General features: G+C 70.9%; 53 protein-coding genes (2 of these 53 only partly in view). 29 read left to right on the forward strand and 24 right to left on the reverse strand.

Annotated features, from left to right (window positions below; all coding sequences use genetic code 11):
- On the reverse strand, positions 1-1,479 hold the 5' portion of the coding sequence (locus AA23TX_RS26995) for an ArnT family glycosyltransferase (RefSeq protein ID WP_155545616.1). 369 nt of this gene lie to the left of the window's left edge; the window shows 1,479 of its 1,848 coding nt (coding positions 1-1,479); it begins with the start codon at positions 1,477-1,479; its stop codon lies beyond the left edge, outside the window.
- The gene (locus tag AA23TX_RS27000) at positions 1,479-2,735 is read right to left on the reverse strand and encodes a bifunctional glycosyltransferase family 2/GtrA family protein (protein ID WP_155545617.1); all 1,257 of its coding nucleotides are present in this window, start codon (positions 2,733-2,735) and stop codon (positions 1,479-1,481) included. Before AA23TX_RS27000 ends, AA23TX_RS26995 begins: the two co-directional genes overlap by 1 nt.
- A gap of 417 nt (positions 2,736-3,152) precedes the next feature.
- Here AA23TX_RS27000 and AA23TX_RS27005 point away from each other — a divergent pair, with 417 nt between their 5' ends.
- Positions 3,153-3,410, forward strand: a complete 258-nt coding sequence (locus AA23TX_RS27005; RefSeq protein ID WP_155545618.1) for a hypothetical protein — start codon at positions 3,153-3,155, stop codon at positions 3,408-3,410.
- Between the two features lie 81 nt (positions 3,411-3,491).
- Here the strand turns inward: AA23TX_RS27005 and AA23TX_RS27010 are convergent, their stop codons facing one another.
- Positions 3,492-4,064: a hypothetical protein gene (locus tag AA23TX_RS27010; protein WP_155545619.1), complete on the reverse strand. Its 573-nt coding sequence runs from the start codon at positions 4,062-4,064 to the stop codon at positions 3,492-3,494.
- Positions 4,061-4,378: a hypothetical protein gene (locus tag AA23TX_RS27015; protein WP_155545620.1), complete on the reverse strand. Its 318-nt coding sequence runs from the start codon at positions 4,376-4,378 to the stop codon at positions 4,061-4,063. Before AA23TX_RS27015 ends, AA23TX_RS27010 begins: the two co-directional genes overlap by 4 nt.
- A 278-nt stretch (positions 4,379-4,656) precedes the next feature.
- Here AA23TX_RS27015 and AA23TX_RS27020 point away from each other — a divergent pair, with 278 nt between their 5' ends.
- From AA23TX_RS27020 to AA23TX_RS27035, 4 genes are read left to right on the forward strand one after another with little or no spacing between them, the layout of a single operon-like run.
- Positions 4,657-5,934, forward strand: coding sequence for a helix-turn-helix transcriptional regulator (locus AA23TX_RS27020; RefSeq protein WP_155545621.1), 1,278 nt, complete (start codon positions 4,657-4,659; stop codon positions 5,932-5,934).
- Between the two features lie 13 nt (positions 5,935-5,947).
- Positions 5,948-6,697 (forward strand): hypothetical protein, encoded by a 750-nt coding sequence (locus tag AA23TX_RS27025; RefSeq protein ID WP_155545622.1) that lies wholly within the window; start codon positions 5,948-5,950, stop codon positions 6,695-6,697.
- Positions 6,694-7,284 (forward strand): dCTP deaminase, encoded by a 591-nt coding sequence (gene dcd, locus AA23TX_RS27030; protein WP_155545623.1) that lies wholly within the window; start codon positions 6,694-6,696, stop codon positions 7,282-7,284. The genes AA23TX_RS27025 and dcd overlap by 4 nt, the downstream gene beginning before the upstream one ends.
- Complete coding sequence (locus AA23TX_RS27035; RefSeq protein ID WP_155545624.1) at positions 7,271-8,302, forward strand: thiamine-phosphate kinase; 1,032 nt, start codon at positions 7,271-7,273, stop codon at positions 8,300-8,302. Before dcd ends, AA23TX_RS27035 begins: the two co-directional genes overlap by 14 nt.
- On the opposite strand, the gene AA23TX_RS27040 is transcribed toward AA23TX_RS27035, so the two are convergent.
- From AA23TX_RS27040 to AA23TX_RS27055, 4 genes are all read right to left on the reverse strand, one after another.
- A complete protein-coding gene (locus tag AA23TX_RS27040) occupies positions 8,299-8,916 on the reverse strand; it encodes a hypothetical protein (RefSeq protein ID WP_196425548.1) in 618 nt (205 codons plus the stop codon). The two genes, AA23TX_RS27035 and AA23TX_RS27040, sit on opposite strands and share 4 nt — an antisense overlap.
- On the reverse strand, positions 8,913-9,185 hold the full coding sequence (locus AA23TX_RS27045; RefSeq protein ID WP_155545625.1) for a hypothetical protein: 273 nt from the start codon (positions 9,183-9,185) through the stop codon (positions 8,913-8,915). The genes AA23TX_RS27040 and AA23TX_RS27045 overlap by 4 nt, the downstream gene beginning before the upstream one ends.
- 80 nt (positions 9,186-9,265) lie before the next feature.
- The gene (locus AA23TX_RS27050; protein WP_230862725.1) at positions 9,266-9,928 is read right to left on the reverse strand and encodes a Crp/Fnr family transcriptional regulator; all 663 of its coding nucleotides are present in this window, start codon (positions 9,926-9,928) and stop codon (positions 9,266-9,268) included.
- 23 nt (positions 9,929-9,951) lie between these two features.
- Positions 9,952-10,569 carry a nucleotidyl cyclase domain-containing protein gene (locus AA23TX_RS27055; protein WP_155545627.1) on the reverse strand — a complete coding sequence of 206 codons (618 nt, stop codon included), beginning with the start codon at positions 10,567-10,569 and terminating at the stop codon, positions 9,952-9,954.
- 234 nt (positions 10,570-10,803) lie between these two features.
- Between AA23TX_RS27055 and AA23TX_RS27060 the strand changes: the two genes are divergently transcribed.
- Together AA23TX_RS27060 and AA23TX_RS27065 are read left to right on the forward strand one after the other, a co-directional pair.
- Entirely contained in the window at positions 10,804-11,862 is a 1,059-nt protein-coding gene (locus AA23TX_RS27060) for a helix-turn-helix domain-containing protein (protein ID WP_155545628.1), read from the forward strand.
- The gene (locus AA23TX_RS27065) at positions 11,859-13,019 is read left to right on the forward strand and encodes a hypothetical protein (RefSeq protein ID WP_155545629.1); all 1,161 of its coding nucleotides are present in this window, start codon (positions 11,859-11,861) and stop codon (positions 13,017-13,019) included. Before AA23TX_RS27060 ends, AA23TX_RS27065 begins: the two co-directional genes overlap by 4 nt.
- Here the strand turns inward: AA23TX_RS27065 and AA23TX_RS27070 are convergent.
- The 3 genes from AA23TX_RS27070 to AA23TX_RS27080 form a co-directional block, all read right to left on the reverse strand.
- The gene (locus AA23TX_RS27070; RefSeq protein WP_155545630.1) at positions 12,970-13,521 is read right to left on the reverse strand and encodes a GNAT family N-acetyltransferase; all 552 of its coding nucleotides are present in this window, start codon (positions 13,519-13,521) and stop codon (positions 12,970-12,972) included. The two genes, AA23TX_RS27065 and AA23TX_RS27070, sit on opposite strands and share 50 nt — an antisense overlap.
- Positions 13,522-13,618: 97 nt before the next feature.
- A complete protein-coding gene (locus AA23TX_RS27075) occupies positions 13,619-15,481 on the reverse strand; it encodes an ArnT family glycosyltransferase (protein WP_155545631.1) in 1,863 nt (620 codons plus the stop codon).
- Positions 15,482-15,485: 4 nt separating this feature from the next.
- On the reverse strand, positions 15,486-17,024 hold the full coding sequence (locus AA23TX_RS27080) for a sensor histidine kinase (protein WP_155545632.1): 1,539 nt from the start codon (positions 17,022-17,024) through the stop codon (positions 15,486-15,488).
- A gap of 189 nt (positions 17,025-17,213) precedes the next feature.
- Here AA23TX_RS27080 and AA23TX_RS27085 point away from each other — a divergent pair, with 189 nt between their 5' ends.
- The gene (locus tag AA23TX_RS27085; RefSeq protein ID WP_155545633.1) at positions 17,214-17,783 is read left to right on the forward strand and encodes a hypothetical protein; all 570 of its coding nucleotides are present in this window, start codon (positions 17,214-17,216) and stop codon (positions 17,781-17,783) included.
- Between the two features lie 45 nt (positions 17,784-17,828).
- Here the strand turns inward: AA23TX_RS27085 and AA23TX_RS27090 are convergent, their stop codons facing one another.
- The gene (locus tag AA23TX_RS27090) at positions 17,829-19,928 is read right to left on the reverse strand and encodes a fatty acid desaturase (protein WP_155545634.1); all 2,100 of its coding nucleotides are present in this window, start codon (positions 19,926-19,928) and stop codon (positions 17,829-17,831) included.
- A 138-nt stretch (positions 19,929-20,066) separates the two neighbouring features.
- Between AA23TX_RS27090 and AA23TX_RS27095 the strand changes: the two genes are divergently transcribed.
- The 7 genes from AA23TX_RS27095 (at position 20,067) to AA23TX_RS27125 (ending at position 26,560) form a co-directional block, all read left to right on the forward strand.
- Complete coding sequence (locus AA23TX_RS27095) at positions 20,067-20,657, forward strand: TetR/AcrR family transcriptional regulator (protein WP_155545635.1); 591 nt, start codon at positions 20,067-20,069, stop codon at positions 20,655-20,657.
- Between the two features lie 129 nt (positions 20,658-20,786).
- The gene (gene tig / locus AA23TX_RS27100; RefSeq protein ID WP_155545636.1) at positions 20,787-22,178 is read left to right on the forward strand and encodes a trigger factor; all 1,392 of its coding nucleotides are present in this window, start codon (positions 20,787-20,789) and stop codon (positions 22,176-22,178) included.
- A gap of 138 nt (positions 22,179-22,316) precedes the next feature.
- A complete protein-coding gene (locus AA23TX_RS27105; protein ID WP_155545637.1) occupies positions 22,317-22,922 on the forward strand; it encodes a ClpP family protease in 606 nt (201 codons plus the stop codon).
- A gap of 26 nt (positions 22,923-22,948) precedes the next feature.
- On the forward strand, positions 22,949-23,602 hold the full coding sequence (locus AA23TX_RS27110; protein ID WP_155545638.1) for an ATP-dependent Clp protease proteolytic subunit: 654 nt from the start codon (positions 22,949-22,951) through the stop codon (positions 23,600-23,602).
- Positions 23,603-23,831: 229 nt separating this feature from the next.
- On the forward strand, positions 23,832-25,127 hold the full coding sequence (gene clpX / locus AA23TX_RS27115; protein WP_155545639.1) for an ATP-dependent Clp protease ATP-binding subunit ClpX: 1,296 nt from the start codon (positions 23,832-23,834) through the stop codon (positions 25,125-25,127).
- A gap of 51 nt (positions 25,128-25,178) precedes the next feature.
- On the forward strand, positions 25,179-25,586 hold the full coding sequence (locus AA23TX_RS27120; protein ID WP_155545640.1) for a hypothetical protein: 408 nt from the start codon (positions 25,179-25,181) through the stop codon (positions 25,584-25,586).
- Between the two features lie 53 nt (positions 25,587-25,639).
- On the forward strand, positions 25,640-26,560 hold the full coding sequence (locus AA23TX_RS27125; protein WP_155545641.1) for an anti-sigma factor RsbA family regulatory protein: 921 nt from the start codon (positions 25,640-25,642) through the stop codon (positions 26,558-26,560).
- Between the two features lie 187 nt (positions 26,561-26,747).
- Here the strand turns inward: AA23TX_RS27125 and AA23TX_RS27130 are convergent, their stop codons facing one another.
- Together AA23TX_RS27130 and AA23TX_RS27135 are read right to left on the reverse strand one after the other, a co-directional pair.
- A complete protein-coding gene (locus tag AA23TX_RS27130) occupies positions 26,748-27,614 on the reverse strand; it encodes an alpha/beta hydrolase (protein ID WP_155547332.1) in 867 nt (288 codons plus the stop codon).
- A 185-nt stretch (positions 27,615-27,799) separates the two neighbouring features.
- Positions 27,800-28,507 carry a TetR/AcrR family transcriptional regulator gene (locus AA23TX_RS27135; protein WP_155545642.1) on the reverse strand — a complete coding sequence of 236 codons (708 nt, stop codon included), beginning with the start codon at positions 28,505-28,507 and terminating at the stop codon, positions 27,800-27,802.
- Between the two features lie 73 nt (positions 28,508-28,580).
- On the opposite strand from AA23TX_RS27135, the gene AA23TX_RS27140 reads away from it, so the two are divergent.
- Complete coding sequence (locus tag AA23TX_RS27140) at positions 28,581-30,020, forward strand: carotenoid oxygenase family protein (RefSeq protein WP_155545643.1); 1,440 nt, start codon at positions 28,581-28,583, stop codon at positions 30,018-30,020.
- Positions 30,021-30,196: 176 nt separating this feature from the next.
- Here the strand turns inward: AA23TX_RS27140 and fdhD are convergent, their stop codons facing one another.
- A complete protein-coding gene (gene fdhD, locus AA23TX_RS27145) occupies positions 30,197-31,021 on the reverse strand; it encodes a formate dehydrogenase accessory sulfurtransferase FdhD (protein ID WP_155545644.1) in 825 nt (274 codons plus the stop codon).
- Positions 31,022-31,125: 104 nt separating this feature from the next.
- Here fdhD and AA23TX_RS27150 point away from each other — a divergent pair, with 104 nt between their 5' ends.
- From AA23TX_RS27150 to AA23TX_RS27165, 5 genes are all read left to right on the forward strand, one after another.
- Positions 31,126-32,481 carry an L-lactate MFS transporter gene (locus tag AA23TX_RS27150; protein WP_155545645.1) on the forward strand — a complete coding sequence of 452 codons (1,356 nt, stop codon included), beginning with the start codon at positions 31,126-31,128 and terminating at the stop codon, positions 32,479-32,481.
- Complete coding sequence (locus tag AA23TX_RS50805) at positions 32,481-32,606, forward strand: MFS transporter small subunit (RefSeq protein WP_284742082.1); 126 nt, start codon at positions 32,481-32,483, stop codon at positions 32,604-32,606. The genes AA23TX_RS27150 and AA23TX_RS50805 overlap by 1 nt, the downstream gene beginning before the upstream one ends.
- Before the next feature lie 57 nt (positions 32,607-32,663).
- Entirely contained in the window at positions 32,664-34,070 is a 1,407-nt protein-coding gene (locus AA23TX_RS27155) for an LCP family protein (protein ID WP_155545646.1), read from the forward strand.
- A gap of 295 nt (positions 34,071-34,365) precedes the next feature.
- The gene (locus tag AA23TX_RS27160; protein ID WP_155545647.1) at positions 34,366-34,941 is read left to right on the forward strand and encodes a hypothetical protein; all 576 of its coding nucleotides are present in this window, start codon (positions 34,366-34,368) and stop codon (positions 34,939-34,941) included.
- Between the two features lie 89 nt (positions 34,942-35,030).
- A complete protein-coding gene (locus AA23TX_RS27165; protein ID WP_155545648.1) occupies positions 35,031-36,293 on the forward strand; it encodes an MFS transporter in 1,263 nt (420 codons plus the stop codon).
- On the opposite strand, the gene AA23TX_RS27170 is transcribed toward AA23TX_RS27165, so the two are convergent.
- The 5 genes from AA23TX_RS27170 to AA23TX_RS27190 form a co-directional block, all read right to left on the reverse strand.
- A complete protein-coding gene (locus AA23TX_RS27170; protein WP_155545649.1) occupies positions 36,284-38,590 on the reverse strand; it encodes an FdhF/YdeP family oxidoreductase in 2,307 nt (768 codons plus the stop codon). The genes AA23TX_RS27165 and AA23TX_RS27170 overlap by 10 nt on opposite strands.
- A 42-nt stretch (positions 38,591-38,632) precedes the next feature.
- Positions 38,633-39,949 (reverse strand): MFS transporter, encoded by a 1,317-nt coding sequence (locus AA23TX_RS27175; RefSeq protein WP_196425702.1) that lies wholly within the window; start codon positions 39,947-39,949, stop codon positions 38,633-38,635.
- Between the two features lie 49 nt (positions 39,950-39,998).
- Positions 39,999-40,436 (reverse strand): MarR family winged helix-turn-helix transcriptional regulator, encoded by a 438-nt coding sequence (locus AA23TX_RS27180; RefSeq protein WP_155545651.1) that lies wholly within the window; start codon positions 40,434-40,436, stop codon positions 39,999-40,001.
- A 73-nt stretch (positions 40,437-40,509) separates the two neighbouring features.
- Positions 40,510-41,505, reverse strand: coding sequence for a hypothetical protein (locus AA23TX_RS27185; RefSeq protein WP_155545652.1), 996 nt, complete (start codon positions 41,503-41,505; stop codon positions 40,510-40,512).
- 51 nt (positions 41,506-41,556) lie between these two features.
- The gene (locus tag AA23TX_RS27190; protein WP_155545653.1) at positions 41,557-41,859 is read right to left on the reverse strand and encodes a hypothetical protein; all 303 of its coding nucleotides are present in this window, start codon (positions 41,857-41,859) and stop codon (positions 41,557-41,559) included.
- 57 nt (positions 41,860-41,916) lie between these two features.
- Between AA23TX_RS27190 and AA23TX_RS27195 the strand changes: the two genes are divergently transcribed.
- The 3 genes from AA23TX_RS27195 to AA23TX_RS27205 all read left to right on the forward strand — a co-directional run bounded on the left by AA23TX_RS27195 (position 41,917) and on the right by AA23TX_RS27205 (position 45,700).
- Entirely contained in the window at positions 41,917-44,538 is a 2,622-nt protein-coding gene (locus AA23TX_RS27195) for a valine--tRNA ligase (protein WP_155545654.1), read from the forward strand.
- 209 nt (positions 44,539-44,747) lie between these two features.
- On the forward strand, positions 44,748-45,023 hold the full coding sequence (locus tag AA23TX_RS27200; protein WP_155545655.1) for a hypothetical protein: 276 nt from the start codon (positions 44,748-44,750) through the stop codon (positions 45,021-45,023).
- 215 nt (positions 45,024-45,238) lie between these two features.
- Complete coding sequence (locus AA23TX_RS27205) at positions 45,239-45,700, forward strand: hypothetical protein (RefSeq protein ID WP_155545656.1); 462 nt, start codon at positions 45,239-45,241, stop codon at positions 45,698-45,700.
- On the opposite strand, the gene AA23TX_RS27210 is transcribed toward AA23TX_RS27205, so the two are convergent.
- Entirely contained in the window at positions 45,681-46,589 is a 909-nt protein-coding gene (locus AA23TX_RS27210; RefSeq protein WP_155545657.1) for a LysR family transcriptional regulator, read from the reverse strand. The genes AA23TX_RS27205 and AA23TX_RS27210 overlap by 20 nt on opposite strands.
- An 86-nt stretch (positions 46,590-46,675) precedes the next feature.
- Between AA23TX_RS27210 and AA23TX_RS27215 the strand changes: the two genes are divergently transcribed.
- Positions 46,676-47,434: an alpha/beta fold hydrolase gene (locus AA23TX_RS27215; protein WP_155545658.1), complete on the forward strand. Its 759-nt coding sequence runs from the start codon at positions 46,676-46,678 to the stop codon at positions 47,432-47,434.
- A 12-nt stretch (positions 47,435-47,446) separates the two neighbouring features.
- Complete coding sequence (locus AA23TX_RS27220) at positions 47,447-48,223, forward strand: alpha/beta fold hydrolase (protein ID WP_155545659.1); 777 nt, start codon at positions 47,447-47,449, stop codon at positions 48,221-48,223.
- Here the strand turns inward: AA23TX_RS27220 and AA23TX_RS27225 are convergent.
- Together AA23TX_RS27225 and AA23TX_RS27230 are read right to left on the reverse strand one after the other, a co-directional pair.
- Positions 48,207-49,064: an SGNH/GDSL hydrolase family protein gene (locus tag AA23TX_RS27225; protein ID WP_155545660.1), complete on the reverse strand. Its 858-nt coding sequence runs from the start codon at positions 49,062-49,064 to the stop codon at positions 48,207-48,209. The two genes, AA23TX_RS27220 and AA23TX_RS27225, sit on opposite strands and share 17 nt — an antisense overlap.
- 72 nt (positions 49,065-49,136) lie before the next feature.
- Positions 49,137-49,772, reverse strand: coding sequence for a class I SAM-dependent methyltransferase (locus AA23TX_RS27230; protein WP_155545661.1), 636 nt, complete (start codon positions 49,770-49,772; stop codon positions 49,137-49,139).
- 74 nt (positions 49,773-49,846) lie between these two features.
- On the opposite strand from AA23TX_RS27230, the gene folC reads away from it, so the two are divergent.
- Entirely contained in the window at positions 49,847-51,502 is a 1,656-nt protein-coding gene (gene folC / locus AA23TX_RS27235; protein WP_155545662.1) for a bifunctional tetrahydrofolate synthase/dihydrofolate synthase, read from the forward strand.
- Positions 51,499-51,897: a DUF4233 domain-containing protein gene (locus AA23TX_RS27240; protein ID WP_155545663.1), complete on the forward strand. Its 399-nt coding sequence runs from the start codon at positions 51,499-51,501 to the stop codon at positions 51,895-51,897. The genes folC and AA23TX_RS27240 overlap by 4 nt, the downstream gene beginning before the upstream one ends.
- 1 nt (position 51,898) lies before the next feature.
- Here the strand turns inward: AA23TX_RS27240 and AA23TX_RS27245 are convergent, their stop codons facing one another.
- Complete coding sequence (locus AA23TX_RS27245) at positions 51,899-54,253, reverse strand: penicillin acylase family protein (protein WP_155545664.1); 2,355 nt, start codon at positions 54,251-54,253, stop codon at positions 51,899-51,901.
- A gap of 124 nt (positions 54,254-54,377) precedes the next feature.
- Here AA23TX_RS27245 and AA23TX_RS27250 point away from each other — a divergent pair, with 124 nt between their 5' ends.
- On the forward strand, positions 54,378-55,442 hold the 5' portion of the coding sequence (locus AA23TX_RS27250) for an alkaline phosphatase D family protein (RefSeq protein ID WP_155545665.1). The gene runs 483 nt beyond the window's last position; 1,065 of the gene's 1,548 nt are visible here — the first part of the coding sequence; the start codon lies at positions 54,378-54,380; its stop codon lies beyond the right edge, outside the window.

The raw sequence follows: 55,442 nt of genomic DNA on the forward strand, positions 1-55,442 counted from the left end.
CGTCGGTCCCGACGTCGGGATCGAGCCGCTGTGCGCGACCGACGCCGTCTCGACGCCGTACGCCGCGGTCGAGACACCGAGCGTCAGTACCACCGCCGCCGCGACGATCGTGGCCGTCTTGCGGACGGTGGGCACGCCCATGACCAGCACGGTCCCGGCCAGGACGCCCAGCACCGCCACGATCCAGCGCAGCGCCGGGAACCAGTCCGGCGTCCGGTCGAGCAGGATGAACGACCAGACCGCCGTCGCGACGACCATCCCGGCGAGCGTCGCCCGGGGGCCGAGGTTGTCCCTGCCCTGCCACAGCGCGCGGCCGGAAATCGCGACCAGCGCGGCGATCGCCGGGGCGAGCGCGACCGAGTAGTACGGGTGCACGATGCCGCTCATGTAGCTGAACACCACCGCCGTGACGACCAGCCAGCCGCCCCACAGGACCAGCGCCAGGCGCGTCCGGTCGGTGCGCGGCGCGCGGCGGGTGAACCACAGCCCGGCCACCAGCCCGATCAGCGCGGCGGGCAGCAGCCACGAGATCTCCGTGCCGAAGCTCGACCCGAACATCCGGAAGAGACCCGACGAGCCGCCGAAGCCGGTGTTCCCGCCGCCCATGCCGCCACCGGGTCCGCCGCCTTCGCCGCCACCGAAGATGCGCGACAAACCGTTGTAGCCCAACGCGAGTTCGAGCAGACTGTCCCCTTCGGACCCGCCGATGTAGGGCCGCGACGCCGTCGGCCAGAGGTCGACCAGCGCGATGTACCAGCCCGCCGAGACGACCAGCGCGACGACCGCGCCGCCGAGGTGCAGCAGCCGCTTGCCGAGCGAGGCCGGGGCCGCGATCAGGTACACCAGCCCGAACGCCGGCAGCACCAGGAACGCCTGCATCATCTTCGTCAGGAAGCCGAACCCGATCGCGACGCCCGCCAGCGCGAGCCAGCCGGGCGACGCCTTTTCCGTGGCCCGCACGACGAAGTAGGCGCCGGCGACCATGAGCAGCACGAGCAGCGCGTCCGGGTTGTTGAACCGGAACATCAGTGCGGCGACCGGGCTCAGGGCCAGCACCGCACCGGTCATCAGCCCGGCGGCCGGACCCGAAGTCCGTTTCACCGCAAGGTAAAGGATTCCGACGGAAGCGACGCCCATCAGCGCTTGCGGGGCCAGCACGGTGAAGCTGGAGAACCCGAAGATCCGCGCGAAGGCCGTGGCGACCCATAGCGCCGCCGGCGGCTTGTCGACGGTCAGCACGTTGCCCGAGTCGAGCGACCCGAACAGCCAGGCCTTCCAGTCCTGCGTCCCGGACTGCACGGCGGCGGCGTAGAACGAGTTGCCGTAGCCGGACGCGGTCAGGTTCCAGAAGTACAGCACCGCGGTCGCGGCCAGCAGCGCGAACACCGACGGGCGGACCCAGCGCGGTGGCGCGTGTGCGTCGGATTCCTTGCGGTGACGCGGTTCCTGCGTCACGGCGTCGGAAAGGACGGCGGTCATCAGTACTCCTTCTGGGTAGCGGCCTGGCGGCGCGGGTTGAACACCCAGCCGCGCAGGAGCAGGAACCGGAGGACCGTCGCGGCGAGGTTCGCCAGCACGAGCACGGTGATCTCCAGGACGAGGCCGGGGGTGGTGGATCCGTTGAGCAGGGCCAGCGACCCGCTCGTCAGGGCGAGCCCGAGGCCGAACACGATCAGCCCTTCGAACTGGTGCCGCCCGGCACCGGCGCGCCCGCGGATGCCGAACGTGAGCCGCCGGTTCAGCGCGGTGTTCCCGATCGCGGTGACGAGCAGCGCGGCGAAGTTCGCCGGCTGCGCGCCGACGGCCGTCCGCAGCAGCAGGAACAGCACGAGGTAGGCCAGCGTGCTGCTGACGCCGATGGCGGCGAACCGCACGAGCTGCGTCACCAGCCGCGGCGGCACGCCCGGCGCGTCGACGCCGATCGGCTGCCGGCCGAGCTGCTCGCGCAGCCTGCTGATCGGGATCTCGCCGGTGAAGGTGGCCTTGGTGACGCGCACGATGCCTTTGAGGTCCTCGGTGGCGGTCCTGACGATGTTGACCGACGAGTCGGGGTCGTCGACCCAGTCGACGGGCACCTCGTGGATCCGCAGCCCGGCGCGTTGCGCGAGGACGAGCAGCTCGGTGTCGAAGAACCAGCCGGTGTCCTCGACGTGGGGGAGCAGCTCACGCGCGACGTCGGCGCGGATGGCCTTGAAGCCGCATTGCGCGTCGCTGAACTTCGCGGCGAGCGTCGAGCGCAGGATCAGGTTGTAGGCCCGGGAGATGAACTCCCGCTTCGGCCCCCGCACGACGCGCGCGCCCCGGGCGAGCCGGCTGCCGATGGCGAGATCGGAGTGCCCGGAGAGAAGAGGGGCGACGAGTGGCCCGAGTGCGGCGAGATCGGTGGAGAGGTCGACGTCCATGTAGGCGAGGACGGCGGCGTCGGAGGCCCGCCAGACGGCGTTGAGCGCGCGGCCGCGGCCTTTCTCGTCGAGGTGGTGGACGGCCACCTCGGGGAACTCCCGGGCGAGTCTTTCGGCCACCCGCAGCGTCCCATCGGTGCTCGCGTTGTCGGCGACGGTGATCCGGTAGGGGTAGGAGACGTGCGCGGCCAGGTGCGCGTGCAGCCGTCGGATGCACGGTTCGAGGTCGGCCTCTTCGTTGTAGACCGGGATGACGACGTCGAGAACGGGCTGCGGACCGGCCAGATCGACCGGGACGGTCCCGGGCCTTGCTGCGGAGGCGGTGGCTGTCATGGGTACTACGGTCGCGGGCCCCGCTTTGGTGACGGTGTGATCGCCCTGTGCGGTTGCTGTGCGCCGCACCCGGGGCGAGTACTTCACGGTTACGTGCGCGCCCAGGCTGAGCTGCGGTATGGCGCTGCTCGTCGCCTCGGCGAGCGGATCCACCCCGACGACGGCGTGTCGGACGACGTCGCGCTGCCGCAGCCGGGTGGCGGCCGGATGCGCGGACCACGATCAAGCACTTCACGTCCGCCTGGGTGCTCCAGGCACTGGCCGAGGCACCGCAGGAGCCGGTAGCGGGACCGGGGCAGTGGCGACCTTCCCATCCCCATCAGCCGCAGAATAGAGCTCCAGCACGATGACCAATCCAACTCGTAGCGCCGGCAACTGCGACGTTCCGCTCTGCTCGGCCGAAGGAAATCGATCGTCATGAAACCTTGGCTGCAGGCGTTGTTCCAGGCCGCAGCGGCTCGTGGTGCTACAGGCGTCATCGTGCTGGTGCTGATCGTCGCCCTGACCTGCGTACTGTCTGGCACCCCTCCGGCGACCATCTACGCCATTGCCGTCCTGCTGATGGCGGCCACACTCTTGATCGTCGCCGTGCTCGGTGCTTTTCAGTACTCTCGTGCAACCGATCCTGAGGACAAACTCGGCTCTCGGCAGGACGAGGAACCGCCGGCGGAATGAACAGGTCCCGCTTTGGTGATCGCCCTGTGCGGTTGCTGTGCGCCGCACCCGGCGCCCACCTGGTGGACGCCGGGCGCGGGGTCAGCTGTGCGCCCGGAGCGGGACGACCTCGCCCGGCGACGCCGCGCGTCCCGGCTCACGCCGGATCGCCGTCGTGCAGATCGTCAGCGTGATCAGGGCCGCGTACTTCGGGTGGCGGTCGACGTAGACCTCCGTCGTGAAGCACGCCGCCGCCAGTGCCGCGCGGCCCGCGTGGATCTGCTCGAACCCGATGCCCGCCGGGCAGAACAGCCAGACCATGACGTCGCCGTCGACCGGGCGGGTCCAGAGGATCGCCGGCCGGCGGCCGTCCACCGTGCAGATGCGCGCGCCCGCGAAACCCGTGCGCAGGCGGTGCTGCACGACGATCGCGCGCAGCCGGCCGCGGACGTGGCGGCGGGCCGCGCGCCAGTAGAAGACCCAGTTGAACGCCACCACCAGGGCGACCAGGGACCAGATCAGCCCCAGCGCGAGGACGGCGTTGACCACGGCGTAGGGCAGGAGCGTCACGGCGAGGATCTCGTAACGCCAGTGGTAGAGCCGCAGGACCGGGTTGGGCCGCTTGACGTGGGTCAGCTGCCGGGCCAGTTCGGTGGCGTGGTGGTCGCGGTTCATGGCCGTGCTCCTTTCCCTCCCTCGGCGGCCGCGACCGCGGGCGCCGAGCGGACGACTCCGGTGCCGGCGCAGGCCGGGCAGGCCGCGCCGTCGGTGCGGGTGAGCCCGTGGCCGCCGCAGGAACCGCAGGCGTGCACGGTGTCCCACCGGGGGTCGCGGTAGACGCGGGTGCCTCGGGCCCCGCGCCGGACTTCCCAGCCGCGCTCGGTGGCGCGGGCGTCTTCTTCGGCGGCGAACAGCCACTCGCCGAGGCGGAGCACCAGCCGGTCGAACCAACCGGGCCCGCGGGACGTAGGTAGGTTGTGGTCTTTCATCGTGACACCCCCGGCGACTCCGCACGGACTCGAACGGGCAGCCCGGCAAGGGCGCCCACGGGCGGCTCGGGGAGGCCGCCGGGCACTTTGCGTAGTGCCCCAGCTGCGCGTGGTCGCGGCCATTGCGACGAACAGGGGGGCCGCGAGCAGGGGTTTCAACCCGTTCGGGCGAGTCGACCCCAGTCCGCACCAACAAAGAGTCGCCGGTGGGATAGAGTGCGCTCTGTGTCCACATTCTGTCACCTCCCTACCCTCGCCTACTGGTGTAGGTAAGCCTGATGTCGCAGGCTTACCTACATTCTACGTCGGCCGGGGCCCGGTCGATAGGTACTGATGTGGTAACGGCCGAGGGCGTGGGCGCCGAACTGCGCCGGCTGCGCAAGGCCGCCGGGCAGACGCAGGCGGACGTGGCCCGGATCGTCGGCGTGAGCCGCGCGAACCTGACCCAGTGGGAGACCGGGCGCTACCTGCCGTCGGCGGAGAACGCCCGGTTGCTCGACGATCACTTCCGGGCGGCTAATGCCCTGGTTGAGATGGCCGAAGCGGCCCGCTCGCCCGGGCCGGTGACCGCCGGGGTCCTGACCACCGGAGGCTCCCTGCTGGAGGTCTTCCGCCGGGCCGGGGCCAGCCTGGCCGAGGAGCTGATCCGCGACGGCGACGGCCGCCCGGTCGGCTGGCGCCACAACCTCCAGAAGCGGGGCGCGCACACGACGCTCGCCACCGCCTACGGGATCTCGGCCATGAGCGTGGTAGGCGAGCCCTACATCGACCTACATGCGCTCGTCGACGACCTCTACGCGAAGCGTTCCGAGTTCGGCTGGCAGGGCCGGTCGGGCGGCCGCCGCCCCGAGGTCACCGCGGCCGTCGTGGGCGCGCTGTTCCAAGCCAGCACCATCCTCCCGGCCGAGGAGGGACTGGCCCACCTCGAGCACTCGCTCGACGATCGCAGCCGGACGCGGCCGTTCCTCCTCTCGGCCGCGCTGCGCACTTCGGTCCGGCTCGCGCCCGACGCCCCCCTGACCCGGCGCCTGACGGACGACCTCCTCGCGGCCCGGCTCGACTTCGACGGCGTCCCGCTCTGGGGTGAGAAGAAGGAAGAGGGGCTGGTCGCGCCGGAGCCGTCCACGGCGCACACGGCGCGGGCGGTGGTGTCCCTGCGCGAACTGCTGCGCTCCGGGCACGGCAGCGCCGAAGTCTCCGACGCCGTCGAGGTCGGCACCCGCTGGCTCGTCGAACGGATCCACCCGGACGACGGCGTTTCGGAAGATCTCGCCCTTCCCCAGCCCGGTGGGCTCCCGGACGTGCGGATCACGATCAAGCACTTCACTTCCGCCTGGGTCCTCCAGGCGCTGGCCGAGGCGCCACAAGTGCCGGTGGCCAGGTTGAGCCGCGCGCTCAATTCCCTGTGGGAACGCTACGAACCCGGGCGCGGCCTGTGGGCTTGGGGCAGCGGCGATCTTCCCATCTGGATGACCCTGGACGCCGTGACGGCCTTGCGCGCGATCGCGCTGGCCTTCCCGGCGCCGCAGTTCCTGCCCCCAGCAGCCGCAGAATAGAGAAGCCCGCACGATGAGCACGACACCTCCGGTGGTCAACGGCGATCACCCGTTCCCGCGGCAGCTCGCGGAAGCGTTGCGCGGCAACGGTTCCCGGCCCGGCCTGGACCAGCTCCGGGCAACGGCGGAGTACATCCGCGCCCACCGCGGCGCGTTCGCCGACTGGCTGCGCGACCTGGCGGCCGACGCCCCGGCCGTCGCCGAGATCGCGAAACGCTCGTACTGGCACCCCAACGGCTTCGCGAAGATCGTCCTCCACACGGGTGTCGAACCCGAGTTCCGCGTCCGCCTCCACGTCTGGCCGGAAAGCGAGACCGTCTCCCGCGGCGAGTCCAACCCGCACAGCCACCGCTGGGAGTTCGCCTCCCACGTGCTCGCCGGCACGGGCATGCACATGGTCGAGTTCACCGAGACCGCCGAGCGGGGCAAGCCGTTCCGGCGGTTCCGCTACGGCGCCGACCCCGCGAACCCGGCCGCACTGGTGTCCGACGGCGAGGTACGGCTCAAACGCCGTGCGGTGCCCCACGTCCAGGGCGGCGACGTCTACACGTGCGACACCGCGGTCGTCCACACGGTGCGGCCGATCGACGCCGGGCTGACCGCGACGGTCGTCGTCCAAGGTCCCCGCCGGACGCCCACCACGGTCGTCTACTGCGAGCCGGGGGAGAGCGACGACCAGCCGAACTTCGACCTCACCGAAGAAGACTTCGAGGAACTCGTGATCGCGGTACTGGCGAACCTGGACAGCGGGGTCGCAGCATGATGCTCGTGAAGCGGGACCGCAACGGCGTGCTGACCGACCGGGGCATCCGGCGGGCCCACGCGACCGGCGAGCTGCGGGTGGACCCGTTCGACGCCGCGCTCGTGCGGCCGGCCGCGCTGAGCCTGCGGCTCGGCCACGAGGCGTTCAGCCTCGTGACCCGCGGGCCGGTCGACGTCGCGGACCGGTCGACCCACCCCGAGCTGGTCCCGAAGGCGCTGGACGCGAGCGGGCGGCTGGCCATCGACCCCGGCGAGGTCGTGCTCGCGCCGACGCTCGAGAAGATCGGCCTGTCCGAAAACCTCGCCGGGCTCGTCGACGGCACCAGCGACTACGCGCGGCTCGGGATCGGCGTGGTCCTGTGCGGGCAGGTCAGCCCGGGCTTCGGCCGGGACGGCGGCGCCGTGCTCACCCTGGAGATCGTCAACCACCTCCGGCACCCGGTGCTGGTGTATCCCGGCGCCCGGATCTGCAACTTGATGTTGTTCGCTTCGTCCGGGAGCGAGCGGCCCTACGGCACCATGCCGCACAACTACTCGAGCGACCACGTGGTCGTCGCGTCCCGATTGGCGGATCATGTCCGGCACTGAACTTTGCCTCGGCGACCTGGGCGAGCGGGGCATCCAGGAAAAGGTCCTGCGGCCGCGGTACGGAAGCACCGAAGGCTTCGGCGACGACAGCGCGTTCCTGGCCAAGGTGGACCGGCCGAGCGAGCTCGTCGCGACGACGGACAGCTGCCCGACCCCCGTCGTCGACCTGCTGCGCGAACCCGACCTGTACCACGCGGGCTGGCTGCTCGCGACGATCAACCTGTCCGACCTGGCCGCCGCCGGGGCCGAGCCGCTGGGTCTCGTCGTCAACTACACGCTGCCCAAGACGACGACGGTCGTGGCGTTCGAGCGGCTGCTCGACGGTGTCGACGACTGTTGCCGCGCGCACGGGACGAAGGTCGCCGGCGGCGACCTCCGCGACGGCTCCCCGCAGCTCACCGCGACGGCCATCGGGCGCTGTGCTCCGGGTAGCAGGCTGCGGCGTTCCGGTGCGAAGGCCGGCGACCACTTGATGCTGGTCGGTTCCCCCGGCTACCTCTGGGCCGCGGCGCTGCTCGAGACCGGGCGGGCGACGCTCCCGAAGCCGGCTCGCGACGAGATATGGGACCGTGCCCGCCGCCCGATGGCTCAGCTGAAGGCGGGTCGGACGCTGGCCGAAGCCGGGCACGTGCGGACGGCGATGGACGTCTCCGACGGCCTGTTCGCCACGGTCCGCACGCTCTGCGAGGCGAACGGCCTCGGCGCGGTGGTCACCGGTGAGTTCGCTCTCGACGAGCCCGTGGCCGCGGTCGCCGCCCAGTGCGGAGTGCGGGCGTTCGACCTCGCCGAAACCTGGGGTGACTGGGGTCTGGTCGTGGTGGCCGAGGACGCCGGTCAGGTCCGGAAGACGCTGGCCGAAGAAGACATCCCGGTGCAGGAGATCGGGTCGTTCACCGCGGACACCGCGATCACGAAGGGAACCGCTCCCTGGCAGGGGATCGCCCAGGAGCGGTTCTCGACGAGCTCGTGGCACGGCGGTGAACTGTCCACTTTGGTCACCGAGGTGCTGGGCGTCTAGCTGTGCGCCCGCAGGGGAACCACGTTGCTGGGCAGGACCGCCCGCTCACGCGGGGCCTCGGTCGGGCTGATCGTCAGCGTCACGAGGCTCGCGTACCTCGGGTGGCGGTCGACGTACACCTCCGGGACCGCGCACGCCGCCGCGAGGACCATCCGGTTGCGGTGCAGGTGTTCGAACGCTTCGCGGCCGAACAGCGACACCACGACGTCGCCGCCGCGGGGGCGGGACCACAGGATCGCCGGGAGGCGGCCGCCGGGCAGGCGCAGCAACGGGAACGCCGCGCGCAGGCGGTGCTGCAGCCGGACCGCCTGGATCCGGGTCCGCACCTGGCGGCGGCGCAGCAGCGCCCACCCGAGCGCGGTGACGAAGACGGCCGACGCCCACAGCGGGCCGGCCCACATCGCGAACGTCACCAGGGCGTACGGGAGCAGCGTCATCGCCAGGATCTCCCACCGCCAGTGGTAGAGCCGGGCGGCGAACGACGCTTGCCTGCTGGTCATTTCGGTGTTCCTTCCGGTCAGCCGGCGGCGCAGCAGGCCGCCGAGGTGGCGCGAGAGACGTCCGGCGGCGATGCCGAGCACGAGCGCGGCGACGATCACCGGCCCCGACGTCATGTCGGGATCCTGGTCTTGGGGGTGGGCTCGGGCCGGGTGTCGCGGTCCCGGCCGAGCTTGTAGGTCCAGCGCCACCCCGCCCAGATCGCGACGACGGATCCCAGCAGGACCAGCACGAAGGCCTGGCCCACGAGCCCGTCGAGCGGCGCGAGCCGCAGCAGCACCAGCAGTGCCCAGATCTGTGTGGCGGTGAACGGGATGACGAGCCCGGCCGCGTAGACGCCCCGGCGCCAGCGGCTCTGGCCCGGTGCGGTGGTGTAGGGGTCCATGAGTGCCCTCCTCTGCCCGTGGATCCAGGAAACCTCCGGCTCGCCGCACCTTCTGTGTCAGCTGACACAGAAGGCGGGATTCAGCTCGCCAGTCGTCGAAGTTCAGCCAGGCGGTGGATCGTCACCTGTCTTCTGCCGGTGCTGATGACGCCTTGCCGCCTCAGGTCGCGCGTCGCGCGCGCCCAGGATTCGCGGGAGATCGCCGCGGTCATCGCCAGTTCGGCCTGGGTGGCGGGGACGGCGATCCGGATGTCCGTCCCGTGGGCGATACCGTGCTGGACGGCCAGTTGCATCAGCTGCGCGGCCACCCGCCGCGCGGCGGCGCCGCCCCCGACCTCAAGCCACTGCCGGCCGACCGACCGCAGCCGCGTCGACAGCACGAGCAGCAACGCCCACGAGATCCGCGACCGCGTCCGGCACAGAGCGGCGAAGCGGTCGCCCGCCACTTCCAGGACCTCGACGTCGTCGAGGGCTTCGACGGTCGCCGAGCGCGGCTGGGCGTCGATGGCGGCCAGTTCGCCGACGACGTCACCCTGGCCGCGCACCCCGACGACGACCTCGCGCCCGTCCGGCGTCCCGTGCACGATCCGCACGTGCCCGGCGATCACGACCAGCACGACGCTGGAGCGGTCGCCTTCCCGGCAGAGGGTCCCGCCGCGCGGATAGCTGCGCCGCGTGCCGGAGCCCGCCAGGACCTTGCGATCGGCCGGGGCCAGGTCGGCCCAGAATCCGGTCTGTTCCACGTCCCCCACCTCGCTTCCGGTCCTTACGCGGTCAGCCCCTCTTGCGGTGCGCCGGCTTCGGGCGTGTAAAGCCAGCCGCGGAGCCGTTCTTCGCCGAGCTTGATGTGGACGGCCTTGGTGAAGGCGGCGTGGTCGATGCCCGGGTAGCCGTGCCGCACGACGGCGCGGTGGATCTCTTGCGAGACGGCCAACGCGAGCGGCCCGGCGGTTTCCTTCAGCTGCCGCTTCAGCTCGGGGGCATCCACGAGACGGCAGGCGATGTCGACGTCCTCGCCGTACGGCCCACGGCTGTCCCGGTGCACTTCACCGGCGTGCACGGCGACGCGCAGCCGGAAGGCGAGGTCGGGGGCGTTGCGGGCGTGCTTGTCCAGCAGGTCGGTGAGAGCCGGGACGAAGGTGGCGAGCAGCAGCGTCTTGGGCACCTGGTCGAAGGGCCGCACGAGACACAGCGCGCCATCTCCGCGGTCTACGAAGGGTTCGCGGTGCTTCCGGCCGATCCCACCGGCGGTGAAGGCTTCGTCGAGCAGCTGGAAGAGGACATTCCGGAGCAGGGCTCGCACCGAGTTGGTGTGCTTGGTCGACCCCTCGATGTCGACCGCCACGATGGCCCGGTGCCGGGGTATGTCTGCTGGAGTACTCATGGCCCGCTCCTGCCTTCAGGTATGAACTGAAGTTCAGTCAAGTTCACTGTAACGGGTGGAGTACCCTGGAACAACGGGCTTGAATCGGCGTTACCCGTTTGGTGCGAGGGAGTTTGGGTAGACGTAACGTTTCAGCCCCGGCTTCGGCAGGTCGCCGACCGTGCCTTTAGATCTCAGGAGTACTATCAGGCCACTTTCCGCACTACTGAAATTTACTGAAGGGTGGCGAAGACTGTGTCCCCAGTCGCGCCGCGACATGCGCTCGCGAGCCGCCTGAAGGCGCTGCGGGAGGAGTTGTGGCCCGAAGCCGGGCTCACCCAGGCCCAGCTGGCCGAGGCGTTGGGCGGTGTGAGCGTCTCGCTCATCTCGTCGTGGGAGAACCCCGACAAGCCGGTCCGCCCGCCGGTCAAGCGGCTCGAGGCTTACGCGACGCTCTTCGCGACGCCCCGCTCTCTTGACGACGGCACTCTCCGGGCTCTCCCACTCGAGGAACTGACGGACGAAGAGCACCTCCGGCGCAAGGGACTCCTGGAGGAGCTGCTGCGGCTCCGCGAAGGCAAAGAGGTCGCCAGGTCGGCCGTGGCCGACGTATGGACCTTCCCCGAAGGGGAGGACGTCACCATCGTGTGCGCCGAACTGCCTCGTGAGCTGCGTGATCACCTGAGTTACGCGGACCCGGACAGTGCCGACTTCGTGACTCTCTACACTTACGCCGACCCGGACGCGTTGATCGAGCTCTACGGACACATCCGGGCACGCAACCCCGAAAACGACGTCAGCTTCCACACGACCGAGGAGCTGACACCCGACGACTACACGACCCACCTCGTACTCCTGGGTGGCGTCGACTGGAACACCGTCACCGCCGCCGTGATCGAGCGGGTGGAGCTGCCGGTGGAACAGGTAGTTCGCGCCGACGACGCGCCGACCAGCGAACCTGGCGGCTTCCGAGTGCAGCGTGACAGCGGGACCGAGCTCTTCCCGCCCCTCCTGGACAGTGAAGGTCACCTGTTGGAAGACGTGGCACATTTCTACCGGGGTGTAAGTCCTTTCAACCGAAAGCGCTCCGTGACCGTATGCAATGGTATGTACGGTCGTGGCACCCTCGGCGCGGTCCGCGCCCTCACCGACCGCCGGTTCCGTGATCGCAACAGCGAGTACCTGCGAAAGCGGTTCGCCGGCGTGGAGTCCTACAGCATCATCAGCCGGGTTCCGGTGCTGGCCGGCGTCGGCCTGACCCCGGACTGGACCCTGCCGGAGAACCGCTTGCACGAGTGGCCCGAGGCCCCGTGAACGCACGGCAGCACACATCGCACCAGGGCCTGCTGGCCCACTTCGAAGCTCGTCACGCGAGCGGGACGCTGGACGCGATCATCGTGCCCAACGGCCGGCCGCCCCGGTATCTGGCGCAGGCGATAGCCGCGGCCAGGGAGCACGACGCCTTGCTGGTCGTGCTGTGCAGCATGCTGGCCGATGTGGAGGGTGCCGTCGCCGCGGCGACCGCTGCCGGAGCGAGGATGGTCGCGATCGACATCGTCCAGGCGCCTGCCGGTCTCCTGCCCGAGCTGGCCACCGACAAGCTGATCCGCTCCAGTAGGTACAACCGCAATACCGACACCGGCCTCAAGCGGAATCTCGGTCTGCTGATCGCCGAACTCGCGGGCTGGGAACGGATCTTCTTCCTGGACGACGACATCGTGCTGCCCGACCCGGCGGATCTCGCCGCGGCGGCCGGTCTGCTCGATACGTTCCCGGTCGTCGGGCTGGCGAACGAGGGCATGCCCGACAATTCCGTCGTGTGCCACGCACTGCGTGACGTGGGCGTCGAACAAGACACGTTCATCGGCGGTGGTGCGCTCGCGGTCGGCAAGGCCGCGTTCGAGTCCTTCTTCCCGGACATCTACAACGAAGACTGGTTCTTCGTGATGGAGTGGGTACGGCTGCGCCGTGCCGCGGTCACCGGGAGAGCGCGGCAACGACGCTACGACCCTTACCAGAGCGTGTTGCGTGCCCGCGGCGAGGAACTGGGAGACACGCTCGCCGAAGGGATCTTCGGTCTGCTGGACAGCGGGCGCCCGTTGTCGGACGCCAGCGACGGGTACTGGGACGAGTTCCTCCACGACCGGCGGCGAATCATCCGTGACGCGATCAAGCGGGTGCGTGACTCGCCGATCGAATCGACCCGGAAGATGCAGATGGTCGAAGCCCTCCACGCTGGTTTCCAACGCAGTCAGGCGATCCGGCCGGAGTTCTGCGAGCGCTATCTCCGCGCCTGGCAGGCGGACTGCGCGCGCTGGGGGGCCCACGTCGACGAGCTACGGCGCGGCCACCGCGGTTCGGGTGCCGAAAAGGCGCTCGTGACCCTGGGGATCAGCCACCTGGCGCGCTGGAGCCCGGAGGCTATCGGTGGGACGCCCCGATCCACGACGTCGTTCGCTGTGCCGGCGTGATCACGGCAAGGTCTTTGACCAGGACGTAGCAGCGTTCCGGGACTTCGAGGACCCCACCGTTCCGCAAGGTCACCTGCGCATAGCAAGTGACCGTGCCGTGCCCCCAGTCCTGGTAGCCGAGCTTGTCGTACAACTGCGCCGCGGCCGGGTTGTCCGTTCGGACCGCCAAGGCGACTCGGTCGTGGCCGTGCTCGACGAGATGGTCCTCCACCTCCTCGACCAGGGCCGTGCCGACGCCGAGCCTGCGCAGCTCGGGGTGAACCTGCAGGTGCATGAGGAGCGGGACGCCCGGGAGGTGCGTCTGGATCGGCGCCTCCTCGGCCTTCACCAGCCACAGGTACACCGACCCGGCCGGTCGAGGGCCGAGCCAGGCGAAAAAGAGCACGCCCCGCTCTTTCCGCAGGCGAAGCCAGCGATCATCGAAGAATCTGTCGTCGTCCAGGGCTGCGGCGAACAAATCCAGGTCTGCCGAGCGGGCCGGCCGCACGTAGGGCTCGGTCATCTGCAGAAACTCCGTCCGACGGGTACTTCCATAGTGCCGGAGGCGGCACGGAGTTGACCAGGTCATCCGGCCCTGACCCTGCTTTCGTCGGTGCTCGTCAGACGCCCGCAGTGAGGTCGTAGACCGTCACGCCGTCCACCGTCGTCGCCTGGTACGTCGATGCCACCCACTCCGCGATCTGCTGGGCCGCGTCCGAACCGGTGGAACCCTGCATCGTCATGCCGTCGCCGAGGAAGTAGTGGATCCGTCCGCTCGCCACGTACTGCCGGAACTGGTCGAGAGTCGGGTACGGGTCCGTCCCGTTGAAACCGCCGACCGCCATCACCGGCGCGCCACTGGCCAGCTGGTAGCCCGCGGCCGCGTTGGAGAGCACCGTGGCCGCCGTCCAGGTGTAGCGGGACGTGTCCTGCTTCAGCAACGCCGTGAGGGAAGCGCCGGGCATCGTCGTCGACAGGAGCGAACCCGGGCCGCCGCCACGGCCACCGCCGAAGCCGCCGCCGAAGCCGAAGCCCGATGACGGACCCGCCGAGGGGATCGCCCCGTCGTGGGTCGTCGCCGCGGTCGCCAGCGTGTAAGCCCCGGTGCCGGACAGCAGCACCACCAACCCCAACGCCGCGACCGACGCAGCCGCCCATCGCGTCAAATGCGAGGCGAAGAACAAGCCCACGGCCGCCAGCAATCCGCCGACCAGCACGGAAGGCGCGAGCCACGGTTGCCACGTCGAGTCCGACAGGAGCAAGTAGGCAGTGAGAGAAGTCAAAGCCACTCCGCCGCTCAAGACGCCCGCCGCCGCGGGGTTCGACCGGAGCCGCCACAGCTGGACCGCCGCCGTGCCGGCCAGCGCCGCGATCGCCGGCGCCAAAGCCACCGTGTAGTACGGGTGGATGATGCCGCCCATGTAGCTGAACACCAGCCCCGTCACCAGCAGCCAGCCGCCCCACAGCAGCAGGGCCGCGCGCGATCGGTCCGTACGCGCGGAACGACGCGTGAACCACAGGCCGGCACCCAGCGCGAGCAGCGCCGCCGGGATCAGCCACGCGATCCCGCCCGCCATCTCGCTGCCGAACAGGCGGGTCAGGCCGGTCGAGCCCCAGCCGCGGCCGCCACCGCCGCCGACGCTGCCCACCTCGTCGCCGGTGATGCGGCCGAAGCCGTTGTAGCCGAACACCAGCTCCCACAGCGAGTTCGTCTGCGACCCGCCGATGAACGGCCGGTCGGCCGCCGGCCACAGCGCGACGACCACGAGGTACCAGCCCGCCGCGACCAGCGTCGCCGCCAGCGCACCCAGCAGGTGCAGCAGCCGCTTGCCGAGCGAAACCGGCGCCGCGACGAGGTAGGCGAGAGCGAACGCGGGCAGCACCAGGAACGCCTGCAGCATCTTCGCCAGGAAACCGAACCCGACCGCGACGCCGGCCAGCGCCAGCCAGCGAGGGCTCGCCTTTTCGAGGGCCCGGACCACGCAGTAGGCACCCGCGACGAGCAGCAGCACGAGCAGTGCGTCCGGGTTGTTGAACCGGAACATCAGCGCCGCCGCGGGCGTCAGCGCGAGCACCAGGCCCGCGACGAGCCCGGCCGCCGGACCGGACGTTCGCTTGACCGTCGCGTGCAGCAGCCACACCGAGCCGACACCCATCAGCGCCTGCGGCACCAGGATGCTCCACGCGTTGACGCCGAACACCCGCGCCGACAGGCTCATCACCCAGAGCGCGGCCGGGGTCTTGTCCACCGTGATCGCGTTCGCGGCGTCGCTGGAACCGAAGAACAGCGCCTTCCAGCTCTGCGAACCGGCTTGCGCGGCGGCGGAGTAGAAAGCGTTGGCCCAGCCGGAAGCGCCGAGGCCCCACAGGTAGAGGACGGCGGTCCCGAGAAGCAGCACGCCGAGCGCGGGCCGGTGCCAAGTCCGGCGGGCGGGCTTCGAAGGAGGTGTCACGACGGTTTCGCGCGACGCGAGTGCGGTCATGAGATCAGCTTCCGGTCTCCAGCTGGGGCAACGTTGTGCCGACGCTGTGCACCCGCTGTGCGGGTACGGCCACGGGCAGGCGCACCGCGAACTCCGTCCGGCCGGGGCGGCTGTGCACCTCGATCGTGCCGTGGTGGGCGACGACGACGGCGCACGCGATCGCCAGCCCCAGCCCGGTGCTGCCGGCCGTGCGGGAGCGCGACGAATCACCGCGGGCGAACCGCTCGAAGACGTCCGGAAGCAGGTCCGGCGCGATGCCGGGCCCGTTGTCGGTCACCGTGACCACGGCGCTGCCGTCGGCCGAGCGGGCGAGCGACGTCGTCACCGCGGTGCCCGGCGGGGTGTGCGTGCGGGCGTTGGCCAGCAGGTTCGCCAGCACCTGGTGCAGCCGCTGGACGTCGCCGAACACGAGCACCGGGTCGGGGGGAAGCTCCAGGAGCCAGCGGTGCTCGCGCCCGGCGACCCTGGCGTCGCCGACGGCGTCGGCGACCAGCCGGGTCAGGTCGATGTCGCGCACGTCCAGCGGCCGGCCCGCGTCGAGCCGCGCCAGCAGCAGGAGGTCCTCGACGAGCGTGCTCATCCGGACGGCTTCGGCCTGGATCCGGGTCATCGAGTGCGCGACGTCGGGCGGCACCAGCGCGCTGCCGCGGGCGGCCAGCTCGGCGTACCCGCGGATGGCGGCCAGCGGCGTCCGCAGCTCGTGGCTGGCGTCCGCGACGAACTGGCGGGTGCGCAGTTCGCTGTCGTGGCGGGCTTCCAGGGCCTGCGCGACGTGCCCGAGCATCAGGTTCAGCGCCGAGCCCACCTGGCCCACCTCGGTCCGCGGGTCGGTGTCGGACTCGGGCACGCGGATCGACAGCGCCACCTTGCCCTGGTCGAGCGGTAGCTCGGTGACACGCCCGGCGGTGGCCGCGACGCGGTCGAGCGGCCGCAGCGTCCGGCGGACGGCGAACGCGCCGAGGAAGGCCGCGCCGAGCACCCCCGCGGCGGCGACGCCGAACAGGATCAGCCCGACGGTGAGCAGCGTGTCGGTGACCGGCTTCATCGGCAGGCCGGTGACCACGACGGCGGACGTCCCGGTGACCGGCAGCGCCATCAGCCGGTACTCGCCGAGGTCGTCGAAGGACAGGGTGTGCGGCTTGCCGTCGGTGGGCACCGAGAGCATGAGGGCCTGCTGGGCCGCGGTGAGGTTCAGCCGCGAGCCGTGCTCGGTGATGCTGTCGTCGTGGACGAGCTGCTGCCCGTCGAAGGTGCCGCTCACCGTGCCGACGTTCTGCCCGAGCGGGTGCTCGCCCGCCTGGCCGTCCGGCTGCGGACCCGGGTCCCCGGGGTGGGCGTTGCTCGCGAAGACGAGCGAGCGCGTCGCCGCGGCGGACAGCTGCTGGTCGATCTGGCGGGTGAGGAACAGGTCGAGCGCGAGCTCGCTGACCACCCCGACGATCAGGCACACCACGGTGAGCAGCACGACCATCGAGCCGGTCAGCTTCGCGCGCAGCGAAAGGCGCCCCCGGCGGGGGTGCGGTGCAACGGTTCGCGCGGCCATGGGTAAAGCGTCCGTCCGCGCCGTGTGTGCGGGTTGTGTGCTGCCTGTGAGGCGGCTGTGCGGTGACCGGCCGGTCGCGGATGTCCGAGTTCTCCGGTCACAGGAACGGCTGACGGCAACCACAGTGCGCACACAGCGAGCGGCTCCACCGTGGATCTCACCCAAAGGATCTCGTTGAGGAGCACCACGATGACCACACCGCAGGCACCGTCCACTCCGGACCAGACGTGGGGCTCGGCGCCGAGCACGCCCCCGAAGCCGGGCTGGTCGCCCGGCAAGAAGATCGCCGCGGGCGCCGTCGCGGCCGTGATCGTGGCCGGCGGGGGAGCGGCGGTCTGGGCCGCTTCGTCGTCTTCGGCGGCGACCGACACCGCGACCGGGCCGGGCGGGACGCAGGGCGGGCCGGGCGGCATGCGGGGCGGCGCCGGCGGCCTGGCTTCGGCGTTGCACGGCGAATACGTGGCCTCGGACGGAAACGGCGGCTACGTCACGAAGCTCACCCAGACCGGCGAGGTGACGGCGCTGAGCGCGACGTCGCTGACCGCGAAGAGCGAGGACGGGTTCTCGAAGACGTACACGATCACGTCGGCGCAGGCGACGGGCCTGGCGACCGGCGACACGGTGACGGTGGTGGCGACGGAGTCGGGCGACACGGCGACGGCGACCTCGGTGTCCGACGGCGCGTCCGGCGGCCAAGGGCAGCTACCGGGCGGCGGCCAGGGAACCCCACCGTCGGGTGCGCCGACGCAGACCGGCTGACCCGGGGTTCGCCGGCGTCCCGGCCGGGGCGCCGGGAACCCGGGTTCAGCGGCGGTCGTAGTCGACCGCGACCTCCGGGGTCGTCGCGCGGGAGCGGCACGTCAGGATCCGGCCGGCCGCCACGTCGTCGACCGTCAGCGCGTACCGGACGTCCATGTCGACCTGGCCGTGCAGGAGCGTCGCCCGGCAGGTGCCGCACGCGCCGCCCGTGCACGAGTACGGCACTTCGAGCCCCGCTCGCAGCGCCACGTCCAGCACCGTCTCCCCGGCGTCCGCCGCCAGGGACGTCGTCGCACCGCCCAGCGTCACCGCCACCCCGGCCGGCGTGCCCGCCGGGTCGCGCAGGGGTGCCGCGCCGCGGAAGAGCTCGAAGTGGACGCTCTCGTCCGGGACGTCCGCGTCGGCCAGCGTCCGGCGGACCAGGTCCATCAGGCCGCGCGGTCCGCACAGGAACCATTCGTCGACCTTGGCCGGGTGGAGGCGGTTCTGCAGCAGCGCGCGCAGCCGCGTCCCGTCGAGGCGCCCGCGCTGGTACCGCTCGTGCGAAATCGCGAGGGCCTCGCCGACCGTGTCGAACTGCCGGGGGCGGTGCGCGTGGAGGTCCGGGTCGCGCTCGTCGGTCCGGTAGTGGACGACGTGCAGCCGTCCGCCGAACCCGTCGGCGAGCGCGCTCAGCTCACGCGCGAAGAGCGTCGTCGCGCCCGAAGTGTTGACGTACAAGAGCGTCGCGCGGCTGTGCGGCTCGGCGGACAGCGCACTGACCAGTATGGACAGCACCGGCGTGATGCCACTGCCCGCGGCCAGCGCGACGTAGTGCGCGGTCCGCGAAGGATCCGGTGTGAGCGTGAACCCTCCCGTCGGCGGGAGGACGTCGAGGAAGTCGCCGACGGCCAGCGTCGTGGTCGCGAACCCGGAGAACGCGCCACCCGGACGGCGTTTCACCGCGATCCGCAGCTCGCCCGACGACGCCGGCGCGCAGATCGAGTACGTCCGGCGCACCGGCTGCCCGTCGAGCACCGCGCGGACCGCCACGTGCTGCCCGGGGACGAACCGGAACTCGGCCGCCAGCTGCGGCGGGACGTAGAAGGTGATCGCGACGGCGTCCGCGGTCAGCGGGCTGATCTCGCGCACCCGCAGCCGGTGGAACCGGCTCGGCCCGAGCGGGGGCGGCGCCGGCGCGGGGACCTCGACGTCGGGCTCGGCCTCCAGGCCCACCGCCACGCGGTACTCCTCCGCGGTCAGGTCCCGGCCCCAGGCGGTGCTGATCGGGACGTCGTGGGCCAGGTAGGCCTCGCGGTTCTCGAGCCACACCCGCCGGTACCGGTGGAACGGGACGGCCGGGTGCAGGTGGTGCACCAGGTGCAGGTTCTGCGCCAGCAGCACCGGGGTCAGCAGCCGCTCGAGGCCGATGCGCACGCGGGTGGTGCCGAACCGGCCGCGCGTGCAGGCGGCGGGCAGGCCGTGGTGCGGCAGCCAGCCGAACGACCAGGCCAGCAGGCCGAGCCCCAGCCGCTGCGGCAGCAGGTAGACGAACAGCAGCTCGAGGCCGTGCCCGCCCGAGACCAGCGCCACCACGGCCGACAGGGCCGCCGCCAGCACCACCAGCGCTTCGGCCAGCTCCTGCGGGGGCCGGCCCCGCAGCCGCGCGAAGTAGCAGCGCGCGTACGCCACGTCCAGGGTCAGCCAGCGCAGCGGCAGCTGCCAGCGCGGGCCCCGCGACGTCCAGGCGTCCGGGTCGTCGCGGACCGGGCCGTTGGTGTGGCGGTGGTGCTCACCGTGGACGAACCGCAGCGAGGGGAACGCCGAGTACGCCGCGACGAACGGGACGGCCAGCCGGCCGAGCACCTCGTTGACCCACGTGAGCTTCCCGGCCGAATGGTGCGCCGACTCGTGCACCACCGTGTACATCGCGAAGGTGACGACGGTGTTCAGCGCCACGGTCACGACCGGCGACACGAGCCCCGCGAGCAGCAGCCAGGTCGCGGTGCCCCACAGCGCGGCGGCCGCGGCGAACAGCAGCAGGGTGGGCACCGAGACGGCGGGCAGCGCGATCCGGGGCGAAGGCACCGTGCGGGCGCCGTCCAGCGCGGTCGCGGGCGCCACCACTGTGACGGAACCCTGCGGCTCGGTGACGGCGACGGACATCGAGCGGTCTCCTCGGTCGAGAAGCTCCTGGCCAGGCGGGAGTCACCGTAGACAACTCATCCGGTTTTGTAAACGTTGTAGCAGGCTTCGAAAAAAGGTGTCGGCCAGCGGAACGGAACCGGCGGGTACGCTCGCCGTGTGAAGGCCGTCACCCACCCGGTCCCGGCGCGGACCCGGGAGAAGCTGCTGGCCGCGGCGGCCGACGTCATCAGCACCGACGGCTGGGCCGCCGTGACGATGGGCAAGCTGGCCGCGCAGGTCGGCGTGAGCAGGCAGACCGTCTACAACGAACTGGGCTCCAAGGCCGAGCTTGCCAAGGCCCTGATGCTGAGCGAAACCGACCGCTTCGTCGAGCGGGTGAACGCGGACGTCGCCGCGCACCCGGGCCGTCCGGTCGACGGCGTCACCGCCGCGTTCAAGCACAGCCTCGAAGCCGCGCACGCCAACCCGCTGGTGGAGATCGCGCTCGGTGGGGCACAGAACGGCCGCGACGACTTCCTCCCGCTGCTGACCTCCCGGCCCGAGGCGGTGCTGGGCCGGGCCGTCGAAGCCGTCGCGGCGGTCTTCGCGCGCAGCTACCCCGAGGTCTCGCTGACGGCGTCGGAGTGGGCGGTGGCGGTCGAGGCGTTCATGCGCCTGCTGCTTTCCCACCTGGTGCAGCCCAGCGGCTCGGCCGAGCACGCGAGCGGCCAGATGCGCTGGGTGATCGGCCGGATGCTCGGGTCGTGACGCCGCAGGTGGCCCCCGCCCGGGCGGCGAGGGCCACTGGCCTAGACTCGGACGTCCCGGTCTGCAGGTGACCAGGGACCATTTCCGCTGGATTGTCCTACACAATCGTTACCGCTCGAGGAGAAGACCTTGAAGAGCACCGTCGAGCAGCTGAGCCCGACGCGAGTCAAGATCAATGTCGAGGTGCCGTTCGACGAGTTGAAGCCGAACTTCGACCGCGCCTACCGCAAGATCGCCCAGCAGGTGCGCATCCCGGGCTTCCGGCCCGGCAAGGCGCCCGCTCGCGTCCTGGAAAGCCGGATCGGGCGGGGCCCGGTGCTCGACGAGGTCGTCAACGAGGCCATCCCGGCCAAGTACATGGAGGCGGTCCGCGAGAACGAGGTCCGCACGCTCGGGAACCCGGAGTTCGACGTCACGAAGCTCGAGGACCGCGACGTCCTCGAGTTCACCGCCGAGGTGGACGTGCGACCGGCGATCGAGCTGCCCGACCTCGAAGGCTTCGCGGTCACCGTCGACGACGTCGAGCTGACCGACGCGGAGGTCGACGAGCAGCTCGACGAGCTGCGCGCCCGCTTCGGCACGCTGACCGGCGTCGAGCGCCCGGCCGAGACCGGCGACTTCGTCTCGATCGATCTGGCCGCGACCGTCGACGGCGAGGCCGTCGAGGAGGCCGCCACCTCGGGGCTGTCCTACGAGATCGGCTCCGGCCAGCTCGTGGACGGCATCGACGAGGCGATCGTCGGCGCGAACGCCGGCGAGACCAAGACGTTCACCACCCAGCTCGTCGCCGGCGACCACGCCGGCAAGGACGCCGAGGTGACCGTGACCGTCCAGTCGGTCAAGCAGCGCGAGCTGCCCGAGGCCGACGACGAGTTCGCCCAGATGGCGAGCGAGTTCGACACGATCGAGGAGCTCAAGGGCGACCTCCGCGAGCGCCTGGGCCGCGTCAAGAAGATGCAGCAGGGCGTCCAGGCCCGCGACAAGGTGCTCGACGAGCTCCTCGAGCGCACCGAGGTGCCGATCCCGGAGAAGGTCCTCGACTCCGAGATCGAGAACCGCAAGCACGACGCGATCCACCCGTTCGACCACGACGAGGCCCAGTTCGCGCAGGCCCTCGAGGCCGAAGGCCGCACGCTGGAGGAGTTCGACGCGGAGACCCGCGCCGAGTCGGAGAAGGCCGTCCGCACGCAGCTGCTGCTGGACACCATCGCCGACAAGGAAGAGGTCTCGGTCAACGACGGCGAGCTCACCGAGCGGATCATCTACCAGGCCCAGCGCTTCGGGATCAGCCCGGACGAGTACGTCCAGCGCGCCCAGCAGTCCGGCCAGCTGACCGCGATCTACGCCGACGTCCGCCGCGGCAAGGCGCTCGCCTCCGTGGTCCGGAAGGCGACCGTCACCGACGGCTCGGGTGCCGAGGTCGACCTCTCGGAGCTGTTCGGCGCCGAGGAGCCGGCCGGCGACGAGGCAACCCAGGAGACGCAGGCCACCGACGAGGCGGCGAAGACTCCGGCGGAGTGAAGCTGTGAGCGAACTTGGGCGGTGTCAGGCATTCTGCACCGCCCAAGTTCGTTAGGGTCGGTTGCAAGATCTCAAGCATCTGAAACGACAGCGGTGGTCGTCAGCACGGGACCACCGCCGGCGAAAAGGCAGGCAGACGTGACGCAGCACACGCCCGAGGCGCGGTCCGGCACCGCGGGGCTCACCCTCACCGACTCGGTGTTCGAGCGGTTGCTCCAGGAGCGCATCGTCGTCCTCGGTTCCGAGGTGAACGACGAGATCGCCAACCGGATCACCGCGCAGCTGTTGCTGCTCGACGCGGACGACGCCGAGTCCGACATCCGCTTCTACATCAACTCGCCGGGTGGCTCGGTCACCGCCGGGTTCGCCATCTACGACACCATGCAGCTGATCCGCCCGGACGTCGCGACGTACGCGATGGGCATGGCGGCCTCGATGGGCCAGTTCCTGCTGTCCTCGGGCGCGCCCGGCAAGCGCTACTCGCTGCCGCACGCGCGGATCCTGATGCACCAGCCGTCGGCCGGTGTCGGCGGCACCGCGTCGGACATCGCGATCCAGGCCGACCTGTTCAACAAGTGGAAGCAGGAGCTGGCCCGGATCACGGCGGACCAGACCGGGCAGACGGTCGAGCAGATCATCGCGGACGGCGACCGCGACCGCTGGTTCACCGCGCAGGAGGCGAAGGACTACGGGTTCGTGGACCACGTCCTCACCGCCGACATCGCCCGTCCGGGCACGAACTGAGCGCGAAGCACACAGGAGACTCGATCATGAGCAACTTCAGGCTCCCGGGTGACTTCCGGGCTCCGAACACACCCCAGTCGCGGTACATCCTCCCGTCGTACGTCGAGCGCACCAGCTACGGCGTCAAGGAGTCGAACCCGTACAACAAGCTGTACGAAGAGCGCGTCATCTTCCTCGGCGTGCAGGTGGACGACGCGTCGGCCAACGACGTGATGGCCCAGCTGCTGCACCTCGAGCACGAGGACCCGGACCGCGACATCCTGCTGTACATCAACTCGCCGGGTGGCTCGTTCACCTCGCTGATGGCGATCTACGACACGATGCAGTTCGTCCGTCCGGACATCCAGACGTACTGCCTCGGCCAGGCCGCCTCCGCGGCCGCGGTCCTGCTGGCGGCCGGCACCCCGGGCAAGCGCTACGCGCTGCCCAACTCCCGGGTGCTGATCCACCAGCCGGCCACCGAGGGCACCTACGGCCAGGTCTCCGACCTGGAGATCCAGGCGAACGAGATCCAGCGGGTGCGGCGCCAGATGGAGGTCATCCTGGCCAAGCACACGAACAAGGACCCCGACCAGATCCGGACCGACATCGAGCGGGACAAGATCCTGACCGCCGACGAGGCCAAGGCGTACGGCATCATCGACGAGGTGCTCCCGTACCGGAAGGCCTCGGCTCTGTAGATCCGCCAGGCCGGTGTGTGTCGAGGAGACGACATACACCGGCACTCTGGTTTAGGGTCGTCCTCTGACGTGCTCCCGGCGCCTGTGGGTGTTCCCGCCCACGGCATCGGACGGGTACCGTCAGTGGCAATGCGTGAGGCTCCACTCGGTCGTTCGCGACCGGGGGTCGCACCGTCGCAACACACGTCAGGCGCGGCAACCCGCGCCGGAGGGGACGAGGTCAACGGCCATGGCACGGATCGGTGACGGCGGAGACCTGCTGAAGTGTTCTTTCTGCGGGAAGAGCCAGAAGCAGGTGAAGAAGCTCATTGCCGGCCCCGGGGTCTACATCTGCGATGAGTGCATCGACCTCTGCAATGAGATCATCGAGGAGGAGCTGGCCGAGGCCGGCGACGTCAAGCTCGACGAGCTGCCCAAGCCCGCCGACATCCACGAGTTCCTCGAGCAGTACATCATCGGGCAGAACGATGCCAAGCGGACCCTCGCGGTAGCGGTTTACAACCACTACAAGCGGATCCAGGCGGACGACAAGGCCGGGCCGAAGGACTCCAAGGAGGAGTCGGTCGAGCTCGCCAAGTCGAACATCCTGATGCTCGGCCCCACCGGGTGCGGCAAGACCTACCTCGCGCAGACCCTGGCGAAGCTGCTCAACGTGCCGTTCGCGATCGCGGACGCCACGGCGCTCACCGAGGCCGGGTACGTCGGCGAGGACGTCGAGAACATCCTGCTCAAGCTCATCCAGGCGGCGGACTACGACGTCAAGCGGGCCGAGACCGGGATCATCTACATCGACGAGGTCGACAAGATCGCCCGGAAGAGCGAGAACCCGTCGATCACGCGGGATGTCTCGGGCGAGGGTGTCCAGCAGGCGCTGCTGAAGATCCTCGAGGGCACGACCGCCTCGGTGCCGCCGCAGGGCGGCCGCAAGCACCCGCACCAGGAGTTCATCCAGATCGACACGACGAACGTGCTGTTCATCGTGGCCGGCGCGTTCGCCGGGCTGGAGAAGATCATCAACGAGCGGGTCGGCAAGCGTGGCCTCGGCTTCGGCGCGGAGATCCGCACGAAGTCCGAGATCGAGGAGAGCGACGTCTTCTCGGACACCATGCCGGAGGACCTGATCAAGTTCGGGCTGATCCCGGAGTTCATCGGCCGGCTCCCGGTCGTGGCGACGGTCAACCACCTGGACAAGGAATCGCTGGTCAGCATCCTCACCCAGCCGCGCAACGCCCTGGTGAAGCAGTACAAGAAGCTCTTCGAGATGGACAACGTCGAGCTCGAGTTCACCAAGACCGCGCTCGAAGCGATCGCCGACCAGGCGGTCCTGCGCGGGACCGGTGCCCGCGGGCTCCGCGCCATCATGGAAGAGGTGCTGCAGCCGGTCATGTACGACATCCCGAGCCGCGACGACGTGGCGAAGGTCGTGATCACCGAGCAGACCGTCCGGGAGAACGTGAACCCGACGATCGTCGCCCGGCAGCCGACGCGGCGCACGCGCAGCGAGCGCGGCGAGAAGTCGGCCTGAGGCCGGGCGTCTCCGGGTCAACCCGGTCCGGAGACCCGACAGGAAAGCTGAATGACTGCTGACTCTATGCCGGTCACCGGCGGGGGCACCTCCCCCGCCGGTGGCGTGCAGGCGCCGCCGCCCCCCGAACCGGCGCCGGTGCCCGGCAGCCCGGTCCTCGGGTTCCGTGAGCTGAGCGAACGCGTCATCGCGTCCGTGTTCGACCGGTACCCGTGGCTGAACCGGGTGCTGATGGGCGTGCTGGCCGTGTGTGCCGGCACGTGCGTCGTGGCCGTGGTGGCCCGGCTGTCGCCGTTGCCGCTGATCCCGGTGCCGCTTTTCGTCCTCGCGGGTTACGCGCTCTGGCGGGCCCGTGGGGTCACCGAGCGGCGTCCGCTGGTCAACTGGGTGGTGTTGTTCGCCCTCGCGACCCTGGTCGGCTTCTGGCTGATCTCGGTCGTCGGCCGCTGGGTGGAGTGAACTTCCTCCGTCCGCAGGGTTTGCGCGAGGCCTTCTCCGGGTAGCAAGGTCCCGTGGTGAGTGCCGATAGACCGGTTCGGCACACGGCACTGTTCTACCGCGGTGACACTGAGTACTTGGACGGCGTCGTTCCGTTCCTGCTCGACGGGCTCGGCCGGAGCGAACCCGTGGCCGTCGCCGTCCCGGCACGTAATCTCCCTCTGATCGAGAACGCCCTGGAAGCCCGCGCCGGCGAAGTGCGGCTGGCCGACATGTGCCGTGTGGGCCGCAACCCGGGCGCGATCCTGCCGAACGTCCTGCTCGCCTTCGCCGGTGAGCACGCGGGCCCGGTGCGGATCGTGTCGGAGCCGATGTGGGGTGGCCGCACCGGCGAGGAGTACCCGGCGTGCGTCCTGCACGAGGCGCTCATCAACCACGCTCTCGCGGGGCGTGACCTGGCGGTTCTCTGTCCGTACGACACCGCGTCGCTGCCGCCGGAGGTGCTGGCCGACGCCGAGCGCACCCACCCGGAGGTGTGGGGGCCGGCGGGGCCGTGCGTCAGCTCCCGCTTCGACCCGGACGGTGCCCGCGCGGACTTCACGCGGCCGCTGGACCAGCCCGCGGCCGCGGTCGAGCGGAAGTTCGACATCGGGCAGCTGAGCTCGCTGCGCGGGTTCGCGGAGATCTGGGCCGCGCGCCACGGCCTGCGCCGCCCGAGACGGGACGACTTCACCCTGGCGATCGCGGAGCTGACGACGAACAGCGTCCTCTACGGCGGCGGCTCGGGCGTGCTCCGGCTGTGGGCGCAGGAGCGTCAGGTGGTCGGCGAGGTCACCGACACGGGCACGATCACCGAGCCCCTGGCCGGGCGGATCCCGCCGGCGGCGGCCTCGCTGGGCGGCCGCGGACTGCTGCTGGTCAACCGGCTGGCGGACCTGGTCCGGACGTACTGGGTCCCGGGCCGCACGACGACCCGCGTCCACTTCACCTGCTGACCACGTACCCCAACGGCCGACACGCGTACCTGGCCGGACGACTCGCGTACCTGGGCGGACGACTCGCGTACCTGGCCGGACGACACGGCGCGCGGGCCGGGGCCGGTCGTGTCGTCCATCGGGGTACGCGTGTCGTCCGGCTGAGTACGCGTGTCGGCCGTTGGGGTACGCGTGTCGTCCGGTCCGGTCAGTCCTTGCGGGGGACGTGCTTGCCGAGGAAGCTGATCACGCTCGGCACCACCGTGCGGTTGAACGGGTCGCCGTGCTTGCCGTGGGCCGTGTGGGCGACCGCCGGGTGGGCGGCCTCGATGTAGCGGCGGGCGCCCGTGATGAACGAGTCCTCCGTGCCGCACCAGATGCCGTTGGCCACGCTCTTCGTCTCGTCGATGTGCCGCAGCGGGTCCAGCGCCGTCCAGTCGTTCAGGCCGGTGAAGATGTGCCGCTTGGCCATCTCCTGCCAGGACAGGATCAGTGCCGGGGCCAGCGTCGCGACCGCGGCCGGTGGCTGGCGCCGCTCGACCCGGCGGCGCGTGTACACCAGCGCGCCGAACCCGCCCATCGAGACGCCGGTGCAGGCGAACGGCTGCCCGGTGTCGCCGGCGAAGCCGCGGGCCCGCAGCCACTGCGGGACCTCCTCCAGCAGCATCGCCATCGGGTCGTCGCCCGGGTGCACCTCGTGCCAGTAGTTGTCGCCGCCGTCGACCGCGACGAAGCCGAACGCCGGGACCGCCTTGCGCGCGACGTCGCTGGAGAGCTGCTTGAGCGTGCCGGTCGGGGCCGCGCTGCGGGCGTTGCCGTGCAGGCCGTGCAGCATGAGCGACATCGGCAGCCCCTTCGGCGGGGTCTTCGACGGCAAGATGAACACCAGGTCGACCATCCGGCCGCGGGCCTGGGAGTAGACGCGCTCGACGCGGGTGCTGCCCAGCTGGGTCGTCGGGTTCGACGACGTCACGCCCAGCGTGCGCTGCAGGGCCTGGCTGAACGGCAGCTTGCCGGTCGCGGTGCCGAGGGCGAGCCCGCCCACGGCCAGCCCGGACGCCCCCGCGATCAGCACCGAGCGGCGGCTGAGCCACCGCCGCGCGTCCCGGACGGCCGCCTCACCGGCCGACTGCGGGGTCTCCGAGGCTTCGGCCTCGCCGTGATCCCCGTTTTCCTCGTTCACCTGTCTCCGTCCCCCGCCTGCTGCACCTAGGACGCCGCGCACCCGCTCCGCGTTCCCCTCGCGTCCCTGTCGCCGGGTTAGTCGTTCCCACCCTGCCCGGCGTTTCCGGTTCTCGCTCGCCAGGCCGCCTTCGCTGCCTCGGTCGAGTGTTCCGCCCTCTCCACAGTGTCCCCGAGGCCCACCGCCAGGGTGATCCCCAGGGGTATCAAAATGTGGTCGATGCCCTGCTCACCGGGGCCGAAGTGCCCGGAAGCCTCGAGCGTGACGAACCCGTGGAGCGCGCTCCACAGCTGCGCGGCCGCCTGGTACTTGTCGGCGGGCCGGAACCGGCCGGCCTCGATGGCCCGCTCGGTCGCCCGGACGATGTGCTCGAACGCCTCCAGGCCCTCCTGGGCGGCCTCGCGGCCCTCCTCGGTGGTCAGGTCGGACAGCGTCGCCCGCTTGCCGCCGGGCGCGGACTGGCCGAACGTCACCGCGAACAGCTGGGGCTGCTCGGCGACCGCCTGCCGGTAGGTCCGGGCGAGGCTGAAGATGTCCGCCACCGGGTCGTCGGTCTCGCCGACCCCGGCCAGCCACGCGCTGAGCCTCCGGAACCCGGTGCGCGCCACCTCGTCGACCAGCGCGGTCATGCCCCCGAAGTGCGTGTACACGGCCATCGTGGAGACGCCGACCTCCGCGGCCAGCTTGCGGGCCTGCAGGGCTTCGGGACCGCCCTCGTCGAGCAGCCGGATGGCCGCCTCGACGAGCCGCTCCTTGACGTCGTTCGCACGCGGTTTCGGGCTCATGGTTGCCAGTATCTCATAACCCTGTTATAAATTGCCCTATAACCGAGTTATGGCAGCTTCGGAGGGGTCAGGCATGGGCACCAAGTTCCTCGAAGGCAACTTCGCCCCGGTGAGCCGGGAGCACACGATCACCGAGCTGGCCGTCACCGGGCACATCCCGGACTTCCTCGACGGCCGCTACCTGCGCAACGGGCCCAACCCGCTGTCCGAAGTGGACCCGGCGGCCTACCACTGGTTCATGGGCGACGGCATGGTCCACGGCGTGCGCCTGCGCGACGGCAAGGCCGAGTGGTACCGCAACCGGTGGGTGCGCAACCCGGCCGTCTCGGCGACGCTGGCGGGCGAGGACGCGAGCCGCTTCTGCGGGCTGGACGCGCTCGGCGCCAACACCAACGTCATCGGCCACGCCGGCAAGACCCTCGCGCTGATCGAGGCGGGCGCGCCGATCTACGAGCTGACCGAGGAGCTCGACACCGTCGGCCGCTGCGACTTCGACGGCACGCTGCCCGGCGGCTACACCGCCCACCCCAAGCGCGACCCGCGCACCGGTGAGCTGCACGCCGTGTCGTACTCCTTCGGCATGGGCAACAAGGTCCAGTACTCGGTGATCGACGCGCAGGGCCGCGCGCGCCGCACGGTCGACGTCGAGGTCACCGGGTCGCCGATGATGCACGACTTCTCGCTGACCGAAAAGCACGTCGTGTTCTACGACCTGCCGGTGACGTTCAACGCGGACATGGCGGTCGCCGCGAGCGTGCCGGGCGCGCTGCGGGCGCCGGCGAAGCTCGTCCTTTCGGCCATGGTCGGCAAGGTCCGCGTGCCGGACCCGGTGACGGCGATGATGTCCCGCAAGCTCGGCGCGAACGGCGGCCTGCCGTACCGCTGGAACCCGAGGTACCCGGCGCGGATCGGCGTCATGCCGCGCGAGGGCGGCAACGGTGACGTCCGGTGGTTCGAGGTCGAGCCGTGCTACGTCTTCCACCCGCTCAACGCCTACGACGACGGCGACGCCATCGTGCTCGACGTCGTCCGCCACCCGAAGATGTTCGACACCGAGCTGCACGGCCCGGACGAGGGCGGCCCCACCCTGGACCGGTGGACCGTCGACCTCACCGCGGGCAAGGTCCTGGAGGAGCGGCTCGACGACCGCGGCCAGGAGTTCCCGCGGGTGGACGAGCGGCTCGTCGGCCGGCGCCACCGCTACGGCTACTCGATGTCGGCCGACGGCGGCGCGACCCCCGGCGGCTCCCTGTTCAAGCACGACTTCTCGACGGGTTCGCGCCAGGAGCGCGCGTTCGGCGGGGGACGGCAGCCCGGCGAGTTCGTCTTCGTCCCGTCCCACGCGGACGCGGCGGAGGACGACGGCGTCCTGATGGGCTTCGTGTTCGACCCGGCGTCGCAACGCAGCGACCTCACGCTGCTCGACGCGGGCACGCTGGAGACGGTCGCCGCGATCCACCTGCCCGACCGCGTGCCCAACGGCTTCCACGGCAACTGGGTGGAGTCGGTCTGAGCCGTGTCGACCCTCCGATCACGCGTGTCGGCTCGCCAATCACGCGTGTCGACCGTTTGGACACGGCGTTCGACCCGTGGGCCCGCGGGCGCCCGTGATCGAGGGGACGACACGTGTGATTGAAGGGACGACACGCGTGATTGAAGGGACGACACGATGTCCTGGTCGAGCACCGCTCAGGTGAGCAAGCGGTGGTCACCGGTGTAGAGGTTCATCGAGTCGCCGCGCAGGAAGCCGATCAGCGTCATGCCGTTCTCCTCGGCCAGCTCGACCGCCAGTGACGACGGCGCGGACACCGCGGCCAGCAGCCCGATGCCGGCCATCGCGGCCTTCTGCACCAGTTCGAACGACGCGCGTCCGGACACCAGCAGGCCGAGCCCGGGCGCCGGGATCCGGCCGTCGAGGACGGCCCAGCCGAGCACCTTGTCGACCGCGTTGTGCCGGCCGACGTCCTCGCGGACGACGGCGATCTCACCGTCCGGGGTGAACAGTCCCGCCGCGTGCAAGCCGCCGGTGGAGGCGAACACCTTCTGCCGGGCGCGCAACGCGTCCGGCAGGGCGGACAGGGTCTCGCTCTTCACCGTGAAGGCCGCGTCGGCCGGGGAGAAGCGGGTCTTGAGCTTGACCGCGTCGAGCGCGGCCTTGCCGCAGACCCCGCACGAGGACGTCGTGTAGAAGTTGCGCTCGACCCCCGTGTCCGGCGGCGGCACGCCCGGCGCCAGCGCGATGTCCAGCACGTTGTAGGTGTTGCGGCCCTGATCGTCGACGCCGTCGCAGTAACGGGCGACGGCGATGTCCTCACGGCCGCCGATCACGCCTTCGGACAGCAGGAAGCCGTGGGCCAGCTCGACGTCGTTCCCGGGCGTGCGCATCGTCACCGCCAGCGCCTTGCCGCCGACCCGCAGTTCCAGGGGCTCTTCGGCGGCCAGCGCGTCGGGGCGGCGGCGGTCGCCGGACGCGGAGATCTTCCGCACCGGCCTGCGCACGGTCACCCTGCCCATCGCCCACACCCTTCTCCGCCGGAAAGTTTGACACCCGCATGGTGCAACACCGGGTATTTAGTAATACATTCCCTCCATCATCTTCACTCTAGGAGAGGGATCCGATGGCTCTCGGCTTCCTGGACCGTTCCCGGATCGTGGCACCCCCAGGCTGGACGCGCTGGCTGGTGCCGCCGGCGGCCCTTTCGGTACACCTGTCGATCGGGCAGGCCTACGCGTGGAGCGTGTTCAAGACCCCGCTCGAGAAGACGATGCACCTGAACGGAACGCAGAGCTCGCTGCCGTTCCAGCTCGGCATCGTCATGCTCGGCCTGTCCGCGGCGTTCGGCGGCACGCTCGTCGAGAAGAACGGCCCGCGCTGGGCGATGTTCGTCTCGATGTGCTGCTTCGCCAGCGGGTTCCTCGTCTCCGCCCTCGGTGTCGCGACCGGGCAGTTCTGGCTGGTCGTCGTCGGCTACGGCGGGATCGGCGGCGTGGGGCTCGGCATCGGCTACATCTCGCCGGTGTCCACGCTCATCAAGTGGTTCCCGGACCGCCCGGGCATGGCGACCGGTATCGCGATCATGGGCTTCGGCGGCGGCGCGCTGATCGCGTCGCCGTGGTCGTCGTCGATGCTCGGCACGTCGCCGACCACCGGCACGATCGCGACGGCCTTCCTGATCCACGGCGTCGTCTACGCGGCGTTCATGTCGATGGGCTGGCTGCTCGTGCGCGTCCCGGCCGACGACTGGAAGCCGGCGGGCTGGGAGCCGAAGACCGACCACGGCAAGGCGATGATCAGCACGGCGAACGTCTCGGCCGCCAACGCGATCAAGACGCCGCAGTTCTGGTGCCTGTGGGTCGTGCTGTGCTTCAACGTCACCGCGGGCATCGGCATCCTGGAGAAGGCGTCCCCGATGATCGTGGACTTCTTCAAGAACACGTCCACCCCGGTGGGCACGGCCGCGGCGGCCGGGTTCGTGGCGTTGCTGTCGCTGTGCAACATGCTCGGCCGGTTCGTCTGGTCGTCCACTTCGGACCTGGTCGGCCGCAAGAACATCTACCGCACCTACCTCGGCGTCGGCGCGGCGCTGTACCTGGTGATCGCGCTGACGGACAACTCGTCGAAGCTGGTGTTCATCCTGTGCGCGATGGTGATCCTGTCGTTCTACGGCGGCGGGTTCGCGACGATCCCGGCGTACCTGAAGGACCTCTTCGGCACTTACCAGGTCGGCGCGATCCACGGCCGGCTGCTCACCGCGTGGTCGGTGGCCGGCGTGCTCGGCCCGCTGATCGTCAACCGGATCGCCGACAGCCAGAAGGCGGCGGGCAAGTCCGGGCCGGAGCTCTACCAGCTGTCGTTCTACATCATGATCGGCCTGCTGGTGGTCGGCTTCGTGGCCAACGAGCTGGTGCGGCCGGTGAAGGCGAAGTTCCACGAGCCCGTCACGGCGGGCGCGACGGCGGGGAGTGAGGCGTGATGACGGAACCGGCGACGAAACCCAACCGGGTGCCGCTGATCGTGCTGGCCTGGGCGTGGGTCGTGCTGCCCTTCGCCTACGGCGTGTACCAGCTGTTCCTGAAGCTGGTCCAGCTCTTCGGCTAGCCCGTGTGAGCTGAGTCACCCTTGCAGCGGGAGGTGGCCCGGCGGCGTCGGTAGGGCGTGCACCTACTGGGGAAGATCGCCGTCGCCGGGCTCGCCTTCGCCGTCCTGGGCGGGACCGCTTACGGCTACCAGAACCTCCACGCCCTCGACGAGGTCTCGCGCGACAGCGTCATCGACGCCGACGGCGGCACCGGGCCCGGGGAACAGCCCGCCGACGGCTCGCTTGACATCCTGCTCGTCGGCCGGGACTCCCGCACCGACAAGGAGGGGAAGCCGCTTCCCGCGGACGTCCTGCGCGAGCTGCGGGCCGGCGCCAACGGCGACGACCTCACCGACACCCTCATCGTGCTGCGGATCCCGAACGGCACGCACGACGTGAAAGCGTTCTCCATCCCGCGCGACAGCTACGTCTCCATGCCCGGCGGGAAGGGCAAGATCAACGCCGCGTTCGGGCGGGCTAAGGCGGCCGAAGCGAAGCGGCAGCGCGACTCGGGGGAGACCGACAAGGCGAAGATCGACCAAGCCGCCCTCACCGCCGCGCGGCGCGGGACGCGGCAGGCCGTCGAGGACCTCACCGGCGTCAAGATCGACCACTTCGCCGAGGTCAACCTGCTGAGCTTCGCCGAGATCAGCAAGGCGGTCGGCGGCGTCGACGTCTGCCTCAAGAGCGCCACCAAGGACAAGAACTCCGGCGCGGACTTCCCGGCCGGGCCGCAGCGGATCTCGGGCGCGGACGCGCTGGCCTTCGTCCGGCAGCGCGACGGGCTCCCGGGCACCGACTTCGCCCGCGTCCGGCGGCAGCAGGTGTTCCTCGCCGGCCTGGCCCGGCAGGTGCTGTCGGCGGGGACGCTGGCCGATCCCGGGAAGCTGTCGGACCTCATCGACGCCGTCAAGCGCTCGGTGGTGCTCGACGCCTCGTGGAACCTGCTCGACTTCGTCTCGCAGATGCGCGGGGTCAGCGGCGGCGGGATCCGGTTCGAGACGATCCCCGTCGTCAACCGCGACTACCGGTACGACCAGGACAACCCCCGGGCCACGGCCGTGCAGGTCGACCCGGCCGCGGTCAAGTCCTTCGCGGCGGGGCTGATCGGGTCCGCCGCGCCGAAGGCGCCGCCGGCCGCCCCGGTCACCGTCGACATCTCCAACGCGGGCCCGAAGGAAGGGCTCGCGGCCCGCGTGGCCGGGTTCCTGGGCGAGCACGGGTTCGCCAAGGGCACGACCGGCAACACCGGGGCGCGGCGGACGTCACTGGTCACCTTCGGCGCCGACCTCGCGCAGCGGGGCGCGGAGGTCGCGAAGCTGCTCGGCGGGCTGTCGACGCAGGAGTCCGCGGCGGTGCCGCCCGGCCACATCGAGGTCGTGCTCGGGTCGGTGTACGCCGGCCCCGGGACCACCGGGGGCGGGGGCGCCCCGGCCGCCGGCGACGACCCGATCACCTCCAGCGGAGTCGTCTGCGTGGATTGACCGCGCGGTGGATTGACCGCGCGCTTTTCACCGCATTCCGCGAATTTGCGCGAAGAATTTCCGTAAAGGCGGGCAAAACCGTATTCGCCGACCAGACCACACCGGACCACGAGGGTGACTGGTCTTGACGCTGCCTCCCTGGTGAGGCAGTGTGCGGTGACCGTCGGCGGCAGCCCGCCGGACGGACCGGAAAAGATCACCGGAACGGTGACAGTCCGGAAAGTCAATTTCGAGAAATACGGAAAGTCCGGAACCTATGCGCAACAGCGTTGCCCGCGGAGGGTGGCTCCTTCCGGTGCTCGCTTCCGCCGTTCTTTGTGCCGGGTGCCAGTCGTCGTCCGCTTCGGCGCACTACCCCGACTCGATCGACGCCTGCAAGCTGCCCGCCTCGAACGCGCGCGACCGGCTCGCGCCCGGCACCGTCGAGGTCCCCCCCGATTCGGTCAAGACGGCCGACGCCAAGGTCGTCCCCCAGGACCGCTCCACCGAAGGCAACGAACTCACCAGCTGCAAGCGCCTGTTCGCCCGCGACCTCGGCGGCGGGAAGCCCAACCTGCAGGACTACCGGCTCGTCACGATCGCCGTCGTGCGGTTCACCGACGCCGACGCGGACGAGGGCGCGACCAAGGCCACCCAGCTGATGACCGACGCGCTCGGCGACCACTCGGGCGTCCGCCTCGCCACCGACGTCGGCGACGAGGCCGGGTTCTCCGAGCAGTGGGCCGCCGTCCGCACCGGGAACGTCGTGCTGGGCCTGGCCATCGCCGACGGCGGCACGGAGGCCGCGCTGATCCCGCCGGCGACCCTCGACAACGTCCAGGCCGTGGTCACCGACATGACGAACACCCTGCAGCGCGACTACCAGGGCTGAGCCTGGCCTGGCGTTGCGCCGGCCGCGAAACCCGCTGACAGCCGCGCGCGTCCGAGGCATCCTCCCGGAAGATCGGGGAGGGGGCAGGGGTGGCCGGAACGCGGGGCGGCCTGTGGCGGCACCGGGACTTCCGCCTGCTGTGGGCGGGCGAGACGACCAGCAAGCTGGGCAGCAACGTCACGACGGTCGCGCTGCCCTTGGTGGCCGTGCTCGGCACGCACGCCGGCCCGTTCACCGTGGGCCTGATCGCGGCCGCGTCCTGGGTGCCGTGGCTGGTGCTCGGGCTGCCGGCCGGGGCGTGGGTCGACCGGCTCCCGCGCCGGCCCGTGCTGCTGGGCTGCGACGTCGTCTCGGCGGCGGCGCTCGTCAGCGTCCCGGTCGCCGCCTGGCTCGGCGTCCTGACCGTGGCCCAGCTGGTCCTGGTCGCGGTGCTCACCGGGGCGAGCAGCGTCCTGTTCAGCACCGCCTACCGCGTCTACCTCCCGGTCCTCGTCGCCCCGGCGGACCTGCCGGAGGGGAACGCGAAGCTGCAGGGCAGCGAGGCCGTCGCCCAGCTCGCGGGCCGGAGCCTGGCGGGCGTGCTCGCCCAGTGGGCGGGGGCGGTGGCCGGCCTGGTCGTCGACGCGGTGACGTTCCTGGTCTCCGCGGGGTGCCTGGCGGCGATCTCCGTGCGGGAGCCACCCCGGTCGGCGGCCCGGCGGCGAAGCACCCTGCGCCGGGAAGTCGCCGACGGGCTGCGATGGGTGGCTCACGACCGTTACCTGCGCTCGCTGGCGGTGTTCGGCGCGGTCGCCAATGTCGCATTGACCGGCTACCAGGCGATCCAGGTCGTCTTCTTCGTGCGGGTGGTGGGCGTCGCCCCGGGCGCCGTGGGCGTCCTGGTGGCGGCCCCGGGGGCCGGCGGGGTGCTCGGCGCGGCCGTCGCCGTCCGGCTCGCGCGGCGCTGGGGCAGCGCGCGCAGCCTGCTGGCCTGCCTGCTCACCATGACCCCGCTCGGGTTGCTCATCCCCCTGACCACGCCTGGCCCCGGCCTCGCTCTCGCCGCGGCCGGCGGGGTCGCCGTCGGCGCGGCGGTCGTGGCCGCGAACGTGCTCGCCGCGGGCTTCCGGCAGACCTACCCGCCACCGGGCGTGCGCGGCCGGGTCGTCGCGACGAGCAGCCTGCTGGCGAACGGCTCGAGCGCGGCCGGCGCCCTGCTCGCCGGTGCCCTCGGTTCCCTCGCCGGCCCGCGGGCGGCGGTGTGGGCGGTCATGGCCGTGCTCGTCGCGGCGACGCTCGTCCTCGTCGCCGGCCCGATCCGGACCGGCCGGGACCTCCCCGCCGCCGCGACGCGGCCGGCTCGTCAGGCCTGAGGTTCGAGGCGCACCACGATCGCCTTCGACACCGGCGTGTTCGACTTCTCCGCCACCGAGTCCAGCGGCACCAGCGCGTTGGCCTCCGGGAAGTACGCCGCCGCGCACCCGCGGGCCGTCGGGTAGGCCACCACCCGGAACGACGGTGCGCGGCGGTCGCCGTCACGCCACTCCGAGACCAGGTCGACCATCGCGCCGTCGGTCAGGCCGAGCGCCGCGACGTCGTCCGGGTTCACCAGCACCACCCGGCGGGCGTTCTCGATGCCGCGGTAGCGGTCGGAAAGCCCGTAGATCGTGGTGTTGTACTGGTCGTGGCTGCGCATCGTCTGCAGCAGCAGGCGGCCCTCGGGCACCTGCGGGTACTCCAGCGCGGACACCGTGAAGTTGCCCTTGCCGTTGGCGGTGCCGGTGAACTCGCGGGAGTCGCGCGGCGCGTGCGGCAGCACGAACCCGTCCGGCTCGCGGACGCGGCGGTTGTAGTCCTGGCAGCCCGGCACGACCCGCGAGATGCGGTCCCGGATCAGGTCGTAGTCGGTCTCGAACGTCCGCCACGGCACGGCGTGCCCGGCCCCGAACAGCTTCTCGCCCAGCCGGCAGACGATCGCGACCTCGGACAGCAGGTGCTCGCTCGCCGGCTTGAGGCGCCCACGCGAGGAGTGCACCTGCGACATCGAGTCCTCGACCGTGACGAACTGCTCGCCGCTCGCCTGGACGTCGCGCTCGGTGCGGCCGAGCGTCGGCAGGATCAGCGCGGTGCGGCCGTGCACGACGTGGGAGCGGTTCAGCTTCGTCGAGACGTGCACGGTGAGCGAGCACGACGCGAGAGCCTTCTCGGTCGCCTCCGTGTCCGGCGTCGCCGACGCGAAGTTGCCGCCGACGGCGAAGAAGACCTTGCCGCGGCCGTCGCGCATCGCCCGGATCGCGTCGACGGTGTCGAAGCCGTGCTCGCGCGGGACCTCGATGCCGAACTCGCCGGCGAGGGAGTCCATGAAGGACTGCGGCATCTTCTCCCAGATGCCCATGGTCCGGTCGCCCTGGACGTTCGAGTGCCCGCGCACCGGGCACAGGCCCGCGCCCGGCTTGCCGATCATCCCGCGCATCAGCGCCAGGTTCGCGATCTCCGAAATCGTCGGCACGGCGTGCTTGTGCTGCGTCAGGCCCATCGCCCAGCAGTAGATCGTGCGCTCGGAGGAGGCGATCATCCGCGCGACGCGCTCGATCTGCTCGCGCGGCAGCCCGGTGGCGCGCTCGACCTCGGGCCAGTCGATCTCCCGCAGGTGCTTGGCGTAGTCGTCGAAGCCCTCGGTGACCCGCTCGACGAAGTCGCGGTCGACGATCGCACCCGGCGCTTCCTCGTCCCAGGTCAGCAGCAGGTGCCCGACGGCCTGGAACAGCGCGAGGTCGCCGCCGAGGCGGATCTGGGCGAACTCGTCGGCCAGCGGCGTGCCCTTGCCGACGACGCCGCGGACGTTCTGCGGGTTCTTGAACCGCATCAGCCCGGCCTCGGGCAGCGGGTTCACGGCGATGATCTGCGCGCCGTTGCCCTTGGCCTCTTCGAGCGCCGAGAGCATCCGCGGGTGGTTGGTGCCCGGGTTCTGCCCGACGACGACGATCAGGTCGGCCTTGTGGATGTCCGCGAGGCTCACGGAACCCTTGCCGATGCCGGTGGTCGCCGCCAGCGCCGCGCCGGAGGACTCGTGGCACATGTTGGAGCAGTCCGGCAGGTTGTTGGTGCCGAACGAACGTACGAGCAGCTGGTAGAGGAACGCGGCCTCGTTGCTGGTGCGGCCCGAGGTGTAGAAGATCGCCTCGTTGGGGTCGGTGAGGGCCTTCAGCTCGCCGGCGACGAGCTCGAAGGCGTCGTCCCAGGAGATCGGTTCGTAGTGCGTCGCGCCTTCGCGCAGCACGAACGGCTCGGTGACGCGGCCCTGCTGGCCGAGCCAGTAGTCGGTCTTGCCCCGGAGGTCGTCGATCGGGTGCTTCGCGAAGAACTCGCGGTCCACGCGACGTTTGGTGGCTTCCTCGGCGACCGCTTTGGCGCCGTTCTCGCAGAACTCGGCCAGCTTGCGCTTCTCGCCGTCGACCTCGCGGGGCTCCGGCCACGCGCAGCCCGGGCAGTCGAAGCCCTCACGCTGGTTCAGCAGCCGCAGCGCCTTGACGGTCCGGCCGGTGCCCATCTGCTCGACGCTGCGCGCGAGCGACACGGCGACGCCGGGTATCCCGGCCGCCCACCCCTTCGGCTTGCCCACCTCGAGGCGGGTCTCGTCCACGTCCTGCGCCGGCGCTTCACGGGTCATGTGTCCATCGTGCGCTTCGATGATCGCGGGCGCGAACAGGGGTCAGGCTTCGGCGGCGCGCAGGCCCCGGTCGGCGACGGTCACGGCGAGCAGGAGGACGCTGATCACGATCAGCGCGACAGCGAGCCGGTGGAGGCCGGCCGAGTCGGCGTGCGGTCCGTAGCAGAGCGCGATCAGCGTCGACGCCACGATCGCGCCCAGGTACTGGGCCGTGCGGAACAAGCCGCTCGCCGTGCCCATCTGCTCGGCGGGCGCTTCGCGGTACAACGTCGTCTGGTTCGCGACGCTCGTCAAACCCTGCGCCAGCCCGAACAACGCGGCCAGCGCCAGCAGCGCGCCGACCCACGTGCCGTCGTGGACGAGCAGCAGCAGCGCCGAACCGCCGATCAGCGCCACCGCGACCGTGAGCAGCCGCGCGCGGATCCCGGAGCCGCGCCCGGAGAACGCCGCCGCGCAGACCGCCGTGCCCGACATCGGCAGCAGCATCAGCCCGGCGGCCTCCTCGGACAGTTGCCGCGCGGTCTCCAGCCACTGGACGTAGCCGAACATGATCGCGTAGATGGCCATGAAGCTCAGGGCCTGCCGCAGGTAGGTCCGCAGGATCGCGCCGTTGGCCGCGAGCATCCGCAGGTCGAGGAACGGGTCGTCGCGACGCAGCTCGACCAGCCCGAACGCGACGCCGAACGCCGCGACGACGGCGAGCAGCCAGGGCTCGGTGCCCGGATCCATCAGGAAGAACAGGAGCGCGAGCAGGGTCGCCGAGAACAGCGCGATGCCCAGGACGTCGATCCGCTTCGCGGTGCGCTCGCCGCGGTCGTCCTTCGGGACCCACAGCAACGCCAGCACCAACGACAGCCCGGCGAGCGGGATGTTCACCGCGAAGATCGCCGGCCAGCCGAAGAGGCCGATCAGCAGCCCGCCCAGCGTCGGGCCGATCACCATCACCGTCTGCGCGGACATCGACAACACCGACAGCACGCGCGCGGGCACGCCCTGGCCGCTCGCCTCCGCGTGGTGGCGCAGCACGGCCATCGCGGCCGGGAAGCCGGCGCACGTACCCAGGCCGAGCACGACCCGGACGCCGGTCAGCCAGCCGACGGAGATCGGGATCATCCCGGCGATCCCGGCGATGATCACCAGCGCCGCGCCGCCGAGCAGGACCCGTCGGGCGCCGTACCGGTCGACGAGCAGGCCGACCACCGGCTGTCCGACCGCGGTGGCCAGGTAGAGCGCCGAGATCAGCCAGGCGGTCTGGCCGGGGCCGGCGCCGAAGCTCTGGCCGATCGGCACGAGCGCGACCGCGATGAGGGTGGAGTTGATCGGGTTGAGCACGGCGCCGGCAACCAGCGGGGTGACCAGGCGGGTGCCGAACTTCGCGGGGGCGGTGACGGTGCTCGTGAGGACTCCTTCAGTGTTCGGCGACGCGCTGCAGCAGCGGCAAAGCGCGGGTGACGGCCTCGAGCTCGCCGGGGGACAGGGCGTCCACCAGCGCCTGGGCCAGCCATTCCTCGCGGTGCTGCAGGATGCCGCGCACGGTGTCGCTGCCGGATTCGGAGAGGCTGATCACCACGCGGCGACGGTCGGCCGGGTCGGGGGTGCGGGCGAGGTAGCCGAGCTCGTCGAGGACGCCGAGGGTGGCGGCCATCGATTGCTGCCGCACGTGCTCGGCGGCGGCCAGTTCACCCTGCGTCGCGGGACCTTCGCGGTGCAGCCGGTTGAGCACCGCGGACTGCGACGGCGTCAGGATCCCGGCGTTGTCGACGTGCCGCAGCCGCCGGTGCAGCTGCGCGACGACGCCGCGGAGCCAGCCGGCGGTCTCGGCCACGTGTGCGGGTACTTCGCCCATGCACACAGTCTAACTGTACAGTCCAGACTGTGCAGTGGGATGTGACGCACTCCCGGCCGGGAGCGCGCGTGGGTCAGTGGCAGCCGTCGAGGGTCGGCACCGGGTACTTCGGGTCGTAGTAGCCGGGCGCGTCCTGGTCGTCGCCGGTCGACGGACCCGTCTGCGGGTTCGCGTAGCCCGGCGCCAGGAACCCCTCCCGGGCGGCGGCGCAGCCGACCGACGAGGTGGCGCTCTGCCCGCCGTCGAGCCACAGCCCCTGGCTGGTCTTGGCGACGCGGGAGCCCGTGGCGACGACGTAGGTCTCGTCCACGCGCAGGAAGCTGACGATCTCGTTCGGGCTGGTCAGCGACTCGGGGTGGACGTTGTCGAAGGCGTACGCGACGACGTACTTCGCGTCCACGGCCAGCTCACCGGGCTTCTCGCCGGCGTGCGCGGTGAGCGTGCCGAACGTGCGGGGACCCGCGTCGAGCAAGTGGTAGCCGTCGGCGATCTCGGTCAGATAGGAGTCGAAGCCGGCCTTGTCCTTCGCCGGCTTCTCGGCGAGCCGCGGCGTCAGCTGCTCGCGCTGGTCCGGGGCGAAGAGCGCGAGGTAGGCCTTCGGGTCGTGCGCGAGCAGCACGGCGGAGTCGAGGTGGGCGGCGAAGATGGCCTTCCGGGCCTGCGCGTAGGCGTCCGCGACCGCGTCGGCCTTGAAGGCGCCGACCGGGGCCGCGGCGGGCGAGGTGATGCCGTCCAGACCCTTCGGCCAGGTGTCGGCGGGGGTGTTCGCGTAGGGCCGGGCGAGGTCGACCCGGGCGTACTGCGCCACCTGCGTCGGGTTCGGCGCGGCGGCCGGGGCCGGGGTCCGGCGGCCGGCCAGCACGATGCCCGCGGTGGTCACGCCGAGGATCAGCACGAGCACGCCGAGTATCCACCAGCGGCGGTGCGGTTTGCGGACGCCGCGTTTGCGCTGCTTGCGGAGCCGCTTGCGATCCTTCTTGGCGCCGAGCCAGGCGTCGGTCTGCGCGTGCTTGCGCCACTCCGGGTCCATCAGGTCCGGGTGGGAATCGAGCAGGTTGTCGTCGTCCACGTTGCTTTCCCCCAAGGTCGATGCCTGATCATCGACAGCGGGGGACGAGCGTTACGAGCCGAAGAACAGGAGCGGGTCCTCGTTGACGCCGACGCCCTGGATCTGGTGCACGATGATGGCCGCCGCGACCAGCACGACCACCAGCAACAGCGCCAGCAGGCCCGGCCAGCGGCTCTGCCCCGGCTGCGCGACCGCGCCCGTGCGGCGCTCCCGCTTGCGGCGCTTCTTGAGCTCCTTCTTGGCGCCCAGCCAGGCGTCCCGCTCGGCGTACTTCTGCCAATCCGGGTTCATCAGGTCGGGGTGCGTCTCCAGGCGCCGGTCGTCCGGATCCTGCGGCTGCTGAGGCTGTGCCATCGGAGAGTGCCTTCCCCCTGGGTGACCCGCCGTGACGGGTTCGTAGACTTGTCCATTGTGACCGAGAACGCTCCGCAGCAGACCACCGACCTTCCGGGTGCCTGGGACCCGGCCGCCGAAGAAGCACCGATGTACGACCGCTGGGTAGCGGCCGGGTACTTCACGGCCGACGCCTCGTCGGAGAAGCCGCCGTTCTCGATCGTACTGCCGCCGCCCAACGTGACCGGTTCCCTGCACATGGGGCACGCCCTCAACCACACCCTGATGGACGCGATGAGCCGTCGCCGTCGCATGCAGGGGTACGAGGTGCTGTGGCTGCCGGGCATGGACCACGCGGGCATCGCGACGCAGAACGTCGTCGAGCGCCAGCTGGCCGGCGAGGGCCTTTCGCGCCACGACCTGGGCCGCGAGAAGTTCGTCGAGCGCGTCTGGGAGTGGAAGGCCGAGTACGGCGGCAAGATCCTCGGCCAGATGAAGCGCCTCGGCGACGGCGTCGACTGGTCGCGCGAGCGATTCACCATGGACGAGAACCTGTCGAAGGCCGTCCAGACGGTGTTCAAGAACTTCTTCGACGAGGGCCTGATCTACCGCGCCGAGCGGATCATCAACTGGTGCCCGCGCTGCCAGACCGCGCTGTCGGACATCGAGGTCGACCACAACGACGACGACGGCGAGCTCGTGTCGATCCGCTACGGCGACGGCGCGAACGCGATCGTGGTGGCCACCACCCGCGCCGAGACGATGCTGGGCGACACCGCGGTCGCCGTCCACCCGGACGACGAGCGGTACGCGCACCTGGTCGGCACCGAGGTCGAGCTGCCGCTGACCGGCCGCCGCATCCCGATCGTCGCCGACAAGCACGTCGACCCGGAGTTCGGCACCGGCGCGGTCAAGGTGACCCCGGCGCACGACCCGAACGACTTCGAGATCGGCCGCCGGCACGACCTGCCGATGCTGACGATCATGAACGAGCGCGCCGAGATCACGGTGAAGGGTCCCTTCGAGGGCCTCGACCGCTTCGAGGCCCGGCCCGCGGTGGTCGCGGCGCTGCGCGAGCTCGGCCGGATCGTGGCCGAGAAGCGCCCGTACGTCCACGCGGTCGGGCACTGCTCCCGCTGCGACACGGTCGTCGAGCCGCGGCTGTCGCTGCAGTGGTGGGTCAAGGTCGAAGAGCTGGCCCGCCTGGCCGGCGACGCGGTCCGCGACGGCCGCACCAAGATCCACCCGCCCGAGCTGGGCAAGCGGTACTTCGACTGGGTCGACAACATGCACGACTGGACGATCTCGCGCCAGCTGTGGTGGGGCCACCGGATCCCGGTGTTCTACGGCCCGGACGGCGAAGTCGTGTGCGTCGGCCCGGACGAGCAGCCCCCGACGGGTGAGGGCTGGACGCAGGACCCGGACGTGCTCGACACGTGGTTCTCGTCGGGCCTGTGGCCGATGTCGACGCTCGGGTGGCCTTCGTCTTCGGAAGATCTGGCGAAGTTCTATCCGACCAGTGTGCTGTCGACCGGCTACGACATCCTGTTCTTCTGGGTCGTCCGGATGATGATGTTCGGCGTGCACCAGATGGACGGGGTGCAGCCGTTCGACCACGTGTACCTGCACGGGCTGATCCGCGACGCGCAGGGCAAGAAGATGTCCAAGTCGCGGGGCAACGTGATCGACCCGCTGGAGTGGATGGACGCGTACGGCGCGGACGCCACCCGGTTCACCCTGGCCCGCGGCGCGAACCCGGGCGCGGACATGGCCCTGGCCGACGAGTGGGCGGCGGGCTCCCGCAACTTCTGCACGAAGCTGTGGAACGCGACGAAGTTCGCGATGATGAACGGCGCTTCGGTCGCCGCGCCATTGCCTTCGTCGTCTGAGCTGACCGAGTCCGACCGCTGGATCCTGGGCCGCCTGAGCGCGCTGGTGTCCGAAGTGGACGGCCTGTTCGAGGACTTCCAGTTCGCGAAGGTCGCGGGCGCGCTCTACCAGTTCACGTGGAACGAGCTGTGCGACTGGTACCTGGAGCTGGCGAAGGTCCAGCTGTACCAAGGAGATGACGCTCGGGTTTCGTCGACTCGCGCTGTCCTCGGGCACGTGCTGGACACGGTGCTGCGGCTGCTGCACCCGTTCATCCCGTTCATCACGGAGAAGCTCTGGACGGCACTGACCGGCGGTGAGTCGCTGGTGATCGCTGCTTGGCCCGCTCCCTTCGAGGGCTATGCGGACTCTTCGGCGGACGCGCGGATCGCGGACGTCCAGAAGCTGGTGACGGAGATCCGCCGCTTCCGGGCGGACCAGGGGTTGAAGCCGGGCCAGAAGGTGGCGTCGCGCCTGGCGGGCTACACCGGCGGCCACGAAGAGGCGATCCGCTCGCTGGTCCGGCTGACGGCACCGTCGGACGAGTTCGCGGCGAGCGCGTCCCTCGAGGTGGCCCTGGCGGACGGCGTGGTGACGGTGGAGCTGGACCTGTCGGGCACGGTCGACGTGGCGGCCGAGCGCAAGCGCCTGGAGAAGGACCTGGCGGCGGCTCGGAAGGAGCTGACGCAGACGGAGGCGAAGCTGGGCAACGAGGCGTTCATCGCGAAGGCCCCGGAGCAGGTGGTCGACAAGATCAAGGTGCGCAAGGAGACGGCGGCGTCGGACATCGACCGCATCACGTCCCGGCTGGCAGCCCTGCCGGCTTCCTGAGGTCGACTTCGAGGCCCGGTGCTCCTTCGGGAGTGCCGGGCTTTGTCGTACTCGTGCCTGGGCACTGAATTGATTCGAATCTTCAGTCTCCAGTGGAATCACGTCTTTCCTGTCGGACATACTGGCGCTCCGGTCAACGATCGCGATCATCGGCCACGGCGAGCGCGGTACACCGGAACCGTCGTATGCATCGAATAGGAGAGTCGAGAATGTCCAGCAAGACCGTCATGCCGACAGCGGCGTTGCGTTCGCCGTTGCCCACCGCAGGCTCCGTAGGGTGGCTGTACCTGACCGTGTTCGCAAGCATTGGTGTACTGGCATGGGTCATCCAGTTTGAGGGAGTCGCGTTTCTCATCGCGTTGCCGGCCGCCAGTGGCGTGGCGACCGTCGCGGTGTCACTGGTGAACTGCTTGCTGGGAAAAGACTACGGTGCTTGTGTGTCCGCGTCGTCTCCGCGGCCCGGTGACGTTCGGCCGCGGCGGTGATGACGTCACGACCGGGGCGTCCGGAGTCGAATCTCGATCTCGGGTCGGGACCTGAAGCTCAGTTCGGATTCGCACTCCGGCAATTGCGGGAGAGTGTGGGGTCGCCGCCGTACCGTAAAATGGCGACTCGGCCTGATGTGTACTTTTCCGCGTCCGTTCTGTCACGAACGGCCAACGGTGAGAAGATCCCGAAGTGGGCTCATGTGGAGGCGTACGTGATCGCCTGCGAAGGCGTGGACTGCAAGAGCGCGCTCAAGTATTGGCACCTTCAGTGGCGGCGTTATCGGGCCGAGGCGAAGGCGGAGAACCGTGCTCGCGGGATGCGGGTGGGCACCACGGTCGCGGTCTTGATGACCGAATGGCTGCGCAGGATCCTGGCAACGGTCTTGACGATCGGCGTCTGCACGGCAACGGCTTTCCTCGTTGCCGGGGGTGGGGCGCCGCCCGTCCCGCAACCCGGGCTGGCGGCAGGGTGTGAGTCGGTGGAAAAGGAGTTGGTCGCGGTGCAAGTGCAGCCCGGTCGACAGGACGGCTCGCCCCACGATGATCGATCTCAACGAAGGCAGCGTCAAGCGGAGATCCTGAAGCAGGTGGGTTGCGTCGTCGACTTCGATGAGCGCACATCGTCACCCGGCTTGGTCACCGCAGGTTCCCGCGTCAGTCGCCGGAGTTCTTAGCGACGCCGGCTTCGATCTTCCGTGCCGCTTCGATCAGGGCCACCAGCTCGGGAGTCAGCCGCCGGTCCGAAGGCGTCGCCAGATACGTCTGCATCCGCGGCGTCGGCTCCACCAAAGGCCGGAAAACCACCCCCGGGATCGGCAGCAGATTGGCGTGCGCCCGGTAGAACACCGTCCAGTGTGGACGCCCGAATCCCAGCGTCCCCAGTGTGTCCTGCGCCGTCGTGAACTCCGTTCCCAGCACCGGCTCGAACCCCGCCGCGCGGCAGCACGACACCACCAGGTCGTACAACGGCTGGTTCCGCGCCCGCGAACTGAGCCGCACCGGCAACGAAGCCAGCGAAGCAAAAGAGACCTCCGAAACGGAAGCCAACGGATGAGACGCGGGCAACGCCACCATCACCTCGTCCATCCACAAAGGAGTGAAGTCGAGACCCGAAGACGGCCACGAACCCCGCACGATGGTCGCGTCCAGGGATCCGTCGCGGACTCGCTGCAGCCGCTCGGCCGTCGGGGCGTGGACCAGTTCCAACGACGCCGACGGCGCCAGACGGGCGAAGGCGCCCAGCAGGACGTCCAGCCGATCACCCAGGCCTTCGCTCGTGCCCAGCCGCAGGAGGGTCCTCGAAGCGCGGAACTCCGACACCGCGTCCGAAGCCCGGTCGGCCGCCGCCAGTACCGCACGTGCGTGTGGCAGGAACCGCTGTCCCGCCTCCGTCAACACCACCGAACGCGTCGACCGCGCGAACAGCGTCACGCCCAATGACCGCTCCAGCCGCCGCACCTGCTGGCTCACCGCCGGCTGGACGATGTGCAGCCGCTCCGCCGCGCGGCCGAAGTGCAGCTCCTCCGCGACCGTCACGAAGTACCTCAGCTGGCGAAGTTCCACGTCGGACCCCATTCATCAGCGTTCGTGATGAGTGTAGGAGCGGACTGCCCATCGAAAAACGCCGACCGCGTGGCCAGGCTCGAGCCATGCCTTACGCCACCGTCAACCACACCCGGCTGCACTACGAAGACGCCGGCGCCGGCCCGGCCCTGCTGTTCCTGCACGGCTGGGGGACCAGCGGCCGCGTCTGGCAGTCGTGCCTGCCCGATCTCGTGCGCGACCACCGCGTCGTCACCCTCGACTGGCGCGGGTGCGGCCGCTCGGACCACCCCGCCGAGGGCAACACCATCGCCGGGATCGTCGCGGACGTCGCCGCGGTGATCGAGACGCTCGGGATCCACCCCACCGTCGTCGGGTCCAGCATCGGCGGGATCTTCGCCACCGAACTCGCGCTCGCCCGGCCCGAGCTGGTCGAGCACGTCGTCGCCGTCGACAGCCCCGGCTACTGGCCGAGCACCGGCATGCTCGACAAGGTGCACGACCTGCGCGAACGCCTCGTCGACGACCGCGCCGGCACCTTCGAGGACTGGGTGCCCAACTGGGTCGCGGGCGCCGCGCCCGGGCTCGTCGCGTGGACGATCCGCCAGCTGCTCGACTCCGGCGTCCACATCGACGAGCTCTTCACCGAGTGCACCACCTACGACCCGCGGCCGCGCCTCGGCGACCTGAAGGTCCCGATCACCTACCTGCACGGGGAGCTGGACGCCGAGATCCCCCTCGAAGTCCCGCGCACCTGCGCCGCCGAGACGCCCGGCGCCCGCGTCCACGTCCTCGCCGGCTGCGGGCACCTCCCGCACCAGGAAAACCCGCGCGCGTTCACCGCCGCCCTCCGCGAGATCGCCTGAAGGAGCCGACGCATGCCCGAAGTGACGCTCGGAACCACCACCGTCCACTACGACCGGACCGGTGACGGCCCCGCGCTGCTCCTGCTGCACGGCACCGCCGCCTCCCGCGAGCAGTGGGCACCCCTGACGGCGCGAGCGCGGGGCTTCACCGTCCTCGCCCCCGACTTCCCCGGCTCCGGGCTGACCGCCGACGACGGCGGACCGATCGAGATCGAGGACCTCGCCGCCCAGGTCGAAGCCGTCCTGGACCACGCGGACGTCGCGAAAGCCCAGGTCGTCGGGCACTCGCTCGGCGCCGTCGTGGCGGCGCACCTGGCCGGCACCCGCCCGGACCGCGTCCGGAAAGCGGTCCTGCACGCCGCCTGGCCCGTCACGGACACCAGGCAGGACGCCGAATTCCGCCTCTGGCTGGACCTGCTGGAAACCGGGACCTTCGCCCGGATGCTCCCGCTGATGGCGTTCGGCCCGCGCTACTGGGAGCAGGCCACCGCCGAGAGCAACGAGCAACTCGTCAAGACGCTCGAGACGATGATCGAGCCGGGTACGGACCGGCAGATCGAAGCCGACCGCGGCGTCGACCTGCGGCCCGTCCTCGGGAGGATCACCGCGCCCGTCCTGGTTCTCGGCAGCGCGCACGACCGGCTGGTCACCGCGGACCAGCAGCGTGCGCTGGTCGCCGCGATCCGGCACGCGCGCGCCGCCGAGATCGACGCGGGGCACGGAGCCCCGGCCGAGCTGCCGGACGAGTTCGCCCGGATCGTGCTGGCGTTCGTCACCGCAGGGACTTGAGCACCACCGCGGCCACGCCCGCCATCCCGGTCTTCAGCGGGTGGTAGGCGGCCGCTTCGAAGATGTTCTGGTTCTTGCCGTTGATCCACGCCGACCCGCCGCGCGCGCACGCGTCGTGGCCGCGGGACGGCCCGAAGGTGTCCACGAACTCCGCGTCACCGTTCGAAGCCGCGTCTTCCAGCGCCCGGTTCAGGTCGGCCTCGACGCTGTTCAGCCACGCGTAGTCGCCGTCGGCGAACGGCAGCACGTCCGGGCAGTAGCCCTTCTCCGGCGCGATCCGCGGGTAGCCGACCACGAGCACCCGCGCCCGCGGGGACCGCTCGTGGATCGCGGCGAGCACCGCCTCGACCCGGGGGCCGATGTTGCCGATCGCCGGCGTGACCGAGCCGTCGAAGTGCTCTTCGCAGGGGCTGCCCGTCGGGTCGCTCGCCCGCAGGCCCGGGCAGGTCGAGATCAGGCTGCCGAACACGTCGTAGTCGTTGCCGCCGATGCCGAGCGTGACCAGGTCGGTATCGATCCGCAACGCGCCCAGCTGCGGCGGGTTGGTGCCGTTGAACGGCACGCCCTGCGGCCGCGTCATGTTCGTCGTGTCCGCGCCGGCGCAGCTGACGTCGGTGAACCGCCCGGCGTGCAGGGCCGCGGCCAGCACCGAGGGGTAGTTCGCGGTGGACCGCCCGCAGCCCAGCGGGTCGAGCCGCTGGACCGGGATGAACGGCCCGGAGGTGTAGGAGTCGCCGAGGGCGACGTAGCTGCCGATGCTCGCCGCGGTGGCGGCGGTGGCCGACGCCGGCAGCAGGATGGCTGCCGAGACGACGGCGGTGAGCAGCCGGGGGATGCGCATGAAGACCTCGTTCTCGCTGGCGGAAACGCTCCTTCCACATCTAGCGAGCCCCGGACGGCGAGGGGACGGACTTCACCCGCCAGTCGGGTCACCGTCGCCGTGCTCACGGTAAGTGATCAACGTGCGCCAGAACAGCAACGGCCGGACGGTGCTCCCGGGCAGCAGCCGAGCCGCCTCCCGGCGCACCTCGGCCAGGGTCGGGTAGTCGTCGACGACCGGGGCCCGCGGGCCGTCCTCGCCGCCGCCGTTCAGCCGCTCGCCGGCGTAGACGACCAGCCGCGCGAGCGCGTTGACCGGGAAGGCCGCGATCGCCCGCGCCCAGTCCGCGGGGGTGCTCGGTTTCGCCAGGCCGAGCACCACGAGCACGCCGCCCGGCACCAGCGCGCGGCGCAGCTTGGCGACCGTTGCGAACGGCATGTGGTGCAGGGACGCGATGCACGAGATGAAGTCGTAGTGCTCGTCGGGCAGGGCGTCGGTGGTGATGTCGGCCTGCCGGTAGACGATCTTGCCCGGCCCCGGCGACCCCAGGCCCGCCGCCGCCTCGACCATCGCGGCCGAGACGTCCACCGCCTCCACCGCCATGCCGGTCGCGGCCAGCCGCCGCGCGAACCGGCCGGTGCCGCACCCGACGTCCAGCGCGAGCCCCGGCCCGGGCGGCAGCTGGTCCAGCAGCAGCGGGTGGTAGTGGTCGTTGTGGTTGAACGGCATGCGTCGAGAGTGCCACCGATCGCGCACGTAGACTCGGAAGGCAAGCACGAAAACCCCAGGCCGGAGGAGAGTCAGTGCCGCAGGATGAGACAGGTCGCAGGCCGGACCTGTCCGATCTCGACAGCTTCGCGGGCGTCGACGAGCTGGGTGCCGAAGGGTACGAGGACTCGGACGACCACGACCCCGAGCTGGACGCCCGTGACACCGCGTTCGAAGCCGGTGGCGGCTCGCGCGGCGGGATCGGCGGTGTCGGCCAGCTGGGCGACAACCTCGCCACCGGGCCGGTGCCCGACCTGAGCGTGCCCGAGGACACCGAGCTCCACGAGCTCGACGACCAGGGCGAACCCGAGGTCCACGGCAGCCCGGACGGCCCCGAGGCCCGCCGTGAGCTGATGGCCGTCGAGGCCGAGCTGAACCAGCGCTGGCCGGAGACGAAGATCGAGCCGTCACTCACCCGGATCTCCGCGCTGACGCAGCTGCTGGGCGAGCCGAACCACGGCTACCCGGTGCTGCACGTCGCCGGCACCAACGGCAAGGGCTCCACGGCCCGGATGATCGACGCGCTGCTGACCCGGATGGGCCTGCGCGTCGGCCGCTACACCAGCCCCCACCTGCAGCTGGTCACCGAGCGGATCGCGCTCGACGGCCGGCCGATCTCGGCCGCCCGCTACGCCGAGCTGTGGCACGACATCGCGCCGTACGTGTCCATGGTGGACGGTGCGAGCGCGGACGGCGTCGAGATGAGCAAGTTCGAGATCCTCACCGGGATGGCGTTCGCCGCCTTCGCCGACGCGCCGGTGGAGGCCGCGGTCATCGAGGCCGGCCTGGGTGGTGCGTGGGACGCCACGAACGTCGCCGACGCCTATGTCGCCGTCATCACGCCGATCGGCGTCGACCACGTCGAATACCTGGGGCCCGACGCGGTGAGCGCGGCGCGCGAGAAGGCCGGGATCATCAAGCCCGGCTCGGTCGCGGTCATCGCCGAGCAGGACCCCGAGGTGCAGAAGGTGCTGCTGGAACGCGCCGTCGAGGTCGACGCGGCGGTCGCCCGCGCGGGCAGCGAGTTCGGCGTGCTGGAGCGCGAGGTCGCCGTGGGCGGGCAGCTGCTGAAGCTGCAGGGCCTCGGCGGGGTCTACGACGACATCTTCCTGCCGCTGCACGGCGCCCACCAGGCCGCGAACGCCGCGCTCGCGCTGGCCGCGGTCGAGGCGTTCTTCGGCGCGGGCAAGGACAAGCAGCTGGTCGTCGAGGCCGTCCGCGAGGCGTTCGCCGAGGTCGAGACCCCGGGACGGCTGGAGCGCGTCCGCGCGGCCCCCGCGGTGATGATCGACGCGGCCCACAACCCGCACGGCGCCCGCGCGCTCGCGGCGACCGTGGCCGAGGAGTTCGCCTTCCGCCGCCTGGTCGCGGTGGTCGGCGTGATGGCCGAGAAGGACGCCCAGGGCATCCTCGACGCGCTGGAGCCGGTGGTGTCCGACATCGTCGTGACGCGCAACTCGTCGCCGCGCGCGATGCCGCTGGAGGAGCTGAACCAGCTGGCCATCTCGGTGTTCGGCGAGGACCGGGTGGTCGCCGAGACCGACCTGGAGACGGCGATCGAGACGGCGATCGCGCTGGTGGAGACCAGCGACGACCCCGAAGAGCCGCTCGCGGGCGGCGGCGTGCTCGTCACCGGCTCGGTGGTCACCGTCGGCGAGACGCGCACGCTGTTCGGGAAGGAGCCGGCGTGACGGAGCCGACGGAGAAGCCCAAGCCCAAGGACCCCATGAAGGGCTTCCGCGGCGTGATGTCGGGAACGCTGATCATGGAGGCGATCACGGTCGCCCTGGCCCTGCCGGTGGTGAACAGGCTCGGCGGCGGGATCAGCACCGGCACCGGCTGGACCGTGCTCGCGATCGCGCTGGTGCTGGTCGTGCTGTGCGGGTTCGTGAAGAAGCCGTGGACGGTGCCGGTCATCCTCGGCGTACAGGTGGTGCTGATCGCGCTCGTGTTCTGGCTGCCCGCGATCGCCGTGCTGGGCGTGGTGTTCCTGGCGATCTGGCTGTGGCTGCTGTGGCTGCGCAAGGACGTCGCCCGCCGCATGGCGGCCGGCACCCTCGCGAGCCAGCAGCAGCCCCAGCCCTGACCTACCGCAGCACGACGACCCGCAGCGCGGGTGAGCGCAGGATGTCGGCTTCGCAGAAGCGTTCCTTCACCCATTCACCCCGGCTGTAGAGCTTCGTCTGGTCGCTGAAGTACGGCGACTTCGGGTTGGCCGACTGCGAGTACGTCAGCACCGTCGAGGAGTCCGGGCACGCGCGGCCGCGGAACCCGACCACCTGGATGTAGCTGGAGCCGTGCGCGACCTCGACGTTGCCGCGCGCCGGGTCCCACACCGGCGTCATCACGTTGAGCACGCCCAGGAAGCCCTGGCCACCGTGGATCGGGATGCGCTCGCCGTTGCGCGTGACCGCCTGGCCGTCCCTGAGGCGGGCGTCCGGCGCGAGTCCCGCCGTGCGCAGCTCCACCAGCGCGTCCCCGAACGCCTTCCGGACGTCCGCGTTGGCGGCGTTGAGCGTGTTCGGCGTGGTCAGCGGCGCCTTCGGGTCGAACGGCACCGAGAAGCGGTCCACCGAGCCGAGCCGCGCGGCGAACCGCTGGAACAGCAGCGAACCCCGCGTGTCGAGCGTGTACGTGTGGTCCCAGTTCGCGATCGCCGAGCACGCCGGCCCGACCGGGACCGGGCCGGACGACGACGGCGCCTGCCCGCCCGGGAACGACGCGCACAGCTTCGCCAGGTCCGCCGCCGTCAGGTCGGCGAACAGGCTGTGGTCGGCGAAGAGCACCTTCTTCATCGAGTCCGTCGTGAACCCGCCCTTTTCGGCGGTGAGCAGCGCTTCCCGCGTGCGCGGCGAACGCTCGGTGCCGATGTCCCCGACGATGTGCGGGTAGCCCGTGATGGGCGCCTTCGCGTTGGCCAGCCAGGCGCTGTCGTTGGTGTTCAGCTCGTAGTCCCGGCTCTGCTGCCTCGGCAGCCGCGACGGCGCGAAGATGCCCGGCTCGAGCGCACCGGGGTCGGAACCCCACTGGCACGACGACTTCGATCCGTCCAAAATGGCCAGTCCGACGGCCGGGAAGGTCTGCTGTCCCAAGGGAGTGCTGCACAGCTTCGCCTGCTCGTCGGTGACGTGCGGGACGACCTGGATGTCGGCGTAGAGCGCGTTGCCCGCCCGGTCGGTGGCGATGGTGTTGACCCACGGGACACCCTGCGTGCGGCTCAGCGCGCCGACGATGTCGGCCGTGCTGCGCGCCTCGTCTAGCTCGAACCACGTGTTGAGCCCGCGCATGTTCGTGCCGTTGGCGTCGCGCACGGTGAACGCCGACTTCGTCGTCCAGGGCAGCGGAATGCCCTGGAAGTCGCTCATCACCGGCCCGTACCGCGTCGACCAGAAGGTCTGGCGGACCGGCTTCAGCGAGCCGTCGGCCTGGCGCACCGGGACGGTGACCTCGCGGGACGTCATCTTCTCGGGCTTGCCGTCGACGAGGTACGTCGTCGGGTCGCCCGGCTTCAGCGGCACCTCGAACAGGCCGAAGGTGACCGGCGTGGACACCGTGTGCGTCCAGGCCGCGTCCGCGGTGTGCCCGATCTGGACGAACGGCATGCCGAGCAGGCTCGCGCCGGCGACGTCGAGCCGGCCGGGGATGGTCAGCTGGCTCTGCCAGAACCGGCGCCCGGCCTGCCACGGGTAGTGCGGGTTGCCGAGCAGCACGCTGCCCTGACCGGCCGCGGTGGAGTCCGCGCCGATCGCGATGCCGTTGCTGCCGAGCCCGCTGCCGTTCAGCGCCTGCGCGACCTTCGCCGACAGCTGCCCGCCGGTGCCCGGGGTGGGCGTCGCGCCGGACGGCGGCTCCGTGAACAGCCCTTCGGTGACGACGCCCTGGCCGCCCGTGATCGCGATGGCGTAGTAGTGCCGGTAGAAGTCCTGCTCGGTGATCGGCCGGACCCAGTCCGCGCCGTGGCAGGCCGGGTCGGAGATGCCGGCGCGGCCGGTGCGCGCGAGGTAGGCGTTGAACCCCTTGACGTAGCCGGAAACGACCTCGCGGACCTCGCGGCGCGGCCCCAGCGGCGCCGGTTGCGCGACCAGCCGGTCGACGATCCCGGAGTCGTTGATCCGCTGGAAGAACAGGTCGCTGTGCAGGTTGCTTTCCGCCTCGGACAGCGACGGGTAGCCGCCGCCCTCCGGGCCGAAGTACTTCGATCGCTGCCCGCTCACCGTGAGGTAGATGTTCGCGAGCTCGCAGACGTTGTCGGTCGCCGCCGCGAAGCCGTACCCGTAGCCGAGCCCGGCGTAGTCCTTGGCGACGATGTGCGGGATGCCGTGTTCGGTGTAGCGGAGGACGGCCTTTCCGCCGTCCTGGCCCGCTTCCGCGATACCGGTCCCCAGGGTGGTGATGGTGAGCGCCGCCGTCAGAACCGCCAGGCTTTTCCTGAATGGTCTCATCTGACCCCCTTGTCGTGATCGCCACGCTACCGAGGGACACGGCGTCCGGGCATGGGGGAAAACCCGGGGATGTCGTTCACCCGCGCGCAAACCGGCGTTGGCCGGGGCGGGATAGAAACCGCGCATGACCGAACCGACCCACCACTCCCGCCGCACGCTGCTCAAGGCCGGTCTGACCGGCGCCGCCGCCACTCTCGTGCTGCCTTCGACGGCGTTCGCCGCGGCACCGCTGCTGCGCGGCGACCGGCCCGTGCTCACCCACGGCGTCCAGTCCGGCGACGTCACGCCCGGCTCGGCGATCGTCTGGTCGCGCGCCGACCGGCCGTCGCGGCTGGTCGTGGAGATCGCGCGCGACCCGTCGTTCCGGCACGCCCGCCGGGTGCCCGGCCCGCTCGCCGGGCCGGCCACCGGCGGGACCGGGCAGGTCCGCGTCGCCGGTCTCGCGCCCGGCACCGAGTACCACTACCGCGTCACGGCGGAGTCCCTCGACGGGCGCGCGACGAGCGAGCCGCTGACCGGCCGGTTCGCCACCGCGCCGGTGGGCCGCCGCGACACCCGGATCCTGTGGTCGGGCGACGTCGTCGGGCAGAACTGGGGGATCAACCCGGACCTGGGCGGCATGACGATCTTTTCGGCGATGGCGGCCCGCCGTCCCGACCTCTTCCTGCACAGCGGCGACACGGTGTACGCCGACGGACCGCTGACGGAGACGGTCACCCTGCCCGGCGGCCGCACGTGGCGCAACGTCGTCACGCCGGAGAAGTCGAAGGTCGCCGAGACCCTCGACGAGTACCGCGGCCAGCACGCGTACAACCGCCTCGACGCCAACTTCAAGCGCTTCGCCGCGCAGGTGCCGGTCTATGCCCAGTGGGACGACCACGAGGTCTTGAACAACTGGTACCCGGGCGAGATCCTCGACCTCCCGGCCTACACGGAGAAGCGCGTCGACGTGCTCGCGCCGCGGGCGTACCAGGCGTTCCACGAGTGGCACCCGATCGACTCGCGCGCCGCGGTCGACGGCCGCGTCTACCGCAGTTTCCGGTACGGCTCGCGCGCCGAGATCTTCGTGCTGGACATGCGGACCTACCGCAACGCCAACACCGCCGACCAGACCCAGCCCGGCTACATCCTCGGCGACAAGCAGGCCCGCTGGCTGGCCGACGCACTCGGTCGCAGCACGGCGACGTGG

This window comes from Amycolatopsis camponoti (assembly GCF_902497555.1).
In the GTDB taxonomy this organism is placed as follows: domain Bacteria; phylum Actinomycetota; class Actinomycetes; order Mycobacteriales; family Pseudonocardiaceae; genus Amycolatopsis; species Amycolatopsis camponoti.

Excerpts from the sequence above, each read along its gene's own strand:
- AA23TX_RS27000 (WP_155545617.1), bottom strand. The coding sequence starts at position 2,735 with ATGACAGCCACCGCCTCCGCAGCAAGGCCCGGGACCGTCCCGGTCGAT.
- AA23TX_RS27005 (WP_155545618.1), top strand. The coding sequence starts at position 3,153 with ATGAAACCTTGGCTGCAGGCGTTGTTCCAGGCCGCAGCGGCTCGTGGT.
- AA23TX_RS27010 (WP_155545619.1), bottom strand. The coding sequence starts at position 4,064 with ATGAACCGCGACCACCACGCCACCGAACTGGCCCGGCAGCTGACCCAC.
- AA23TX_RS27015 (WP_155545620.1), bottom strand. The coding sequence starts at position 4,378 with ATGAAAGACCACAACCTACCTACGTCCCGCGGGCCCGGTTGGTTCGAC.
- AA23TX_RS27020 (WP_155545621.1), top strand. The coding sequence starts at position 4,657 with ATGTCGCAGGCTTACCTACATTCTACGTCGGCCGGGGCCCGGTCGATA.
- AA23TX_RS27025 (WP_155545622.1), top strand. The coding sequence starts at position 5,948 with ATGAGCACGACACCTCCGGTGGTCAACGGCGATCACCCGTTCCCGCGG.
- dcd (WP_155545623.1), top strand. The coding sequence starts at position 6,694 with ATGATGCTCGTGAAGCGGGACCGCAACGGCGTGCTGACCGACCGGGGC.
- AA23TX_RS27035 (WP_155545624.1), top strand. The coding sequence starts at position 7,271 with ATGTCCGGCACTGAACTTTGCCTCGGCGACCTGGGCGAGCGGGGCATC.
- AA23TX_RS27040 (WP_196425548.1), bottom strand. The coding sequence starts at position 8,916 with ATGACGTCGGGGCCGGTGATCGTCGCCGCGCTCGTGCTCGGCATCGCC.
- AA23TX_RS27045 (WP_155545625.1), bottom strand. The coding sequence starts at position 9,185 with ATGGACCCCTACACCACCGCACCGGGCCAGAGCCGCTGGCGCCGGGGC.
- AA23TX_RS27055 (WP_155545627.1), bottom strand. The coding sequence starts at position 10,569 with ATGAGTACTCCAGCAGACATACCCCGGCACCGGGCCATCGTGGCGGTC.
- AA23TX_RS27070 (WP_155545630.1), bottom strand. The coding sequence starts at position 13,521 with ATGACCGAGCCCTACGTGCGGCCGGCCCGCTCGGCAGACCTGGATTTG.
- AA23TX_RS27075 (WP_155545631.1), bottom strand. The coding sequence starts at position 15,481 with ATGACCGCACTCGCGTCGCGCGAAACCGTCGTGACACCTCCTTCGAAG.
- AA23TX_RS27080 (WP_155545632.1), bottom strand. The coding sequence starts at position 17,024 with ATGGCCGCGCGAACCGTTGCACCGCACCCCCGCCGGGGGCGCCTTTCG.
- AA23TX_RS27085 (WP_155545633.1), top strand. The coding sequence starts at position 17,214 with ATGACCACACCGCAGGCACCGTCCACTCCGGACCAGACGTGGGGCTCG.
- AA23TX_RS27090 (WP_155545634.1), bottom strand. The coding sequence starts at position 19,928 with ATGTCCGTCGCCGTCACCGAGCCGCAGGGTTCCGTCACAGTGGTGGCG.
- AA23TX_RS27110 (WP_155545638.1), top strand. The coding sequence starts at position 22,949 with ATGAGCAACTTCAGGCTCCCGGGTGACTTCCGGGCTCCGAACACACCC.
- clpX (WP_155545639.1), top strand. The coding sequence starts at position 23,832 with ATGGCACGGATCGGTGACGGCGGAGACCTGCTGAAGTGTTCTTTCTGC.
- AA23TX_RS27120 (WP_155545640.1), top strand. The coding sequence starts at position 25,179 with ATGACTGCTGACTCTATGCCGGTCACCGGCGGGGGCACCTCCCCCGCC.
- AA23TX_RS27135 (WP_155545642.1), bottom strand. The coding sequence starts at position 28,507 with ATGAGCCCGAAACCGCGTGCGAACGACGTCAAGGAGCGGCTCGTCGAG.
- AA23TX_RS27140 (WP_155545643.1), top strand. The coding sequence starts at position 28,581 with ATGGGCACCAAGTTCCTCGAAGGCAACTTCGCCCCGGTGAGCCGGGAG.
- fdhD (WP_155545644.1), bottom strand. The coding sequence starts at position 31,021 with ATGGGCAGGGTGACCGTGCGCAGGCCGGTGCGGAAGATCTCCGCGTCC.
- AA23TX_RS27150 (WP_155545645.1), top strand. The coding sequence starts at position 31,126 with ATGGCTCTCGGCTTCCTGGACCGTTCCCGGATCGTGGCACCCCCAGGC.
- AA23TX_RS50805 (WP_284742082.1), top strand. The coding sequence starts at position 32,481 with ATGACGGAACCGGCGACGAAACCCAACCGGGTGCCGCTGATCGTGCTG.
- AA23TX_RS27170 (WP_155545649.1), bottom strand. The coding sequence starts at position 38,590 with ATGACCCGTGAAGCGCCGGCGCAGGACGTGGACGAGACCCGCCTCGAG.
- AA23TX_RS27180 (WP_155545651.1), bottom strand. The coding sequence starts at position 40,436 with ATGGGCGAAGTACCCGCACACGTGGCCGAGACCGCCGGCTGGCTCCGC.
- AA23TX_RS27190 (WP_155545653.1), bottom strand. The coding sequence starts at position 41,859 with ATGGCACAGCCTCAGCAGCCGCAGGATCCGGACGACCGGCGCCTGGAG.
- AA23TX_RS27200 (WP_155545655.1), top strand. The coding sequence starts at position 44,748 with ATGTCCAGCAAGACCGTCATGCCGACAGCGGCGTTGCGTTCGCCGTTG.
- AA23TX_RS27215 (WP_155545658.1), top strand. The coding sequence starts at position 46,676 with ATGCCTTACGCCACCGTCAACCACACCCGGCTGCACTACGAAGACGCC.
- AA23TX_RS27220 (WP_155545659.1), top strand. The coding sequence starts at position 47,447 with ATGCCCGAAGTGACGCTCGGAACCACCACCGTCCACTACGACCGGACC.
- AA23TX_RS27225 (WP_155545660.1), bottom strand. The coding sequence starts at position 49,064 with ATGCGCATCCCCCGGCTGCTCACCGCCGTCGTCTCGGCAGCCATCCTG.
- AA23TX_RS27230 (WP_155545661.1), bottom strand. The coding sequence starts at position 49,772 with ATGCCGTTCAACCACAACGACCACTACCACCCGCTGCTGCTGGACCAG.
- AA23TX_RS27245 (WP_155545664.1), bottom strand. The coding sequence starts at position 54,253 with ATGAGACCATTCAGGAAAAGCCTGGCGGTTCTGACGGCGGCGCTCACC.